39 protein-coding genes, 1 tRNA gene and 1 other RNA gene (1 of these 41 cut by a window edge) are annotated in these 43,145 nt (G+C 55.4%); 5 read left to right on the top strand and 36 right to left on the bottom strand.

From position 1 onward, the window contains the following. Nucleotides 1–363: 363 nt before the first annotated feature. From ACTQ1N_RS03005 to ACTQ1N_RS02920, 18 genes are all read right to left on the bottom strand, one after another. The gene (locus ACTQ1N_RS03005) at nt 364–1,515 is read right to left on the bottom strand and encodes a CvpA family protein (RefSeq protein WP_441954475.1); all 1,152 of its coding nucleotides are present in this window, start codon (nt 1,513–1,515) and stop codon (nt 364–366) included. Between the two features lie 25 nt (nt 1,516–1,540). Then, nucleotides 1,541–2,794 (bottom strand): DUF5711 family protein, encoded by a 1,254-nt coding sequence (locus ACTQ1N_RS03000; RefSeq protein ID WP_441954473.1) that lies wholly within the window; start codon nt 2,792–2,794, stop codon nt 1,541–1,543. A gap of 58 nt (nt 2,795–2,852) precedes the next feature. Further along, the gene (gene recR, locus ACTQ1N_RS02995) at nt 2,853–3,449 is read right to left on the bottom strand and encodes a recombination mediator RecR (RefSeq protein ID WP_441954471.1); all 597 of its coding nucleotides are present in this window, start codon (nt 3,447–3,449) and stop codon (nt 2,853–2,855) included. Nucleotides 3,450–3,452: 3 nt separating this feature from the next. Further along, entirely contained in the window at nt 3,453–3,794 is a 342-nt protein-coding gene (locus ACTQ1N_RS02990; protein ID WP_441954469.1) for a YbaB/EbfC family nucleoid-associated protein, read from the bottom strand. Between the two features lie 24 nt (nt 3,795–3,818). Then, nucleotides 3,819–5,456 (bottom strand): DNA polymerase III subunit gamma/tau, encoded by a 1,638-nt coding sequence (dnaX, locus tag ACTQ1N_RS02985; RefSeq protein ID WP_441954467.1) that lies wholly within the window; start codon nt 5,454–5,456, stop codon nt 3,819–3,821. Between the two features lie 234 nt (nt 5,457–5,690). Continuing rightward, nucleotides 5,691–6,773, bottom strand: coding sequence for a 6-phosphofructokinase (locus ACTQ1N_RS02980; protein ID WP_441954465.1), 1,083 nt, complete (start codon nt 6,771–6,773; stop codon nt 5,691–5,693). 209 nt (nt 6,774–6,982) lie between these two features. Next, complete coding sequence (locus ACTQ1N_RS02975) at nt 6,983–8,674, bottom strand: ABC transporter permease subunit (RefSeq protein WP_441954463.1); 1,692 nt, start codon at nt 8,672–8,674, stop codon at nt 6,983–6,985. Nucleotides 8,675–8,689: 15 nt separating this feature from the next. Continuing rightward, a complete protein-coding gene (locus ACTQ1N_RS02970) occupies nt 8,690–10,195 on the bottom strand; it encodes a sugar ABC transporter ATP-binding protein (protein ID WP_441954461.1) in 1,506 nt (501 codons plus the stop codon). Between the two features lie 135 nt (nt 10,196–10,330). Further along, nucleotides 10,331–11,569 (bottom strand): substrate-binding domain-containing protein, encoded by a 1,239-nt coding sequence (locus tag ACTQ1N_RS02965; protein WP_441954459.1) that lies wholly within the window; start codon nt 11,567–11,569, stop codon nt 10,331–10,333. Nucleotides 11,570–11,891: 322 nt separating this feature from the next. Next, on the bottom strand, nt 11,892–12,836 hold the full coding sequence (locus tag ACTQ1N_RS02960) for a TIGR03943 family putative permease subunit (protein WP_441954457.1): 945 nt from the start codon (nt 12,834–12,836) through the stop codon (nt 11,892–11,894). A 53-nt stretch (nt 12,837–12,889) separates the two neighbouring features. Further along, complete coding sequence (locus ACTQ1N_RS02955) at nt 12,890–14,020, bottom strand: CobW family GTP-binding protein (protein WP_441954455.1); 1,131 nt, start codon at nt 14,018–14,020, stop codon at nt 12,890–12,892. A 259-nt stretch (nt 14,021–14,279) separates the two neighbouring features. Then, nucleotides 14,280–15,038 carry an amino acid ABC transporter ATP-binding protein gene (locus ACTQ1N_RS02950; protein ID WP_441954453.1) on the bottom strand — a complete coding sequence of 253 codons (759 nt, stop codon included), beginning with the start codon at nt 15,036–15,038 and terminating at the stop codon, nt 14,280–14,282. An 18-nt stretch (nt 15,039–15,056) separates the two neighbouring features. Beyond that, nucleotides 15,057–15,710, bottom strand: a complete 654-nt coding sequence (locus tag ACTQ1N_RS02945) for an amino acid ABC transporter permease (protein WP_441954451.1) — start codon at nt 15,708–15,710, stop codon at nt 15,057–15,059. 98 nt (nt 15,711–15,808) lie between these two features. Continuing rightward, nucleotides 15,809–16,708: an amino acid ABC transporter substrate-binding protein gene (locus tag ACTQ1N_RS02940; RefSeq protein WP_441954496.1), complete on the bottom strand. Its 900-nt coding sequence runs from the start codon at nt 16,706–16,708 to the stop codon at nt 15,809–15,811. A 297-nt stretch (nt 16,709–17,005) separates the two neighbouring features. Continuing rightward, a complete protein-coding gene (locus tag ACTQ1N_RS02935; protein WP_441954449.1) occupies nt 17,006–19,081 on the bottom strand; it encodes an ABC transporter ATP-binding protein in 2,076 nt (691 codons plus the stop codon). Continuing rightward, entirely contained in the window at nt 19,071–21,419 is a 2,349-nt protein-coding gene (locus tag ACTQ1N_RS02930) for an ABC transporter ATP-binding protein (RefSeq protein WP_441954447.1), read from the bottom strand. The genes ACTQ1N_RS02935 and ACTQ1N_RS02930 overlap by 11 nt, the downstream gene beginning before the upstream one ends. Then, nucleotides 21,416–21,892, bottom strand: coding sequence for a MarR family winged helix-turn-helix transcriptional regulator (locus ACTQ1N_RS02925; RefSeq protein ID WP_441954445.1), 477 nt, complete (start codon nt 21,890–21,892; stop codon nt 21,416–21,418). Before ACTQ1N_RS02925 ends, ACTQ1N_RS02930 begins: the two co-directional genes overlap by 4 nt. Before the next feature lie 113 nt (nt 21,893–22,005). Next, a complete protein-coding gene (locus tag ACTQ1N_RS02920; protein ID WP_441954443.1) occupies nt 22,006–23,535 on the bottom strand; it encodes a tellurite resistance TerB C-terminal domain-containing protein in 1,530 nt (509 codons plus the stop codon). A 146-nt stretch (nt 23,536–23,681) separates the two neighbouring features. Here ACTQ1N_RS02920 and modA point away from each other — a divergent pair, with 146 nt between their 5' ends. Beyond that, nucleotides 23,682–24,587: a molybdate ABC transporter substrate-binding protein gene (gene modA, locus ACTQ1N_RS02915; RefSeq protein WP_441954441.1), complete on the top strand. Its 906-nt coding sequence runs from the start codon at nt 23,682–23,684 to the stop codon at nt 24,585–24,587. A 36-nt stretch (nt 24,588–24,623) separates the two neighbouring features. Next, on the top strand, nt 24,624–25,022 hold the full coding sequence (locus ACTQ1N_RS02910) for a winged helix-turn-helix domain-containing protein (RefSeq protein ID WP_441954439.1): 399 nt from the start codon (nt 24,624–24,626) through the stop codon (nt 25,020–25,022). Between the two features lie 10 nt (nt 25,023–25,032). Here the strand turns inward: ACTQ1N_RS02910 and ACTQ1N_RS02905 are convergent, their stop codons facing one another. From ACTQ1N_RS02905 to ACTQ1N_RS02855, 11 genes are all read right to left on the bottom strand, one after another. After that, on the bottom strand, nt 25,033–25,575 hold the full coding sequence (locus ACTQ1N_RS02905; RefSeq protein ID WP_441954437.1) for a nitroreductase: 543 nt from the start codon (nt 25,573–25,575) through the stop codon (nt 25,033–25,035). A 59-nt stretch (nt 25,576–25,634) separates the two neighbouring features. Beyond that, nucleotides 25,635–26,009, bottom strand: coding sequence for a hydrogenase maturation nickel metallochaperone HypA/HybF (locus tag ACTQ1N_RS02900; protein ID WP_441954435.1), 375 nt, complete (start codon nt 26,007–26,009; stop codon nt 25,635–25,637). A gap of 32 nt (nt 26,010–26,041) precedes the next feature. Continuing rightward, nucleotides 26,042–27,076 (bottom strand): hydrogenase expression/formation protein HypE, encoded by a 1,035-nt coding sequence (gene hypE / locus ACTQ1N_RS02895; RefSeq protein WP_441954433.1) that lies wholly within the window; start codon nt 27,074–27,076, stop codon nt 26,042–26,044. A 100-nt stretch (nt 27,077–27,176) separates the two neighbouring features. After that, nucleotides 27,177–28,250 (bottom strand): hydrogenase formation protein HypD, encoded by a 1,074-nt coding sequence (gene hypD, locus ACTQ1N_RS02890; protein ID WP_441954431.1) that lies wholly within the window; start codon nt 28,248–28,250, stop codon nt 27,177–27,179. Between the two features lie 174 nt (nt 28,251–28,424). Then, entirely contained in the window at nt 28,425–28,646 is a 222-nt protein-coding gene (locus tag ACTQ1N_RS02885; protein ID WP_441954429.1) for a HypC/HybG/HupF family hydrogenase formation chaperone, read from the bottom strand. Between the two features lie 37 nt (nt 28,647–28,683). Continuing rightward, nucleotides 28,684–29,361: a 4Fe-4S dicluster domain-containing protein gene (locus ACTQ1N_RS02880; RefSeq protein ID WP_441954427.1), complete on the bottom strand. Its 678-nt coding sequence runs from the start codon at nt 29,359–29,361 to the stop codon at nt 28,684–28,686. Nucleotides 29,362–29,371: 10 nt separating this feature from the next. Continuing rightward, entirely contained in the window at nt 29,372–30,463 is a 1,092-nt protein-coding gene (locus ACTQ1N_RS02875; RefSeq protein WP_441954425.1) for a hydrogenase large subunit, read from the bottom strand. After that, nucleotides 30,463–30,948, bottom strand: coding sequence for an NADH-quinone oxidoreductase subunit C (locus ACTQ1N_RS02870; protein WP_441954423.1), 486 nt, complete (start codon nt 30,946–30,948; stop codon nt 30,463–30,465). The genes ACTQ1N_RS02875 and ACTQ1N_RS02870 overlap by 1 nt, the downstream gene beginning before the upstream one ends. Then, on the bottom strand, nt 30,945–31,511 hold the full coding sequence (locus ACTQ1N_RS02865) for an NADH-quinone oxidoreductase subunit B family protein (RefSeq protein ID WP_441954421.1): 567 nt from the start codon (nt 31,509–31,511) through the stop codon (nt 30,945–30,947). The genes ACTQ1N_RS02870 and ACTQ1N_RS02865 overlap by 4 nt, the downstream gene beginning before the upstream one ends. 15 nt (nt 31,512–31,526) lie before the next feature. Beyond that, nucleotides 31,527–32,387 carry an NADH-quinone oxidoreductase subunit H gene (locus tag ACTQ1N_RS02860; RefSeq protein ID WP_441954419.1) on the bottom strand — a complete coding sequence of 287 codons (861 nt, stop codon included), beginning with the start codon at nt 32,385–32,387 and terminating at the stop codon, nt 31,527–31,529. Then, nucleotides 32,384–34,297 (bottom strand): NADH-quinone oxidoreductase subunit 5 family protein, encoded by a 1,914-nt coding sequence (locus ACTQ1N_RS02855; RefSeq protein WP_441954417.1) that lies wholly within the window; start codon nt 34,295–34,297, stop codon nt 32,384–32,386. The genes ACTQ1N_RS02860 and ACTQ1N_RS02855 overlap by 4 nt, the downstream gene beginning before the upstream one ends. Before the next feature lie 269 nt (nt 34,298–34,566). Between ACTQ1N_RS02855 and ACTQ1N_RS02850 the strand changes: the two genes are divergently transcribed. After that, the gene (locus tag ACTQ1N_RS02850) at nt 34,567–35,442 is read left to right on the top strand and encodes a hypothetical protein (protein WP_441954415.1); all 876 of its coding nucleotides are present in this window, start codon (nt 34,567–34,569) and stop codon (nt 35,440–35,442) included. A 66-nt stretch (nt 35,443–35,508) separates the two neighbouring features. Beyond that, nucleotides 35,509–35,596: transfer RNA gene (locus ACTQ1N_RS02845), tRNA-Ser, on the top strand. 18 nt (nt 35,597–35,614) lie between these two features. Here ACTQ1N_RS02845 and tadA read toward each other — a convergent pair. The 5 genes from tadA to ACTQ1N_RS02820 all read right to left on the bottom strand — a co-directional run bounded on the left by tadA (nt 35,615) and on the right by ACTQ1N_RS02820 (nt 40,754). Then, complete coding sequence (gene tadA, locus ACTQ1N_RS02840) at nt 35,615–36,109, bottom strand: tRNA adenosine(34) deaminase TadA (protein ID WP_441954494.1); 495 nt, start codon at nt 36,107–36,109, stop codon at nt 35,615–35,617. A gap of 193 nt (nt 36,110–36,302) precedes the next feature. Further along, nucleotides 36,303–36,564, bottom strand: an RNA gene (ffs, locus tag ACTQ1N_RS02835) — signal recognition particle sRNA large type. A 38-nt stretch (nt 36,565–36,602) separates the two neighbouring features. After that, the gene (locus ACTQ1N_RS02830; RefSeq protein ID WP_441954413.1) at nt 36,603–37,895 is read right to left on the bottom strand and encodes a S1C family serine protease; all 1,293 of its coding nucleotides are present in this window, start codon (nt 37,893–37,895) and stop codon (nt 36,603–36,605) included. 150 nt (nt 37,896–38,045) lie between these two features. Further along, entirely contained in the window at nt 38,046–39,962 is a 1,917-nt protein-coding gene (locus tag ACTQ1N_RS02825; RefSeq protein ID WP_441954411.1) for a sensor histidine kinase, read from the bottom strand. Nucleotides 39,963–40,028: 66 nt separating this feature from the next. Further along, nucleotides 40,029–40,754, bottom strand: coding sequence for a LytR/AlgR family response regulator transcription factor (locus tag ACTQ1N_RS02820; protein WP_441954409.1), 726 nt, complete (start codon nt 40,752–40,754; stop codon nt 40,029–40,031). A 238-nt stretch (nt 40,755–40,992) separates the two neighbouring features. Here ACTQ1N_RS02820 and ACTQ1N_RS02815 point away from each other — a divergent pair, with 238 nt between their 5' ends. Next, nucleotides 40,993–41,574: a hypothetical protein gene (locus tag ACTQ1N_RS02815; RefSeq protein ID WP_441954407.1), complete on the top strand. Its 582-nt coding sequence runs from the start codon at nt 40,993–40,995 to the stop codon at nt 41,572–41,574. Between the two features lie 126 nt (nt 41,575–41,700). Here the strand turns inward: ACTQ1N_RS02815 and ACTQ1N_RS02810 are convergent, their stop codons facing one another. Continuing rightward, complete coding sequence (locus ACTQ1N_RS02810; RefSeq protein ID WP_441954492.1) at nt 41,701–43,077, bottom strand: phage tail tip lysozyme; 1,377 nt, start codon at nt 43,075–43,077, stop codon at nt 41,701–41,703. A gap of 58 nt (nt 43,078–43,135) precedes the next feature. After that, nucleotides 43,136–43,145 carry the 3' portion of an alpha-amylase family glycosyl hydrolase gene (locus tag ACTQ1N_RS02805; RefSeq protein WP_441954405.1) on the bottom strand. The gene runs 1,982 nt beyond the window's last position, so 10 of the gene's 1,992 nt are visible here — the last part of the coding sequence; its start codon lies beyond the right edge, outside the window — the gene reads right to left on this strand; the stop codon is at nt 43,136–43,138.

Genomic DNA, 43,145 nt, shown 5'->3' with positions numbered 1-43,145 from the left:
GGATCAAAGATGTTACTGACATCTCTTATCCCTTTTACTGTTTAAAGGTCAGTTCCTTAAATAAAACTTTTCAGAACTTTCAAGGTTGTTTCACTGTTCAGTTATCAAGGTACTCACATCACCGTTCAGGTTTACTTGTTTAATGAAGTCTGCCTTTTCATCGGCGACTCGGCTATAATAACACCGGGGAATAGGGATGTCAACACCTTTTTCTTGTTTTTTTATGTTTTTCTCACCGTTTTTATCACCTTTTTATCATCGTCATGCCGCTGCAGCTGTATAGCGCTTTTTCTGTTCCATAATGCCCATGGGTGCGGTGATCCTGCGCCCCTATCAGCTGCAGCTGGATTGTGCTTTCTTCTGTTACACAATGCCCTTCAGGGCAGAGGAAGCTCCCTTCATCAGCGGGTTGGTGTTGTAAAGAAGCTCCAGAAACGAGTTATCGTAGACCTGTACCATCAGGCTTTGTCCTGCTGGCGTTGCGGCAAAGAACGAGAGAATCATCATCAGCATCCATACGATCAGGAGCCCCTGCAGGATGCCCGCTCCAAGCCCCAGCGCATGGTTCACTGTTCGAATAACCGGAAGCCGTGAAAAAATACCGACTGCGCCGATTACCAGTCTGATGAGCCCCCAGGCAATCAGCAACGTTACGATATACGCTGCAACGTTCAGAATCAGGTTTGCGAAGTAATTGACAATATACGACGCAAAGTCATCCGCTCCCAGTTTCTTGTATCCCTCACTGTTGTTGAAGGTCTCCATCTGCTCCTGAAGATACTGCGGAATCGGAAGAGATTCGATGAATTTACGTTTGTCAGCCGCAGTCATATTTCCCATCAGAGCAGAGAGCGCCTCCATTTTCTCCGATTCAGTATCTGTGCCCTGATTCTGCCTGTCTGATGTGCTGCCAGCTGCGTTATCTGCAGTCGTCAGAAGCACTTCAGGCCGGGACAGATTCCGGCGAAGTAAGACATTCGAGGCATTTCCAGGAAGGTCCAGTATCAGCAGGGGTGCTCCCCCAGCGCCCAGAACGCCTGCTGAAACACCGGCATACTGGGCGATCAGTGCTTTGATCTGGTCATCCGACAGATGATCCACCGCAGAGCCGTCATAACCATACTGATCCAGCATGGACTTCACTGCAGCTCTGTCGACCGAACCGTCCGAATTGTAGAAGGATCCATTTCCGGATGAGGGAGATGCCGAAGATAATGCCGGCATCTGGTCAGAGCCACTTCCGCTCCCCGCCTCACCGGATGCGGAAGAAAACGTTCCCGCGATGGTGTTCTTCGCTATTTCACCCGCCGCCGCTGCGCACTGTTCCCTGATCAGCCCATAAAGCGGAGTGTCATTTCGAAGCCAGCCTGTCACAGCCGGGAGAAGCGCCGTCACAAGCATCCCTGCGAGGATAAATGAAAGAAGGCCGGATGCCTTCTTCAGGAATCCGGCGATCAGGCCGCTTACAGAACACAGCAGCAGCACCAGGCTTACAATGATCAGCATTATATTCATAGAGATCCCCTTCTGATGATCCTGCTCACTCTGCTTTGATTCTGGTGATTCCAGAGTTGGACAGAATACAGTATCTTCTGAAACCAGGTATTTTTACGAACAATCCTATTTTCTGGTCAAAGTCGCTGTCAAATCGTTTGATCCCGCCTGGTGTATAGGACATCATGTGCCGCTGTGACCAGAGCAGGATCTCGCCCGAGTCAAACACAACAGACTGGTACCCTTCATTAAACAAGGTGTCCATTGTCTGCTTTCCCTTCATCGTATACACAGACAGCTCATACCGGTTCGCGGCATCGTCGCTCAGGCACACAAAGCCCACGTGATCTTCATCGTGAAAAACACTTGAAATCTCCCCGGTGATTTCTACATTGGCCCGCTCCTTCGGATCCTTGGTCCCGGAGAAAACGATAAACCGGTCGTCTGCGACCGCAACCGGGGTCCGGTCATCCGCAAAAAACACTTCCCCAAAAAGCTCATCTGTATAGCTGATTTTCCCGGTTACGTGTTTTTCTTCCGACTCCGACGCAGACGAAAAATCATAGAACAGAACCTCTGCATCCACGGTTCCGGATCCGACTTTCGCCGCCGACACCATCAGCCTGGTCGCTTTTTCTGAAAGGTCGAGCGCGATTGGCTGCCCTGTCTGCTCCAGTGTCGGCTTCACCTCCGCAAGCGTCGTACCGTTCGGTGAATATAGTCTGATCAGAACATCCGAATCACTTTTCAGCAGAAATGCACTCACACCGTTTGACGCAACAGAGCCCTTCAGGATTGGCAGGTCGGTTTGATATTGTCCGATCACCCCGCTTTTGTCCGCTACAAGGACCTGGTTTCCCTGCAGTTCATAGATCAGGATCGATTCACCGCACTGGTCAAACGCCGTCGCCTGCATGGTATAGGCATTGCTCCAGAGCGTCTCATTGCTGGCATTGACAAGCGTTACACCATCTGCACCGTATTTCACAAAATCACTGCCAAGCCTGGCGTAGAATGTGCCGGAAATATCCTTTCCCTTGTAGGAAGCTGTCTTTTTATAAGAGGTATACAGATGCCGTCTGCTCATCGCCTGCCAACCCGCGATGGCAACTGCGCACAGTGCCGCCACAATGAGCCAGATATAGACCGGGTTCATCACCGGGCTGGTATGTTTTCTCCCGTCTGAGCCGGAAATATAGTCTTCCCTGGTGTCGAAATCCTCCCAGTCGTCCTCCTCATCCTGATCCCAGAGGGTTCTGAAAGAGATCATCTCCCAGAACTTTTTCAGTTGATCCTTCATCAGCCCATCCTTCCGCTAAGACCGCCCGCCGCCGATGCGATCGTTGAGTCCGATCCTCTTAAAGCTCGGTCCTGCCCTCCAGCGCCCTCAGGAGCGTCACCTCGTCAATATACTCCAGATCTCCCCCGACCGGCACTCCGCTCGCAATGCGGGAAACCTTGATTCCGGTAGGCTTAATCAGCTTGCTGATGTACATCGCTGTCGTCTCACCCTCCAGGCTGGATCCGGTTGCGATGATCACTTCCTTCACATCCCCCTGCAGCCGCTGCATGAGCTCCTTCAGACGGATATCAGACGGTCCGATCCCAAGCATCGGGGAAATGGTTCCGCCGAGCACATGGTAGACACCGCTATATTTTCCGGTCTTCTCATAAGCTGCGAGATCCCTGCTGTTTTCCACCACCATGATGGTACTGTGGTCTCTCTTCCCGTCTGCGCAGATCGGACAGATCTCAGAGTCCGTCATTGTCCCGCACACCTTGCAGTAGCGCACATGCTCCCTCGCGTCTGTAATCGACTTTGCAAGTGCGTCTGCCTGGTCCTTCGGCATCCTTACGATGTGAAACGCCAGCCTCTGCGCAGTCTTTCCGCCAATCCCCGGCAGCGCTGCCAGGTGCTGGATCAGATTGTTGATCTGACTTCCATAATACTCCATCTTTTACAGCCCGAATCCTGTTCCAAGTCCGCCGGTCAGTCCGCCCATCGCTTTCTGGGCATCTTCGTCAGCCGCCCGGAGCGCTTCATTTGCGGCAGCCTGAATCATGTCCTGCAGCATCTCGACATCCTCCGGGTCAACCGCATCCGGATCGATTGTCACCTTCGTGATTTCCTTCTTCCCGCTGACTGTGATGCTGACAGCACCGCCGCCCGCCTTTGCCGTATACTCTTTTTCCTCAAGGGCTGCCTGCTGCTCCTGAATCGCCTTCTGCATCTTCTGCGCCTGCTTCATCAGGTTGTTCATATTGCCCATCCCGCCCGGGAAACCGCCTCTTCTTGCCATCTCTCTTCTCCTCTTCGCTGTTTCTTAGTCCTCTTCCTCAATTGGAAAATCAATTCCCTCAATCCTTGCCGCGTCCTGAACCCGCACAGAATCCGTCCGCTGCTGCATCTCGCACTTTGAGACAAACCGAACCTCCGGGCGCACACCGTACTTGGCCTCCAGGATATCCTGAAACTCCTCTTTTACCTTCTGGTTATCCCGATATGCTTTCACCCAGTCGTCATCAAAGGCGACATACAAGGTCTCCTGATCACTGGAATTGTACCACGGCTCTGCAAGATTCGCCATAATGCTTCCTGTTCCAGGATCCTTCATTGCCTGAAGGGTGTTCTTCCACTGCCCCTGAATCCGTGAAAACAGTTCCGGCGCCACCAGCTTTGGTGTCTTCCGGCGGCCTGCGTCTCCCGCTTCCTCCGAAGCCTTCTCTCCATCCTGTCCGGCTCCGGCAGCAGCGATCACCCTGCCATCCCGGAGGGCCTCCTCCACATGCTTCAGGCGCTCTGACAGTGTGGCAGTCTGCTGCGACATCTCATCAAGGCGGGCTGCCGCAGCAAGGGGATCGGCCCCGGAAGTTTCCGGCCGGCACAGTCTGATCAGCCCGACTTCCGCCGTGATCCGGGGATTCGAGGCGGTCCGAAGGTCACCTGCAACTTCTGAAAGCACCGAAATCAGGTACATCAGCCTGTCCTCTGACACATTTTTTCCTGCCTTGAGGAGCTCTTCCGCATCCTCATCTGTCAGATTCAGCGATTCCGCCGTGCCGCCGGACGCCTTGAACAGCAGCAGATCTCTCAGATACCAGGTAAAATCTCCGATGATCTGCCGCGTATCCCGTCCGCCCATCAGCAGGCTGTCAAATGTCGAAAGAAGGCCGGAGCAGTCGAACTGCAGCGTCTGACTCAGCATGACCGCGTACTGCGTCCGCGGCGCCGTTCCAAGGACATCAAGCACCTGCTCATAGGTCAGTCTCCCGCCACTGTAAAAGGAGACGCACTGATCCATGATACTCAGGGCATCACGCATCCCGCCTTCTGCCTTCCTGGCAATGTACCGGACAGCCTTCTCCTCTGCCTCAATCTGTTCCTTCGCAAGGACCTCCTGCAGCCTCTTTTCGATCACATCTGACGGAATCCGGTGAAAGTCATACCGCTGGCAGCGCGACAGGATGGTATCCGGCAGCTTCTGCGGGTCCGTGGTGGCCAGAATGAACACCGCATATGCCGGCGGTTCCTCGAGTGTCTTCAAAAACGCATTGAAGGCCGCCCCTGACAGCATGTGCACCTCATCGATGATGTAAACCTTATACCGGCCGTCAGCAGGCGGATAGGCAATCTCATCGATAATCTGTCTGAAGTCGTCGACGCTGTTTCTGGACGCGGCATCCATCTCGATGACATTCATGGAAGCCCCGTCTGCAATCGCCCTGCAGCTTCTGCATGTCAGGCAGGGATCGCCATCCTGCAGATTCTCGCAGTTAATCGCCTTTGCAAAGATTTTTGCCACAGTCGTCTTACCGGTCCCGCGGCTGCCGCAGAACAGATAGGCATGGCCGATCCGTCCTGTCCGGATCTGATTGCGGAGTGTTCTGATGATCACGTCCTGCCCTTTTACATCCTCAAATGTCTGAGGGCGGTATTTCCTGTAAAGCGCCTGATAACCCACGAATTCTCCTCCTGTCAAACCACCTGGACACTTTTGCCTGAGCAGCTGTCTGACAAAATGACTGCCGCCCCAGTGAATCCGGAGCGGCAGTCTGTCACCTTCTCTTATCTTTATTCATTCCGGACCGGTACGAGTCTCCGGCTTTTCTTCCGGCCGCGCACCGCTTCTGACGCCTGTCCGGACAAGGTTCACGTTCCCGGCAGCCGATCTCTTCCTGCAGCAGCGGCCGGTCTGTCAGACATCCTCGTCACCGAAACTGATGCCAAGCATCTTTGCCTCTTTGACAAACTGATTGTCCTTCTCGACAACCTTCAGCTTGCCCGCGCTCTCCTTCATCGGCAGGCGGACCGTCTTATCGTGGACAATGCCGATCATCACGCCGAACTCTCCATCCATGAACGCCTTTGCACCGGCGACACCGAGCCTCGTCGAAAGCGCACGGTCGTACGGGCACGGTGCCCCTCCCCGCTGTGTATGACCCGGGACGGTGATACGCACCTCGTTGCCGGTCTTCGCGAGGATCTGGTCTGCCAGCTCATAGGCAACAGACGGATAGTGGTTGCTTTCCATCTTCTTCTTGTATTCCTTCTTGGAAAGCTTCAGGTCATCCGCGCAGACCGCGCCTTCCGCGACAGCCAGAACCGTGAATCCCTTGCCTGACTTTGTTCTCTTGTTGATAGCCTCGATCACCTTGTCAATCCGGTACGGGATTTCCGGGATCAGGATGACATCCGCACCTCCGGCAATCCCGGCGTACAGAGTCAGCCAGCCAACCTTGTGCCCCATGATCTCGACGATAAAGACACGGTTGTGAGAGGCCGCCGTCGTGTGGATGCAGTCGATCGCCTCCGTCGCGATATTGACAGCGCTGTAGAACCCGAACGTCATGTCAGTTCCCCAGATATCATTGTCAATGGTCTTCGGCAGATGGATGACATTGAGTCCCTTCTCGCTCAGAAGATTCGCTGTCTTCTGGCTCCCATTCCCCCCGAGGACATACAGGCAGTCCAGGCGAAGCTTGTAGTAGTTCTGCATCATCGCTTCAACCTTGTTCAGCCCGTTCTCGTCCGGGTCATTGATCGTCTTGAAGGGCGTGCGGGAAGATCCAAGGATTGTTCCGCCCTTTGTCAGAATGCCAGAGAAATCCTTGCTTGTCAGAAGCCGGTAATCCCCGTGAATCATGCCCTGGTACCCGTTCATGAACCCATATACTTCCAGCTCGTCAATGTTGTTGGACAATGCTTTTACGATGCCGCGCATGGTCGCATTCAGTGCCTGGCAATCGCCCCCGGAAGTCAGCAGACCTACTCTCTTCATTCCGCTCCCTGCCTTTCCTTACATGAATTTCACCCGTTGTTTCCCCGTATGCCCAAGCATACTGTTTAACAAAGTATAGTGCTTTTTCCCCTCCCGGACAACTGTTTTCGGTCATGTATCAAAAGGCGCCCCAGGGCTTTATCCCTGCGGCGTCTCTTGAATCAGTCTGATCTCTCAGAACACAGCCAGTTCTTCCATCAACTCTTCAATTACTTCTTCTGCACATACTTCAGGCAGTCCAGCGTGACAGCCGCCAGAATGATAATTCCCTCAAATACGAACTGGAGGTTCGTGTCAATGCCGAGAATGGTCAGCGAGTAGGTCAGCGCCGTGAAGATCAGCACGCCGACGACAACGCCGGAAATCTTACCGATTCCACCGGTAAATGAGACACCGCCGACGACGCAGGCCGCGATGGCATCCATATCCCAGCCCTGCCCGTAAGCCGCCGAGCCGGAACCAATCATTCTGTTGCACTCCAGCCATGCACCGAAGCCGTACAGAACGCCGGCCAGCATGAACGCGCCGAGTGTGACCGCGAAGACAGAGATGCCTGATACGGCCGCTGCCTCCGGGTTTCCGCCGACTGCATACAGGTACTTGCCGAACTTTGTCTTGTTCCAGATGAACCAGACGATGACGATGGCTGCCACTGCCCAGAGAATGATGGTCGGGAAGCCCTTGATCTTCGGAATCACAGCGTTCGGGATCGCATTCTCAATGGCACCGAAAGATACACCCTTCGTTGCATAGGTAACGAGGCCGAAGATGATCAGCATGTTTGCCATGGTACTGATGAACGGATGCATCTTAAACCGAGCGGTGAAAAAGCCGGCGATCGAGGTAAAGATGACGCAGAACAGAATTGTCAGGACAAGCGCAAAGATCGCGCGGCCGGCCAGCGGCATGCCGGACAGATCAAAGGCTTTTCCAAACACCGTCCCTGTATTCGGTCCCTTGTGCATGATAATCGTGCAGGTCACCATGCCCATACCCATCATACGGCCGATTGAAAGGTCGGTTCCTGTCAGGAGGATCAGTCCTGCAACGCCAAGCGCAAGGAACATACGCGGCGATGCCTGCTGCAGGATGTTCAGGATGTTGGTTGCCGTGAACAGCTGCGTATGCTTGACTGCCGGTGTGATGAAGCCCAGCGCGATGAAGACCGCGACAATGACAATATACAGCCCGTTTCTAAGGAAGAACTGCTTCCAGGAGAAGGTGTAGCGGGAAAGTTCCCTGCTCTGTGCCCTCTGCTGTGCGAAGGTAAACTTCGACTTTCTGAGCAGGTCAATCAGATGGTATTCGTGTGTGAAGGCTTCATGCTCGCGATCCTTGACCGCCTGCAGGTCCTTCCTGTAGACCATCTTCGCGTCGAACATCCGGTTCTTGAAGACGTAGGTCTCGTCCTTGATCTCTTTCTGGAGCGTTGTCTTCTCTTCGCCGGAAGCCGAATCCAGTTTCCCCTTCAGCGCCGCGAGGCTCTTCTCATGCTCCGCCTTCAGGGCTTCCACTTTCCTGGAATAGGTTGCTGCGGCAGCCTCCCGCTCTCCTGCACCGGATGCCTTGATTTTGTCAAGATACTCCGTATTATAGTGTGCCTTCAGGTACGCTTCTCCCTCCGCGATCAGCTTTTCAACCTGCGCCTTGTTCGCCGCTTCCGTCTTCTTTGCCTCTGACAGCAGCGCCTCATCTTTTTTGCGGATCTTCTCCTTCTGCTCTGCCGTCAGCGTTTTGCTTTCCTTCGCCATTCTCAGTTCGTCGGTCAGCTCCGCTACCTTATCCGCACCGTCAACGCGAAGGGCATCAATCTTCTTCTGAATCTCCCCGATATGCTCGTCAATCGGCCGCAGCAGCTTCTCCGCATCCTCCGCGGACAGAATTTTCGTATTCTCAGCCATATTCTTTCTCCTCAATTACAGATACTTTGCACTGAGCCTCAGAAGCTCTTCCTGGTCCGTCTCCTTTGTATTCACAATGCCGGCAAGCCGTCCATTGCTCATAACCCCGATTCTGTTCGTAATCCCGAGGATCTCAGGCATCTCGGAGGAGACCACGAGGATGGTCTTGCCTCTCTTTGCCATCTCGATGATCAGCTGGTAAATCTCGTACTTTGCACCGACATCGATGCCTCTCGTCGGATCGTCCATCATGAAGACAACCGGATCTCTTTCCAGCCACTTTCCAAAGATGACCTTCTGCTGGTTTCCTCCGGACAGACCGGATATGGAATCGTCCGGCCCCATGCACTTGGTGTGCATGATGCGGATCTCGTTCTCCGTCGCCCGGCGCATCTTCGGATTCGAGAGCGCAGCCCCCGACATGTACTTCGAAAGGTTTGTGATGGTTGTATTGAAGATCAGGTCTCCCTTCGCGAACATCCCGTTCATCTTCCGCTCTTCCGTGATCAGCGCAAACCCATGTTCCATCGCTTCCTTTGCACTGTCAAAGTTCATCAGCTGCCCATTATAGTAAACTCTTCCGGAAGCTCTTGTCCGGACACCGAAGATGGTCTCAAGAAGCTCTGTCCGGCCGGCGCCAACCAGTCCGTACAGTCCGAAGATCTCACCCTCTCTGACATCAAAGGAGATATCCTGGAGATACGGCGTAAACTTTGTGGAGAGATGCTGTACCGAGAGAATCACGTCGCCCGGTTCATTGTCCACCGGCGGGAACCGTTTTTCGAGCGAGCGGCCGACCATCGCCGCGATCAGCTCATTGAACGATGTCTCTCCGACCGGTTTTGACATCACCAGATTTCCGTCCCTCAGAACCGAGACTTCATCGCAGATCTCGAAGATCTCATCCATCTTGTGAGAGATATAAATGATGGAAATGCCCTGGGCGGTAAGCTGCCTCATGATCGCAAACAGCCTCCTGACCTCCGGCTCTGTCAGCGAGGAAGTCGGTTCGTCCAGAACAATTATTTTCGAATTATAGGAGATTGCCTTCGCAATCTCGCACATCTGCCTCTGGGAGACAGACATCCTTCTCATCGGCTGTGTCAGATTCACAGTCATTCCAAGTCTGCGGAACAGATCCGCAGCTTCCTTCTTCATGCGCGCCTCATCGATCACGCCGTTGTTCACCGGGTACCTCCCGAGAAACAGATTGTCGACCACGGAACGCTCCAGGCACTGGTTCAGTTCCTGGTGGACCATCGCCACCCCGTTCTCCAGAGCATCCTTCGGTCCGGAAAAGCTCACCGGCTTTCCGTCCAGATAGATGGCGCCCTCGTCCATATGGTAGATGCCGAACAGACACTTCATCATGGTAGACTTCCCGGCTCCGTTCTCTCCCATCAGCCCCATGACGATGCCTCTTTTCACATCCATGCTGATGTGGTCGAGAACTCTGTTTCGCCCGAAAGACTTGGACATATCACGGATCGACAGAATGATATCCTCTTTCTTTTCTGCCACTTCTTTACTCCTCCCGTGCTTGTCAGTTCCTGCTGCATAACATGAAAGAGGGAATCCCGTTAGGAATTCCCTCTTCGTTCACTCCTGACCGTTTTCTGCCTGACTGTTCAGTTATCTGGTCAGGTTCTCCTATTCTTACTGAAGCAGAGCCGTATAGGAAGCTGCGTTGTCCGTCTTGACCATGTTGATTGCGAATGCGTCATAAGCGCTCGGATCTGCCAGGCGGTTCGTGATGTTAGACTCTGTCTGTCCATCGCCCTGGATGTACTCGACATCGAGGTTCAGGAGCTTGTCGTACTGCTGAAGCAGCGGGACATAGGTGGATCCAAGGAAGTTATCAGCAGAGTTGTAGATGTCAAGCCATACCTTCTTCTTCGGAGAGGTGGACTCGTCAAGCTGTGTGGAGACTGCGTCGTTGATCTTCGTGGAATCCAGGAAATCCTTGTAGTTGTCAGCCGTGACAGCCAGGTTCAGAGCGTAGTAGGAACGCTCGTCATCGACATACTTGCAGTCCTGATCGGTCAGGACATTGCCCTTCTCGTCGGCTGTGGTGATACCGGTGTTGACATCCACTCCATCCAGCAGGTTGCGGAGAACACGAAGTGTCAGGTAAGCCTGGACATCCGCGTGCTGGGAAATGGTTCCGCCGTAACCGTCCGCGATTGCCGCGACCGCGTCGCTGTTTGCGTCATAGCCGAAGGTCGGGCGGTTGTTGGCCTGTGCCCAGCCGTTGAACATCGCCATGCCCATGCCATCGTTGTTCGATACAACAACGTCGATCTGATCGCCGAAGGAAGCAGACCAGGTGGAGATTGCATTGCCGGCGGTTGCCGCATCCCATGTAGCACCAGCGGAGTTCTTCATCTCCTGGGAAGCCAGCTCACGTACGACATAATCCTTGCCGTTGACAGTGATCTTTCCATCCTGGACATCTGTCGCGGATCCGTCGGTGTTGGTTCCGACCGGATTGGAATCGACTGCGCCGTCCTTCTCGACAGCTGTTCCGAGCGCCTTGCGGACACCTCTGGTACGGGCGATGGAATCGTTGTGTCCGATGTCGCCGATTGCGAGGACATAACCGATTGTACCGTCACCGTTCTGGTCGATGGTATCAATGTGGTCTTCGATATACTTTTCGACCATCTGCCCCTGCAGCTCGGCACCCTGGTTCGCATCGAATCCGACATAGTACGTGCTGGCGTTGAAATTCAGCGCATCCTTGTCGAGCTCACCGGTGGAGCTGTTGGACGGCTGGCGGTTAAACCATACCAGCGGCTTATCCTTGTTCGCCACATCTCCTGCCATTGCGAGAGAGCTGACTGCCATTGCGCCGACAGCGGCAAGGGCGACTGCTGAAAGTGCCTTTTTTCTCATAACGTTGTGCCTCCTGTGTATTTGCCGAAATATAAGTTTCCGGCGTCCTGTAATTTGTTGTATTTAATATACCATTCCTATTTTTAATGGTCAAGGTGTTTGTACTATTCATATAAATTTATCATATTTTTCATATTTTTTCGTACAATACTGCCAGTATCTTTTCTGGCATAATAGGATAATCCTGCCACATTGCTGATCTTCATCATCATGCAGACAATCAAAAAAGCAGGCAGGTGAGTCGGATCTTCTCCATATCACCTGCCTGCTTGGCAGAATTTTACTATTTTATGATTGCGGTGCCAACAGCCGCCCTTCGGAATCAGTTGAACAGAACGGTATCCTCAGCCGGCGGCTCCGCAGACTTGAGATGACGGGCATACAGAACAGGGCCTGTCCCCTCGTATTCCGGGACAAACTCGTAGCGGACCTGAGCTGTCACATCCAGCCACTGCTTCTGTTTCAGACGGTCCGTATATTTTGAATGGCAGATGAACCCCATGAACCGGATGTCATTGGCACAGCAGGTCATGCAGTTTCTGCCCGGGATGAACGCGTTCTCCGGGAACTTTCTCGGAATCATCACCTTGCCCCTGAACTCCACCGTCTTTCCGTCATAGCGCTCGCGGTTGTCGAGCGCATCCAGATACCAGAGCCCGAACTCCTCGTCCGGAATGACAATCGGGTCCTGCGACAGGTCGAACGGAGGCTGCGCCTTCCCGATGTCGATCACCTCTCCCTCGGCATCCTCGAAGGAACAGACTGCCTGTGTGTTGACTGCTTTCACGGTTCTGCGGAATTTCTGAAGATCCTGATCCGGCGAGCAGCGGTTGAAGATGACGAGTTCTGTGTACATGAAGATGTTGCTCATCATCTGGCGCATGTTCTGGAGATACACCTCAAACGTTGACCCGTCTACAAGCGTGATCACCTGCGCCATTTCCCAGCGCTTCGCCCAGTCCGAAGAACAGAACTTCATCGAGTCCCAGGTCCCGTTGAACTCGATGAAGACGCGCTCAGGCTTATGTTTCTTCTGGAGACTCTCCATATAGTCAGCCGTCAGGTCTGCCTCGTTCTCAACGCGCTCTATATAGATATTATGTCTGCGCAGATCCTCCTCATCATACTCCTCCTCGCCTTCCTCGCAGAGAAGAAGCAGGGTCCGCTCGCCGTCCGCAAAATCCGGACTGGCAAGCACTTCTCGGATAAATGTCGTTTTCCCGCTTTCCAGGAAACCGGTGATCACATATACGGGTACTTCCAGCATATCATTTACTCCAATGTTCGATTCGTGTTCTGCTGCTTCTTCACAGGACGTCCTCAGACGCCAAACAGCTCCGCAATTTTCTCTTCATTCAGCTTCGACCCGATGACGCACAGACGGCCTGTGTAGTCCGCAGCGCCGTCGCGGACCTCGCTCTCCTCCGGAACCATGTCGAAGTTGATCCAGGTGCCATCCGCTCTCGGAACCATACCCTTTGCGCGGAGAATGATGCCATAGCTGTTCTCATCGGACTCCGACAAAGTCTTCAGAATGCTGCGGATCTGGTCATCCGTATACTTCTTCGCTGTCTCTCTTCCCCAGCTCGTGAAGACCTCATCCGCATCATGGCCGTGGTGATGGTGATGATGATGCTCATGGCCGCAGCATTCCCCGTCATGGTCATGGTCGTGGTGGTGCTCATGACCGCAGCACGCTTCATCATGATCATGATCGTGGTCGTCGTGATCATGGTGATCATGATGATGCTCATGATCATGGCCGCAGCACGCTTCGTCGTGGTCGTCGTCGTCCTCGTCTTCTTCATCCGGATGAGCCGCTTTGTACTCTGCCATCAGCTGGTCCGCAAGCGAGACAGACTTCTCCATCGCGTCATGAATGGTCTTCCCGGAGAGCTGATCCCAAGGTGTGGTGATGATGGTGGCGTCCGGGTTCTTCTCGCGGATCATCGCGATCGCCTCATCAAGCTTCTTCTGGTCGACAAGCTGAGTTCTGGAAAGAATGATCGTCCCGGCGCTCTCAATCTGGTTGTTGTAGAACTCGCCGAAGTTCTTCATATACATACGGACCTTCTTTACATCCGCAACGGTGACCAGAGAGCCGATCTCGAGACTGCACTCCTCCGCTTCCTTCTCGATGGCCCGGCGGACGTCCGAAAGCTTGCCCACACCAGACGGTTCGATCAGAATATGATCCGGATGGTACTCCTCCACAACCTTCTTCAGGGCTCTTCCGAAATCGCCGACCAGCGAGCAGCAGATACAGCCCGAATTCATCTCCGTAATCTCGATGCCTGCGTCCTTCAGAAACCCGCCATCGATGCCAATCTCGCCAAATTCGTTTTCGATCAGGACAACCTTCTGTCCCGCAAACACTTCCTTGATCAGTTTCTTGATCAGCGTGGTCTTTCCTGCGCCGAGAAATCCTGAAATGATGTCAATCTTTGCCATGCTTTTCCTCTTTTCTTCAACCTGCGCCATGATACCTCTGCCCTGCTTCGGGCACGGCGCTCGTTCATACAGACTAATTGTGCTCAATCAAACGGCATTATAGTACATCCTCAAGAAGGTTGCAAGGGGCAGACTGTCACGGCCGCCTTCATCTCGGACTCCGCATTCGATGATGAGCGGTCGTCTTCATAAAAAAAGCGCCTGCGGTCTTTTCTACCGCAGGCGCTGTGCCCTGTCTGATTTTCATAGAACTGCTGCATCAGTGCCTGAGTTTTCCAAGGAAGGCCTGCATTCTCGCGTTGTCTGTATTGAAAACAGACTCGGCGCTGCCCTCCACCTCCACGATGCCCTTGTCCATGAACATGACGTGGTCTGAAATTTCGCGCGCAAAGTTCATCTCATGCGTGACAATCACCATCGCGATGTGCAGATCCACCAGAGACTTGATGACCTTCAGCACCTCCCCGGTCAGCTCCGGGTCAAGTGCGGAGGTCGGCTCGTCAAAGTAGAGGATCTTCGGGTTCAGCGCCAGTGCGCGTGCGATGGCGACACGCTGGCACTGACCGCCGGAGAGCTGACACGGATAAGCATCAGCCTTGTCCGAAAGCCCCATTTTCGCGAGGAGCTCCTTCGCCTCTGCATAGACTTCGTCTCTGTCGCGCTTCTGATTGTGAATCGGCGCATCTGTAATATTCTTGATGACAGAGAAATGCGGGAACAGATTGAAATTCTGAAACACAAGTCCGAAACAGGAACGTACCTTCTTCAGCTCCGCCTTCTTCGGATAGTGCAGTCCGCCATGTCCGTCCGCCCAGGCCACCCGCTCGCCCATGTACCAGATCTCACCGGAGTCGATGGTCTCCAGCATGGCCGCGCAGCGGAGCATTGTCGATTTGCCGGATCCGGAGGGCCCGATGATGGAGAGAACCTCTCCCTCATCCACACGAAGGGAGATGTCCCGGATCACCTCGAGATCTCCGAAGGATTTCCGGATATTTTTCATTTCCAGAAGTGCCATGCTCTTCTCCTTTCTGCCTTATACCGAATAGTAATTCATCGCTTTCTCAATGCGTTCCATCGCGAAGGCGACAATGGCATTGAACACATAGTAGAACAGCGCTGCCGCGAGGAACGGCATAAAGGAAGTTTCCTTCGCGGCGATCTGCTTCGCGATGGTGAACATCTCTGCATAGGCCAGTGAGAAGGAGAGAGATGTGTCCTTGATCAGGGTGATCACTTCGTTCGTAATGGCCGGAAGGATCCGCTTGATCACCTGAGGAAAGATGATCCGCAGGAAGGTTCCGGACTTTGAGTAGCCGAGCAGTCTGGCCGCCTCGTACTGACCGGCTGGCATGGAACCGATTCCTGAGCGGTAGATTTCCGCAAAGTATGCGGCGTAGTTCACCGCGAATGCGATAATGATTGCCGAGAATCTCCAGTTTTTCCCCAGCTTGGCCCCGAACAGATAATAAGGCCCGAAATAAACGGCGAGCAGCTGCAGCATCAGAGGGGTTCCGCGCATAATCGAGATGTACACACGCATGATTGTCCGGAGAATGCCGCTTTTGCTCATGCGGCACAGTGCTACAAGAAGCCCCAGCGGCAGCGAAAACAGAAGCGTCAGGAAAAAGATTCCCATTGACTTCAGCATACCCTGCCCGAGCTGCATCATCATGACCTGAAAACTCATATATCCTCCTGCTGAACACAAGAACTGACGCAGAAAAGCGGCCGCAGCCGTTTTTCTGCGTCAGATACTGTCCATCTTTCTGCTTGCCCTGTCAACTTTCAGGCTTCAGTCTGTGCCTCGGTCTCAGCCTCGGTTGAAGCTTCACCAAAGCTCTCCCGGAGGCAAAGCATCGTAGGATCGACGCCCTGGCCTTCATATTTCTTCGCAATCTTGTCGAAGGTTCCATTATCCAGCAGCGTCTTGAGATCCTTGTTGACCGTATCGCACAATGCAGTGTTCCCCTTCTTGAATCCGACCGCATACTGTTCTGCATTCAGATACTCATCCAGGATCTTGTATCCGTCCCGTCCGTTGATCTGGTACTGCGCGACCCCGATGTCAATGGCGACCGCATCGAGAGAACCGGCCATCAGTTCCGTGAAGGCTGTATTGTAATCCGCGAACTGCTGGAGATCTCCGAAGGTCTCCGCCAGGTCTGCCTGATCCCCATCCTTGCTGAGCAGTGCCAGGGCCGCAGAATCCGCCTGAACACCGACCGTCTTGCCCGCCAGATCGGCCAGCGAATTGATGCCGGAATCATCTGCTGTCACGATGACCTGGCTGTTATTGACATACGGTACAGAGAACGTATAGGAGTCTTCCCGCCCGTTCATCGTGAAGCCGTTCCAGATGCAGTCGATGTTGCCGGAATTGAGCTCCATGTCCTTGGAGTCCCAGTCAATCGGTGTCTTGACCAGCTCCCAGCCCTCCAGATCACAGACTGCCTGGGCCAGTTCCAGGTCAAAGCCCGTATAATCGCCATTATCGTCCATATATCCGTACGGCGGATACTCGGCATCAAAGCCGACAACAAACTTGCCCTCTGTCGCCAGCCCGTCCGCATTCGCAGCAGCCTCTGTCCCGGAGACTGCTTCCGTCTCCCCCGCATAGGCCATCGTGAAAGACATCGAAACAGCCATCGCCGCACTCAGTACACCTGCCAGAATCCTTTTCTTCATCATCGCCACTCCTCCTGATGTCCTGCATCATGTATTGGATTCCGTGCCAATCACTCCCGGTACCGCCTGCATGCAGGCATGTATGGTGTCATACGATCGGCCCCGCAATCACTTTATTGCTTTACCACGCTAAAGCATCATGGACGTGATGGTAACACGAAAACGGCAGGGCTGTCAAGCAGAAGTTCCGTATCCGGAACCTGCCTGTGCCCTGCCATCCTCTTCCGGCTGTCAGTTTCGGCCATGCACGCTCAGAGAATCTGCTGATCTGCCGGCAGTTTCACGCCTCCACGTCTGTTACGCCTCCGCGCCCTGAGCAAACTGGGAGTTGTACAGGTCCGCATAGAATCCCTGTCTTTCGAGAAGCTCCTCATGTGTCCCCTGCTCGACGATATCGCCGTGATTCAGGACAAGGATCAGGTCCGCATTGCGGATGGTTGACAGTCTGTGCGCGATCACAAAGCTTGTCCTGCCCTTCATCAGACGGTCCATGGCGCTCTGAATCAGCTGCTCTGTCCGGGTATCGACGGAAGAGGTCGCCTCGTCCAGAATCAGCACACTGCGGTCTGCAAGCATAGCCCGCGCAATGGTGAGAAGCTGCTTCTGTCCCTGGGACACATTTGTCGCATCCTCGTTCAGCACCATATCATACCCGCCCGGGAGGGTGCGGATAAAGTGATCGACGTAGGCCGCCTTCGCAGCCGCTTCGACTTCCTCATCTGTCGCATTCAGTCTGCCATAGCGGATGTTTTCCCGTATTGTTCCGGCGAACAGCCATGTATCCTGCAGGACCATGGCAAAATGATCCCTCAGCTCATGCCGGTCAAAGCTTCTGATATCCCTGCCGTCCAGGCTGATGGAACCGCTGCTGACATCGTAGAAACGCATCAAAAGCTTGACAATGGTCGTCTTGCCGGCACCCGTCGGCCCGACAATGGCGATCTTCTGCCCAGGCTCTACATGGGCTGTAAAGTCATTGATGATGACCTGATCCGGATTGTATCCGAAACGGACATGGTCGAAATCCACTTTTCCTGAGACCTTCCCCGGCAGGACCGTCTGCTCTACGCTCTTATCCCTTTTGATCGTCTGTCCCGCCGCACCGGCATGGTTCCTTCCACCGGCCGCTGTGTCCTGCACGTTGGTCTGTTTCGTATGCTCAGCCGATTTGTGCTCCTGTGTTTCTTCGGCATCCTGGCTGTCAGGAAGCCCGGTTTCCTCCTCCTCATCCAGAAACTCGAACACACGCTCCGCTGCAGCCGTCATCGACTGCACCTGGTTCATCACCTGCGCCATCTGTGCCAGCGGCTGTTTGATGTTCCCGACATACTGGATGAACGCCTGGATATCTCCGACACCGATCACGCCGCGGATGGCAAGAAGTCCACCCGAGATCGCGACTCCTGCATACCCAAGATAGCTGATGAAATTCATGACCGGCATCATGACACCGGATATGAACTGCGACTTCCACGCTGAGTCATAGAGATCATTGTTTGTCTTCCCGAATTCACTCAGGACGACATTCTCCCGGTTGAAGGCCTTGATGACCAGCTGGCCGGAGAAATCCTCCTCAATCTGCCCGTTGATCATCCCGAGTGATTCCTGCTGCCGCATGAAATACTTCTGCGATTTCTTCACGATGAAGGCAACCAGCACACCGGATACCGGAATCACGACCACCGCAATCAGGGTCATCACCGGGGATATGGTGAGCATCATCACAACGACCCCCACAAGGGTCGCGATGGAGGTGATGATCATCGTGATGCTCTGGTTCAGGCCGGTCCCGAGCGTATCGACATCGTTCGTGATCCGCGAGAGGACATCGCCGTACGGCCGGCTCTCAAAATACTTCATCGGCATCCGGTCGATCTTCTCCACAATCTCCCGGCGCATCCGGTAGGCGACCTTCTGGCTGACCGACGTCATGATCCAGCCCTGGACCAGACTGAAGACAGCCGATGCCAGATACAGGCCGAGTGTCCAGAGCAGAATCCGTCCGATCTTTCCGAAATCGATTCCGCCGGTCCCCTGCACCTTCCGCATCAGCCCCTGCGCCAGCTCCGTTGTCGCATGGCCCATGATCTTCGGGCCGAACACATTGAACACCGTCGAGACAGCGGCAAAGATCATGACTGCGAAGACAGCCGCCTTGTACCGCCCCATATAACGCAGGAGCTTTCCGAACGAGCCCCTGAAGTCCTTTGGCTTTTCAACCACCTGGTTCCGACCTGGTCCGTGCTTGGGCGCAGAAGCGCGCTGCCTCTTCCGGAATTCCTCCAGCTGCTGCTCCTTTGCGCGCTTTGCTGCCTCTTCCTCAGAGCCTCTTCCGAATCCGGAGGGCCTGTTCTTTCTATATTTATTCTGCATGGCGCGTTTCCTCCAGTTCCTTCTGCGAAAGCTGAGACGCAGCGATCTGCCTGTAAACCTCGCATGAATCAAGCAGCTGCGTATGCGTCCCGCAGCCGACCAGCCTTCCCTCATCGAGTACCAGAATCTGGTCCGCGCTCAGAATGGTGCTGACCCTCTGCGCAACAATGATCTTTGTCACGGTCTTCTCTTCCTCGGAAAGCTTCGCCCGCAGCCTCGCGTCTGTCTTCATGTCAAGCGCCGAAAAGCTGTCGTCGAAAACCAGTACCAGCGGATTCTTCGCAATCGCCCTCGCAATCGAAAGCCGCTGTTTCTGGCCGCCTGACACATTGCCGCCGCCCTGGGAAATGAAGCTGTTGTACTGGTCCTCCTTCTCCATGATGAAATCGTCCGCCTGTGCGATCTGAGCCGCACGCTTGACCGCCTCATCCGGCGCGTCTGGTCTTCCGAACCGGATATTGGAGGCAACCGTCCCGGAGAACAAGGTCCCCTTCTGCGGCACAAACCCGATCTCCGCCCGCAGATCATGGAGATCCCGTTTTCGGATGTCAACTCCGTCCACCGTGATCGATCCCTCTGTGACATCGTAGAAGCGCGGAATCAGATTCACCAGCGTACTCTTGCCGGAACCTGTGCTTCCGATGATGGCTGTCGTCTCGCCCGGTCTTGCCGTGAATGTAATATCGTGAAGGGCATCCATTTCCGCGCCGGGATAGCGGAAGTTCACATGATCGAACCTCACAACCCCTTTCTTCTCCTGCGGAATCTCCTCATGCTCCGGGTTCTCAATTGAGGATTTTGTGGATGTCACTTCATGGATCCGCTCCGCCGCGACGCCTGCGCGCGGCAGGATGATCGACATCGCAGTCAGAATCATGAATGAGGAGATGATGATCATCGCATAGGTGATGAAGGAGGTCATGGCGCCGACCTGGAGAGTCCCGGCATCGACGCGGTGCGCAGCCACCCAGGTGATCAGAACGCCGAGTCCGCTCATGACGAACATCATTGACGGCATCATGAAGGTCATGACGCGGTTCGTGAAGAGCTGTGTGCGCATCAGATCGGTGTTGGCGTCGTCAAAGCGCTTTTCCTCTGTCTTCTCCCTTCCGAATGCCCGAACCACCATCAGTCCGGTCAGGATCTCCCTGGAAACCAGGTTCAGCTTGTCCACAAGCTTCTGCATGCTCTTGAACTTCGGCATCGCCAGCACCACAAGCGTGAGGATGATGCCCACGATCACCGCGATCCCCAGCAGAATCACCCAGCTCATGTTAGCGTGGGACTGGTAGACCTTCACGATTCCCCACACCGCCAGCACCGGCGCATAGAGCACCATCCGGAGCATCATCGTCGTAACCATCTGAACCTGCTGGACATCATTGGTCGCCCTGGTAATCAGGGAGGAGGTCTGGAAGTGATCCATCTCTGCGTTCGAGTACCCGATGACATTCCCGAAAACCTTCAGGCGAAGGTCTCTCCCGACACCGGCGCCGACCCTGGATGCGACAAATGATACAGCCACGGCGGCAGCCCCCATCAGAAGTGCCATCAGAATCATCCTTCCGCCGCTGAGCCACAGATACTGCTTCTGTATCTTGTCGACATCGATCCCGGCGGCCTTGTCCGCCTCCGCGGCATACCGGATCGCCATCGCACGCATGGTCTGGGAACCTGTCTGGCTGATGGTGTCCGTGATCTGCTTCTTCATCTGGCTGAGGCTGTCTTCGCTCATCTGACCGCTGTCAATCATCTTCTGAATTGCCGGTCTTACATCGACATATGTGGATATATTTCCTTTTTCATCCTCCGCCTCGAAAGTGGTGATGTCCAGACCATATGCCTCGGCGATTTCCTTCGCTGACATTGAATTCAGCCGGTCTGCCTGCTTTTTTGCGGCATCCAGAAGCGCTCCCTTCAGCTTCTGTGACTGAAGCGCATTCTCTGCCTGGGTCTTCATCATCGTGCGGAACGATTCCTCCGGCATATGCCCGAGCTGGTAAGCCATCACCAGCGGCATCAGGAGGTCTTCATCCAGCTCCTTCAGCTTCTCTCCGCTGAGGCTCTGAAGGGAATAGTGGCTCCCGTCTTTCTCATAGGCATCCGTCCACTCCCGCTTCTGCGCATCGTCCATAAAGATCTGTGCCGCCTCAAACTCCCCGGCCGTGATGCTGGACGGTGTGATGTGCTCAAGCCCTTTGTTCTGGATGCCCACATCGATGATGTTCTGCGTGTACTGCGGCATGGACATCTCGCAGAAGCCCTGGACAACCAAAAGCACAGCGAGAAGCAGTACAGAACGCCAGTACTGCTTCAGATTTTCAAATATGTATCTCATTCTGTTTCCCTCTTCAGAAAGCCTTTCTTCTCCTGTGCACGGAGCACGCTGGCAGACAGGCTGTACAGCTCATCCAGCAGGCTGCAGAGCGCCTGCACCTTCTCCTCCCCCATCCCGGCGATGATGCTGTCCAGCATGTCCCCGACCATGACGATACACTTCCGCATCGTATCCACCCCTTCCTCCGTAAATGTCACAAGGGTGGTTCTCCGATCCTTCGGGTCAAGACTGCGCTTCAGGATGCCGTCCTCCTCGAGTCCCTTTAAAAGCCGTGAGACGCCCGATGCCGGGATCTCCAGCCTGGCAACCAGCTCGCTCACCCGGATTCCGCGCGAAGCGTCCCCCTGGCTGATCTCCCACGCGGCACTCATCAGCATCAGTTTTCCTCTGCTGATTCCGGGGATGCTGAACTCTGAGCGCAGCTTCGGGAACTGATGCAGCGTCCGCAGCAGTTCTTCTTCCAGCTGATTCAAAACGGTCCTCCTTTACATGTTTTAACAACTATTATCTCCGTTAAATATTATCAGTGTTAAATATTAACGGTGATACGTATCATACGTCTGCCGGCTCCTTCTGTCAATGCTTTTTATTGCGGCAGAAGAGCCTGCAGATCTGTGAGGTAGTCCTCGATCAGCGAAAGGCTCCCGTCCTCCTCCTCCACAACCGAGTCTCCGATTTCTTCAAACAGCTTTTCATTGATGGAATCCGCAACGACAGCCGGATACAGATGGTGCGCTCTGATGTAGGAAACAGGATTCTCCCCTGCAAGGAGCATGCGCAGAATGTCAGTTTCCTCCTCAGACAGCCCGAAGGCCGTCTGAGGAGGCACGCGGCGCAGCCCGGGCTTTTCCGAAGTGGTTCCGTATGACTGTGCCGTCTGCTCTGGCACGCGGTGCAGCTGTGGTGCAGAGACGGGCAGCTCTGATGGGAGAGCGGATGTCAGCGCGGCATCAGGCGCATCTGTTTCATCCTCGATGCCATCAAGAAGCTGATCTCTCGTATAATCCGCATCTGAGCGGATCCCGCTGAGCTTCCCGAGATCGAGCCGGATCTCCTGTCTGGCAGCCGTCTCCTGCTCCCCGGCTCGTTCTCTGAGATACGCCTGAACCGTCTGCTCCACCAGCTGACTCAGCTTCTCGTCCAGCGTACCCGGCTTCAAGTTCCGATACCTGGCTGCCGCTCTCATCTGCCGCTCCGTCTCCCTGCAGACCTCCCCCAGCGTTTTCTGAAGAAGTCTGCTCCCGAACAGCCTCGGGAAATACTGCGTGATGGTCCAGTTTCCCCGCCGGCACCAGTAGACCAGAAGCGGATCCACAAGAAAGATGCGGTCCTTTTTCCGGTCCGCCGCCGCACATTCCCCGGATCGGACCCGGCTCAGCAGCCAGGGTCTCGTATCACTCTTTCCAGCCAGCTCGTCCGCGAGCGCACGGCCATGCTCTGACTGGTACGCATCCGCCCAGGCACGGTAGACGCGCACAAGCACCGCCTTCATATCCTCCTCGTGTGCCCGGAAGAACGCTGACCTGTTTCCCCTGTACCTGCCAAACTCGGATATGGACTGATAGAGCTGGTCTGTTTCCGCTTCCTGGTACAGCATCAGCGCAAGAATCCGCTCATCCTCCGCGATTTCCTTCTCAAAAACCTCCGCTACATACGACCTTGGAAGATCCGCCGTGATGACATAGTATTGCAGAACTGTCCGGATGCTGTCCGGGTCGAAAACCGGCTCCCCGTTCCAGCCAGCGTCCGCATCCCCCATACTTTTCAGGATCCGGAACCCTTCTTCTGCCGGTTCCTTTCTGTCCGGACTCAGTATTTCACGCATCCGCCCGCGCCAGAAGTTCACTGTCTCCAGATACGACCGCTCCTGTTTTCCGTTTCCCGGGAAAACACGCTGCAGATCCGGCGTTCTGCCCTCCAGGATCATGCGCCTCTGTTCCCTGCTCTGCACTGTATGTTCACGCACAGGCCGGGTCTGTCCCCTGCTGTCTTCTTCAGGATGCCGCAGGTGAAGACTTTCGCGGTTTCTGGCCGGAATCGGCACATCCCTGTAGATCGGATTGTCATCGCCCTGCATTCTGTCTGCATCCTCCTCTTCTTCTGACGCTCCAGCCATTGTAGCCCTGCAGAAGCGGTCCCGGCAAGCCCCGGATCCGCAGAGATCCGTCTTGCAAAACGCGGACGCATTCTCTATAATAAAGCCATCGTTATATTTTTCAAAGAATAACGCATTGTACACACGTTCAGAGAGGAGGTTTCACGATGCGGAAACGTTGGAGAAGGACGGCCGGATCCATTCTGCTCTGCGCGGCACTTGCTTCCGGCTGTGTGCTGCCGGCAGCGGCAGGGGAGACAGAAGGATCTCCGGAGAGCGGACACAGTACCCGGGAGACGGAGCTGACCGTGTTTGCGGCGGCATCTTTGACCGAGACGCTTACAAAGCTGGCCGCCGACTATCAGAAGGAAAATCCGGGCATTTCCATTTCCTTCAATTTTGATTCGTCCGGAACACTGAAGACCCAGATTCTGGAAGGCTCGGGCTGTGATATCTTTCTGTCCGCCGCCCAGAAACAGATGAATGAGCTGGACAGGGATGCCGCGCCTGACACGAATCCGGACGGGAACGACGAGCTTCTGGCCGGCACACGCGTCGATCTGCTGGAGAACAAGGTTGCCCTTGCCGTTCCGGACGGGAATCCGAAGAAAATCCAGAGTTTTGACGACCTGGCGGATGACCTGAAGAAGGGCTCTGTCCTGCTTGCGATGGGAAACAGCGATGTGCCCGTCGGCCAGTACACGCAGAAGATTCTCGCATACTACGGGCTTCAGGAGGACCAGCTTGCGTCAGAGGGCTGCATCACGTACGGCTCAAATGTCAAGGAAGTTACCGTTCAGCTCTCCGAAGCCTCGGTCGACTGTGGTATCATATATCAGACAGACGCCTTCAGCGCCGGTCTGACCGTTGTCGATACCGCCGACGCAGATATGTGTGGTCAGGTAATCTACCCGGCTGCCGTTCTGAAGGGCAGTACACATCCGGACGAGGCAAAGGCCTTCCTGGCCTGGCTGCAGACGCCGGAAGCACAGAAGGTGTTCGAGGAAGTAGGATTCGCTCCTGTATCTGATGAGAACGGGCAGGAAACAGAAGGCCTGCCGGATGAGACATGAATCCTGCCTCCGCTTCCCGGAAAGGATTCATCTGATATGGTAGAAACAGAACTTTCCTCTTCGATCCTGTCCTGCAAGACATCCTACAAGCTTTCCCTGCGGGACAAGAAGACGGGCGAGGTGCGGACTTTCATCATGGGGCCGGGGCTTGCCGAGCTTTTGCACGGCGTAGAGCGGCTCGGCTCCCTCCGCCAGGCTGCCGCTGCGATGGAGATGTCCTACAGCAAGGCCTGGACGCACGTGCGGCGTGCCGAGCAGATCTGCGGCGCAAAGCTGACCCGCCCGGCTGCCGGCGGCGAGGGCGGCGGCGGCAGCCGGCTCACAGAGGAGGGGCAGTGGCTCCTCGATACCTACGATGCCTTTGTAAAGGAGGCCGACAAGCAGGTAAAGCAGCTCATGGAGCGGTACTTCACCCGCGACCTTCCCTTTTCCTGACCTGCTGCGGTCAATCCACCCACTTTACGTAGCCTGGCTTGCGCGGTGCAGCCTTCGGCTTTTCTTCATACGAAGGATATCCAAGTGCCAGATGACCGATGCCTTCATATTCATCGCCGTTCACGCCGGCCTTCTCCAGGATCTTCTTTCCTTCCTCGCTCTCAAACTCCTCTTTTGCCCTGTGGATCCAGCAGCTCCCGAGCCCGAGCGATTCCGCCGCAAGCATCATGTTGCCGAGAACAAGGCTGCCATCGTAGACATGGGTCGGACGCTTCTTTAGCGCCAGCACGATCAGAATCACCGGCGCGCCGTAAAACGGGTCGGATGTTGTTCCCATGATCTTAGCATTCATTTCTGACAGCTCATCCCGGACCGCCTTGTCGGTCACTGCCACGATCACCGGGGACTGTCTGCCCATCCCCGTGGCTGCCCAGGTTCCCGCTTCGGCAACCGTCTCGATCAGCTCCTTCGGTACCATCTCGCTCTTGTACGCCCTGCAGCTCCTGCGGGATCTGATTGCGTCCAGTACAACATTTGTCTCAGCCATCTTCATACCACCTTTCTGTTGATTCAATCTGCCATCGCGCAGGAATCACCTTCCGGCCTGTCTGTTCACAAGTCTCCTCCGGCCTCCTGCGGCGCCTCCTCCAGTTCAATCTGATCCAGCACCAGCTCCCGGCCTGTCTGCACATGCCCGCGGATGCTCCCGCACCTCGGGCATCGGCGTCCGGGTGTCTTCTCCGGTTCATAAACGGTTCCGCAATCCATGCAGGAGACGGTGACAGGCACCTCGGTAATCTTCAGTACGGCGCCTTCCGCCGGGGTCCCCTTCGATGCCTCCGGGAAATACTTTTCCAGATAACAGGGCAGAATTCCCGTCATCGCCCCGACGCGGATGGAAAGCGATCTGAGCCTTCCGCCGCCCTCCCTCCGGGCCGTCTCGCAGGCCAGGTTCACCATCCTTACAATTGTACTCATCTCATGCATGTACGATTCTCTCCGATCGCTGCCTTGCTTTCTCAGCAGATCCGCGGCAGCCCCTCTCCCTGCAGGACATCCAGCAGGCGTTTTCCGCCGATCTCTGTCTTCATGACCAGGATGCCCGGCTCATCGCCGGTGACTTCCCCAACCTTCACGGCCCCTGCGCCATAGCGGCAGCTGCGGATCAGCCGAAGTGCTTCCTCCGCTTCTTCGGCCGGAAGGATGCAGACAAGCTTCCCCTCATTGCCCATGTACAAAGGATCCAGGCCAAGCAGACTGCAGAAGTCCTGCACCTTTGCCGTCACCGGGATCTTCTCCTGCTCAATTTCAAATGTCCGTCCGGAGGTCTCTGCCAGCTCCTTTAAAACGGTCGCCAGTCCGCCGCGGGTAATATCGCGGAGCGTATGGATATGAAGGTCTGACTGCACGAGCGCTGAGACAATCTCTGTCAGCGGCGCATTGTCGCTCTCAATATCTGTCCGGATGCTCATCCGCTCCGACAGGATGGCTGCGTGGTGATCGCCCATGGTTCCTGAAACCAGGATCGCATCGCCACTTCGCGCATTCCGCGCAGAAATACTGACCCCCTCCGGTACAAACCCGACACCGGCTGTATTGATCAGGATCCCGCCCGCGTATTTTCCCGCTGCATCCCCTGCGCTCTTCTCCGCAATGCTTCCGTCAATCACCTTCGTGTCGCCGGCCACAATCCGGATTCCGGCCTCCCGTGCTGTTTCCGCCATCGAGTGCGCCATTTCCCGGACCAGGTCGATCTCCGTCCCCTCCTCCAGAATCCAGCCGCATGTCAGATATTTCGGAACCGCCCCCCGCATCAGAAGATCATTCACTGTTCCGCAGACCGCCAGACGCCCGATGTCTCCTCCCCGGAATTTCACCGGCGTCACGACAAAGCTGTCGGTCGTGAGCGCGAGTCTCCCGCAGCCCGCGACAAGCGCGCTGTCCTCCATTTCATCCAGTGTCTGATCCTGAAACTCCGAGGCGAAGATCTGGTCAATCAGCTCTCCCGTTGCTTTTCCGCCGCTGCCGTGTACCATTGCTACTCTGCCGCTCATCTGATCCCTGCTTTCTACCTGTTGAACCCGCCTTTGTGCCGCCTGCATCTGCCGCCATCTGATGCGGGAAGCTTCTTTCCGGCCTGTTTCCGAATCCTGTTTACCGTTTCCGGCCGCCTTCAAACCACGTGCGGCAGCTGCCCTCAGGAGACACCATGCAGGCACCCTGCGGAGTCAGCGGCGTGCAGACCTTGCCGTGCAGCGGGCAGGCTGTCGGCGGAATCTTCCCGCACAGAACCTCCCCGCACCTGCATGCCTTGTTTTTCCGGACGTCTCTGTTCAGGCCGCGGCTCCCTGCATCCAGTGCCGTATAGGGTCCCCGGAGCGCCAGTCCGGATCCCTCAATTTCTCCGATTCCGCGCCACACGGCTGATACCGGTTCAAACACCTCCCGGATCTGGGCCTGCGCCTCCTCATTGCCGGCTCTGCTGACAACGGACGGATAAAAGTTCATGACTTTCCCTCCCGACCGTTCGCCTGCCCACCGCGCAATTCCATAAAGCGCCTCGAGAATCTCGATGCCCTGGAACCCTGCGACGGCAAATGGAATTTTGTACCGCTCGGCCAGCGGTTCCCAGATCCGGCTGCCGGTCACGACAGACACATGGCCCGGCGCCAGGAATGCGTTGACCGGTGCCCCGCTGTCCATCAGGGCTCTGATGACCGCCGGCATTGTCTTGACCGCTGTCAGAAGCTTTACATTCGAAAGTCCGTCTTCGAGCACCTGTCTGGCCATCAGCGCATAGACAGGCGCCGTCGTTTCAAAACCAAGCGCCGCGAAGACATAAGTATGCGCCGGATCCTTCTTTGCCAGGGTGATGGTGTCGAATGGAGAATAGACCATTCTTGCCTTTGCGCCGCGTCCCTTCGCCTCGCTGAGAGATTCCCGGCTTCCCGGCACCCGGAGCAGATCCCCGAAGGTCGTGACGATCACATCCGGCTGCAGGGACAGCTCGATCATGCGGTCAATATAGGCGGACGGTGCCACGCAGACCGGGCAGCCTGGACCTGAAATCAGGTGGATTCTGTCCGACAGCAGCTGCGGAATCCCGTACTTTGCGATCGCTCCCGTATGGCTTCCGCAGACCTCCATGATCCGAAGCTCCGGTCCGTCATAATTTTTGAGATACTCTGTAATGGTCCTGAGCAGCTCTGCATTCTTCTTCTCCATCATGCTCCATATCTTTCTTTTCCGCCGTTTTTGCCCGCGCCTGCTGAAGCAGGCCTTGTCCAGCCTCCCGGATACGGACTGCCATGCCATTCCGGCGCTCTCGCCAATGAGACTCATGTTCTGAAACTTTGCCAGACACGGAAGCCCGCAGGTTTTCCCCGCGGGCTCTCATCCACTTCAGTATGCACCAACCTCGGCGAAAAGCGCCGACAGGTCGGTCATTTCCTCCTGTTCCTTCTGCGAAAGCACCTGCAGGATACACCCCGCGTGAACCAGCACATGGTCTCCGGGCTTCACCTGCACAAGACCGCACTTCGCCGTGACTTCATTGCCATGGAAATCCACGACGGCATCCCGGCCATTCACAGAGAGGACGGTTCCTTCTGCTGCAACACACATCGAACAAACCCTCCGCCGTCCGACCCTGCGGGTCTTCTTATTTTAATCCAAGCTTCTGGAGAACCTTCTCACGGTTCGCCTCCGGCAGTTTTGACAGATCCATCGTCTTGCCGTTTGGCAGCCTGACAATATCGCCATCCAGTACTGCCTTCCCCTCAGCCTCTGCCTTCGGAGCCGGCGCGGCATCGAGCCCGAGCTTTTTCAGAATCTCCGCCTTCTTCTCCGCCGGGAATTTCGACAGATCCATCGTCCTGCCGTTCGCCATCGTCACGATGTCGCCCTTCAGCGTTGCCTTTCCAGCCGCTGCTGCAGCTCCCGCTGCCTTCGGCGCTGCGGAAGGTGCAGCGGCTGCCGGCTTCGGTGCCGGAGCCGGGCGCTGGAAGGAGACCTCCTTCTTCTCGCCCTCCGGTGTCTGATAGCCCGGAACGAGATGCAGGCACTTCTTCGGACACTTGATCACACAGTATCCGCATGCCAGACAATCGAACCGGTTGATGGCCCATGTCAGCTCCTTGCGGTCGACTGTAATGGCACCTGTCGGACAGCTTCTTGCACACATGGAGCAGGAAATGCAGTCCTCGATGTCAATCTCGATGTGCCCGCGGCTTCTCTCAGGGTACCTGATCGGCTCTGCCGGATAGTTTTTCGTGGCCGGTTTGGAGAAGAGGTTCTTCAGCGTTGACCACGTGAACGCCATGATTCTTGTTTTCGGCATGATATCCTCCTCACCTTTCTGTGCAGCTGATGCACGGGTCGATTGTCACAACCAGAAGCGGGATATCTGCATAGCTGCAGCCCTTCATCGTCTCGCACATGCCCGGAATGTTCGCGAACGTAGGCGTGCGCAGGCGGAAGCGGTTCAGGAACTTTGTCCCATTGCCTTCCACGTAGTAGATGGCCTCTCCGCGCGGCTGCTCAATCCGGATGAATGCCTCGCCGTCCGGGTTGCCCTTGACCGGAACAGAGAGCTCTCCGTTCGGAATCTTCGCAATCGCCTGACGGATCAGGTCGATGGACTGGAAAACCTCGCGCAGACGCACGTCGCATCTTGCATAGTTGTCCCCGTCGTTTGCCACGACCGGCTCAAAGTCAAGCTCCCCGTACGCCTCGTACCCAAGCTGACGGATATCGCGGGCGACACCCGACGCTCTTGCATACGGTCCGCAGCAGCCCAGGTCATGCACCTGCTCCTTGGTCAGGACGCCGACGCCCCGCGTGCGCTCCTGGACAGAGTAGTCCGTCATGAAGGTCTTGTAGACATCCTTCAGCTCTGCTTCCAGCTCGGAAAGGTTATTCAGAATCACCTTCTGCATGTCCGGCGTGATATCCTTCAGCACGCCGCCGACCTTGTTGACGGAGTAGATCAGACGGCCGCCGGTCGTCATTTCCACAAGATCGAGGTTCTTCTCACGAAGTCTCCAGCACTGATAAAACAGGTTCTCGAAGCCAAATGCATCTGCCATCAGGCCCGCCCAGAGCAGATGAGAATGGATCCGGCTCATCTCGCTCCAAATCGTGCGCAGGTACTTGGCACGGATCGGAACCTCGACGTTCATGCACTTCTCGACCGCCTCGACATATCCAAGGCCATGTCCGAAGCTGCAGATGCCGCAGGTACGCTCCGCGACATAGACGTATTCGTTGAAATCCCTCTTCGTCACGAGGTCTTCCAGTCCGCGGTGGATAAAGCCGATGGACGGAATGACATCCACAACCTTCTCATCCTCGAGAACAAGATCCAGGTGGATCGGCTCTGGAAGAACCGGATGCTGCGGTCCGAACGGGACGACGCTTCTCTTCTTCTCTCTTTCTTCCATCACTTCTCCTCCTTCTTTCCGGACGCAAGCTTCTCGTCCGCCTCAGCCTGCGCACGGTCCAGGTCGCTGTCAGCGCCGCTCAGGCTGATCTCCTGCTCCTGCTTCTTCTGCTCAGCCTTCGCGTCCTCCGGCAGAAACGGAGTCTCTGCCTTGATCCGGTACAGTTTATTGTGGTAATCCGGCTCGATCAGCTCGATCTTGACGCCAAAGAGCTCACGCATCTCATTCTCATAGAAGGACGCGCAGGAATAAAAGTCATGGATGCTCGGGATCCTGTCCGCCAGGCCGCAGACAACGCGAAGGGTCTCATAATCCATCGTCTCGTCATCTGCAAATGAATAACTCAGCTCATACTTTCCGTCTTTATAGGAAGCACAAGCCTGGGACAGTCTCATCCCGCGGCTCTTCATCGCCATGACCTCGCGGAGCAGGCCGTCCTTCTCGATGACGCGGATGGTTTCCTTCGGGGTGAATTTCGCGCTCATTTCTTCTCCGCCTCCTTGTCTCTGCTTCCTTCCGATGTCTTGGTGATCGCGTCAAAGAAATCCGCCGGATTGCCCGCTCTTGCAGCTGCGTCCGGGTCGCTGAGATCGCGCTCCGACTCACCGTGTTCCTTCACATACTTGTCGTGCGCATCCGATCTCTCCTGGAAGATCTGGACAGCCTTGACAACGCCGTCGATGATGGACTCCGGACGAGCCGCGCACCCCGGGACGTAGACGTCAACCGGAATGACTGTGTCGACACCCCCGTTGATGTTATAGCAGTCCTTGAACACACCACCGGTGCAGGCGCAGATTCCGACCGCGACAACCACCTTCGGTCTTGCCATCTGATCATACAGCTGTTTCACAACCTCTGCCGACTGGGAGTTGACCCCTCCTGTCACCAGCAGGATGTCTGCCTGCATCGGATCCGCCGTGTTGACGACGCCGAAACGCTCAACGTCATAGACCGGCGTCATGCACGCCAGAACCTCAATATCACACCCGTTGCAGCTCGATGCGTCATAGTGGAGCAGCCACGGAGATCTTTTTACTTTACCCATTATCTGTACCTCCTGTCAGCGAACGAGAATCAGGATCAGCAGGTTCACGCCTGCCGCTGCAATCGTGACCGCCCATGACAGCTCCAGCATCTTCCCGGACTTCATTCTGGCACTCGTATTGTCGATCAGGATCTCAAGGAAATATGCAGCGAGGACCACCAGGATTGCCGCCGGAATGCTCCACGGGTTTTTATTAATGATGAACAGCGCAATCACACTGAGCATCAGGATATTCTCATACCACTCCGTGATCTGGAACAGCGCCAGATTCGAAGCGCCGAGCTCTGTCGTGACACCCTTGACCAGCTCCTGATGCGGATGGTGGGAGGTGCTCTCATCAAACGGCGACTTGCGCATCTTGATGGTCAGAATGAACAGAAATGCTGCGAAGAACCCCGGCAGCGCAACGATGGCAGAGCGGTCTGCCTGCACGATCTTCGCGGTTTCAAACGTATCCTCCAGCAGATAGAAGCCTACACCGGTCAGAAGAACAGCCGGCTCACAGCACATCTCCTGGAAGAGCTCACGCTGGCCGCCGATGTAGCTGTACGGTGAGTCCGTGACGACAGCCGCAAAATACAGGAAGATGCCTGCCGTCGAGAGCACGAAGAAGCACATCAGCATGTCCGCGCCAGAATAGAACATGCAGCCGGTGAAGATCATCAGCACCAGGTAGGTGATCATCAGGAAGGTCTGCGAGTTTGTGACAACGATCCGCTGCTTTGCGAAAAGCTTCTGGACATCGTAGAACGGCTGAAGGACCGGCGGTCCGACCCTCCGCTGCATGCGGGCAGAGATCCTGCGGTCAAGGCCGTCAAGAAGACCGCCGAGCAGTGGCGCCAGCACAAGGTAAAGGATGATCATTGCGATTCTCATGCCACACCTCCCAGAACGATACAGAACATGACGACAATCACGGCTGTGACAGCAAGCTGGCACGGAACCATCAGTGCGTGGCGGCCGATCTTCTCCGTGAAATAGTCATTTGCCATGTGAAGTTTCTTCGGCTCGCCGAAGGAATCCGTGAAGGTATTGTCGTTGCCAAGGTTGATGCCATTCATATAGGAAAGCTTCATGTTTGTGTGAAGCCGCTTGCTCGATGCATAGGCCGCAAATGGCACCAGGAACACAACCAGGATCAGCACAACCAGCATATTCAGGATGTTGCTGGAAAGCACATCCTTGTAGACGCCGAAGGTTTCATTCAGCAGCGGATGAACGTATGTCGCGGACACCAGCGGGAACAGTGCGCAGAGCGCGACCATCGCGACCGCATGGACCGTGAGCGAGAACATCTCATTGTTCTTGGTGATATCCTTCACCTGGTCATTGTGCATCGTGCGGGACAGGATCTTTCCCAGCCACTTGGACCAGTAGAAGGAAGTCGTCGCGGAGCCGAAGACGATGAAGAGAATCACCATCACGTTCTTCGAATCAACAGAGGCCCTCAGCGCAGACCACTTGGAGATCAGCATGCCGAACGGAGCCAGGTACATACCCGCAATGCCGATGAACATGAAGACCGCCAGCTTCGGAAGACGGTACAGAAGACCGTGCATATCCTCCAGGTTGCGGCTGTGCAGGCAGTTCTCGGTTGCCCCGACATCCTGGAACATCAGGGACTTCGAGATGGCGTGGAACATCATCAGGAACACCCCCGCCCAGATGGTCTCCGGCCTGCCGATTCCGGCGCAGGCAACCATCAGTCCGAGGTTCGAGATCGTGGAGTACGCCAGGACCTTCTTTGCGTCGACCTGTCCGATCGCGATGATCGAGGTCATGAAGAAGGTAAAGCCGCCGATTCCGGCGATGAAGTAACCCGTCGGCGTTCCGGCCATCGCCGGAGCCAGACGGAACAGGATATAGATGCCCGCCTTGACCATCGTTGCAGAGTGCAGCAGGGCACTGGACGGAGTCGGAGCCACCATGGCGCCGATCAGCCAGGTCGAGAACGGCAGCTGCGCCGCCTTTGTGAGCGCTGCAAATGCCATCAGCATAACCGCAACCGCTCCCGCGCGGCCGCCCTGCTGGGAGGCAGTGACCAGGTCCTGCAGTGTTGACAGGCCCGTCGCTGTCTCAAAATAAACGATTCCAAACGCAAGTGCTGTTCCTCCGAGAAGGTTCATCCACAGAGCTCGGAAGGAATTGGTGACAGCCTCGTCCGTCTTTGTATATCCGATCAGCATGAAGGAGCAGACACTCGTGGTCTCCCAGAAGAAATCAATCCAGACCAGATCCGAGGAAAGCACGAAGCCGAACATCGCCCCGATGAAGACATAGACGACCATGAAGAAGAAGTGTCTTCTCTCCGGCACCTCGGTATGGTGCTGATGGTATCCGTCCATGTATCCCATCGCGTAGATCGTAATCAGTCCGCCGACGAAGGCCACGATGAGACACATCAGAAGGGACAGGTGGTCAAGCCTGATGTGGGCACCGCCCAGCTCTCCGAGATGCACTTCCATGTTGACAATCATGACCGTCGGGACGATGGAAAGAACCGAGATCCAGTACTTTTTCGCCAGGATGCACTTGATGGTCACATAGATCATCAGTACAATCTCACCGGCAGTAATGAAATGAGACGCGACAGGAACGTCGACGTACAGGTCAACCGGACTTCCGCCGTTGCGGAAATAAGTGACGACCAGATCGATCGTCGCCGCCATAATGGCCGGTGTCGCGATGTACGCAATGCCCTTGCGAATCTTCTGCACATGAATACAGTACAGAAGGGCCCCGATGCACATCGGGAAGATGATGAGAAATGGAATACTCCACCACATAATAAAAGGCCTCCATGCGTGGTTGACAGTTACCCGTTCGCCCGGCTCTGACGGAGAGGCAGTCGGCTGCCGCCCTCTTTCAGCCGGAACGCATACATAGTGAGTATAGCATGATTGGTGAAGAATTTGTGTCTTTGTGAATTTTTCGTCATTTTGCTCTGAAAAAAATACGCTGAGCGAACGTGTGACGCCGGGATAGAAGTCTGTCCCCGGGTATGCTATGATGGGTCGGACAGAATGGCAGCACGCGGAGACACAGACAATCACCTATGCAATTATTCAAACTTCTGCTTTCCCATATCAATCCGGTTCTGCATCCGGCATTCCAGTCAGCCCGGCCGGCAGCTCACACTCATTTCCTGAGAAGACTGCCTGTATGGGTGCTCGCTTCAGCCCTGGCACTGTGCCCGGAGGCCCCCGGCCTCGCCGTCAGAGCCTTTGCCTACGATGCAGGCAAAATCAGCCGTCATGGCCTGATCAGAGGCGATCTCTCCACCTGGACGCAGCGAGGCGACAGCTTTCCTCAGAACAAACTTCTCTCCGTGAACGGCGATTCTCCGATATCCTCAATGGGCTGCAGCTACTATGCCACTTTTTTTATGCTTTGCCGGATGGGCATCAAGGACCCTCTGACCGACACCGCCTGGGCGTTTGCGATGGAATGCAGGCGGAAAAAGCTCGCCCGCGAGGGAACCGGCTATTTTGACCCCCGGTCGATCTCGAAGCTGACAGGCGGCAGGGTCCGGTTCGTCGAGGAAGGGAATGATCCGGACAATTACTATGAGGGACAGCGCGGCGTCCTGCAGTGCACAAATCAGGACGAAGTCACCCGTCTGATGCGGCAGATGGTGGAAAAGAAGGGCTGGTTTCTGATCGCCTGTGTTGTCGGGGATGTCACAAACTACCAGAATGAAGAATATTACTCGGAAGGCCACTACATCTTCATCGACTCCTTCCTGAAAGACGGAGACTTTCTGATCGGCGACTCCGCCTTCCCCGGGATCCGCTGGTCTGACAACTGGGGGCCCCACGGCGCAAGGATCGTGAAGCTCTATGCCTACCGCCTCCTGGATGAAAACGGAAAGCAGGTCCGGCCATCCGAACGCCAGTCCATGTACATCGTCAGAAGCCAGGATGAAGACTGAGGCGGCGGCAATTTCTGCTTGAAATCTGACTGAGATATGTTAGAATATTTTCTGCATCACTTTTGTGGAGAGATATCGAAGTGGTCGTAACGAGCCGCACTCGAAATGCGGTCGTCCATCTTTGGGCGCGTGGGTTCGAATCCCACTCTCTCCGCTCAAAAAGCCCATGGCATCAGCAGCATCTGAGGCCATGGGCTTTTTGCTTTTCCTCCCGAAGCTTCCGGAAGAACTCGCTGAGCATCTGGCTGCAGGCTTCCTCCAGAATACCCGTCGTCAGATCGACCTGATGGTTGAATCCCTTCACCTGAAGCAGATTCATGACAGAGCCGGCGCAGCCGGCCTTCGGGTTCATGGCCCCGACCACACAGCGGTCAATCCTGGACTGAATAATCGCGCCGCTGCACATCTGGCAGGGTTCCAGCGTGATGTAGATGGTACAGCCCTCCAGCCGCCAGTCCTGAAGCTTCCGGGAGGCTTTCCGGATCGCATTGAGTTCTGCATGGGAAAGCGTGTTGTGGTCGGTGTTTCTCCGGTTGTACCCTCTGGCAATCACCTGGCCGTCTTTGACGATGACACAGCCGATCGGGACCTCCCCCAGCGCCTGTGCACGGCGGGCCTGCTGCAGGGCCAGCCGCATATAATGCTCATCTGTTTTTCTCTGCTCGATGGCCCGCTCTTCTTCCTGCTTCTGACGCAGCTGCCTCCGCGCGATTCTGGTTGCGATTTTGCTCACCGGCAATCCTCCCGTCTGCTGATCTTATGTTTCCACTCTTCCGCACACCGCCATCGAAAAGTCCGTCCAATCTGCAGGACTGAAAAAGGGCAGCTCCCTGAGCTGCCCTTCCAACTTCATTCTTTAACCGTGCGCCTCGCTTCGACGGCTCCCCACGGACGGTACCTTCATAGTTAACTCGATCCAGGCGATCCCGCGGCACACAGAATGATCTGCTTAGTGCTGCTGTGTTCCCACCCTGACACGGTTCGCAGGACCCTGTTGCGAGGGACCCAGACGTCAACATCACTTGTGAAGGGCTGCTCCGCAGAGAAACGGCCTCGGTTCGGCATGACCCCTGCTGTAGCGGATTGCAGGTACAGGGCACCGCTATCTCCCCGGCTGCACGGCACTTTTTACTATACCCGACAGAAAGCCGGTTTGTCAATTACTGCGTGCTGCTGACATACTTGGATCTCAGCCCAAGCTTCAGACTGATGTCGCTCTCCTTGTACTTGCCGCCTTCTCCCTGCTGTGCCACCGTGATTGTAACCTTCTCGCCACCCTTGTAGTACTGAAGAAGGTCGGTCAGATCGCTCATGCTCGAGACGGAGGTATCATCAAACTTCGTGATGATCATGCCGCGGGTGAGCCCTGCGTCAGACGCCGGCGTGTTGTCGCCGACACTCGCGATGTAGATGCCTGCCGGCATGCCGTAGAGCTGCTGCACATCGGATGTGACTTCCTCTCCGGTGATGCCGATGTAAGCAGCATCCTTCTCATCGACCTTCGATCGAGTCGTCTTGTTCATCAGCTTCTCAATGATCGGAAGCGCCTTGGAGGTCGGGATTGCATAGCCCATCCCCTCGACTCCGTTCTCTCCGGCCTTGGCGGAATTAATGCCAATTACCTCACCGCTCATATTCAGAAGAGCACCGCCGGAGTTACCCGGATTAATGGCTGCGTCAGTCTGGATCAGATCCTCATAGTTGACCTGCGTGCTGCCGTCCGTGACCGTAATGTCTCTGTTCAGTGCACTGACAATACCGGTCGTGACAGACTGCCCGTAGTTCAGCGCGTTGCCGATTGCGACGACCTGCTCACCGACTTTGACATCATCCGAATCCCCGACATTCGCGACACGAATCTTTTTCAGTGTTTCATCCGGAATATCCTTCAGCTTGACAGCCACGACAGCCAGATCGTTGCTGGCATCCGTTCCCTTGACCTGCGCACTGACGGACTTCTCATCAATAAAGGAAACTGTCAGCTCGTCACTGTCCGCCACAACATGGTTGTTCGTGACGATCAGCAGCTCATCGTCATTCTCTCCCATAATGACACCTGTCCCGGCCGACTCACCCTGCGCTTCATAGGTTCTGCCGCTGAACCAGTCCTGCACCTTCTGGACAGACATGTTTGTAATCGATACCAGCGCCGGCATCACGTCTGTGGCAACTTCAGAAACGCCTGAGTTCTCCGCCTGCTGCTCCGTCACTTCAGGCTGGTCAGCCTTCGCAATGTTCCCGGTCGGGAGTGACGCTGCAACTTCCGTTGCGCTCTGCGCGGAGCTGTCCGAACTGTCTGAGCCTTCCGTCTGAGCATCCTGGGACGACTCCGTCTCCCCTCCGGCAATCTGGAGCTTAGCCCCATTGTCATTTGCCTGCAGCATCGTTGTTCCGCCGGCAAATGCACCGATCGTTGCAGCCGCAATCAGAACCGCGAATAATCTCTTCTTCATAAATAACAACCTCCTTTGTGCCAGGTATTCAATCTTCTATGTGCTTCGGGAACTCCATCTGTCTGTTCCCTTTTCCTGTTTTCTGAGTCCTATCATAACGGCTGTGTTTGTTCGAATTATGTCACAAATTTGGAAAAAATGTGAACACCGTCACAGTCTCACACAGATCTCCGAGCGGAACCAGTTATCACCAGACGTAAACTCCGCAGACCCGTCGTGCGCCTTCGCCAGAGAGCGGACGGACCTGAGCCCGATCCCTTCCTCGTTCCGCTTGCTAGATAAATACCGGCCGTCCTGCAGCTGCACAGCTCCGCTGCAGCTGTTGTCCATCGAGATAAACAGCAGATCTCCGTGGACTTTCGCCCGGAGTCTGATCCACCGTTCCCCCTCCGTCATCCGCCGGCAGGCCTCACATGCATTCTCAAGCAGATTCCCCAGAATCACACAAAGATGCGCATCGCTGATATGAGGATTGGCCGCCGGAATCTGTACCCCGACTTCCATCCGGATCTGATCACTGCGCGCCAGCGCCACATGGTAGCTGATAACCGCATTCACCAGGCTGTTCTCACAATAACGGGTAACTGTGCCGGCCGGAATCGCCTGATCCAGCGATTCGATGTAAGCCGCCGCCTCCTTGTCCCTTCCATCCTGCAGAAGCTGCCGCAGATACCTCAGATGATGCCTCAGGTCATGCCTCTGCCTGCGGATATCCGACTCATAGGCTGTCAGCACACGGCTTCTTTCCTTCTGAAGCTCCACCGACTGCTCCAGTATCCCAATGTCATGCGCCAGCTCCAGATTCCTGTACCGAAGGTTCATGTTCCGCCGCACCTCCACGCAGCCGAAAACCAGGATGATCAGGCAGAAAATCTGAAGTCCGGTCTGAAACAGGGCCGAGTTTCGATCTGTAAAGACCACATAATAATTCAGAAGCTCCAGTACAGCGGCGACCGCAAGAACCAGAATGGCAAGAAACATGGCGACCGCCGGCCTGTTCTTCTTCCAGATTCCAAGGTACAGCATGTAGACGGCCATGAGAATCAGATCAGCAGGCAGAAGAACATGGAAGAGATAAAGGCTCCGGGTAAATGGAACAATCCCGGCAAGCTGCAGGAACAGGCTCCCCAGAACCGCTGCCTCCAGAATCCACCTGAGCACGCTGAGAAACAGCCCGCTTTCCGCCTTCGTGAACTTCTGCACAAAGACAAACAGCGGCAGCAGCATGGCATACATACCGGTAAAGGCCAGAATGTACAGAATGGTCGGCCGGTGCGTCAGATAGATGCTCATTGTATTTTCCGAGAATTCCCACACACCTGCCAGCACAATCAGAAGACCCGGAAGTGCCAGCCTGAAGCCGTGCTTCTCAAAGGTGATATATAACAGGGACAGACCGCACATGACAATCCCCGCGATGATAAACAGAAGAGAAGACACCCACGAATACCCGTAGCGTTTAAACAGATACCGCAGGACGGCATCCCCTGATCCGGTCACCATCGAATGAAGGGCAAGAACAGACCTTGATTTTGGAGACGTATAGACAAGCTCTACATGGAGCAGATGTTCATCTCTGTGAGCCGGGAGCTTCACCGAAAAAGCGCCGGTCGGCGGATCCGGCATGTAGGGCGGCCAGGTTCCCTGTGTCCCGTAGCTGTAAATCAGCTTGTCATCCGCATAGACGTCGACCGGAGAATAGACCGGATTCAGAAACAGCATGCTGGAGCCATCGCTCTGGAGCCGGAAAGAAACCGTTACCTTCGTCCCGCCCGGGAGATTTCTGATGGTCTCAGGGAGCATGACCTTCTTCCAGGACGCATTCTCTCCATTGCCGATCCGGACACGAACATTCCGCACCTGGGTCCAGTGATTCTGCTGAACCGTCCCGATGCTTCGCCGGATACCCCTGATCTGAAGAAGCAAGGCCAGAAGCAGTACTGAAAACAGGCTCACGAAAAGGACAGGCTCCAGCCAGCCCTGTTTTCTACAAGTGAAACGCCTCCTGTGTCCCGGATGCCGTCCGCCCATATTCTGTCCCCCTGTCTTCGTGCCCGTTCCTTCCATGTCATCTGCTGTCCATGCGGCGATATCCTGCCCTACCGGATTCCCTGATCCATCAAACGCTGATTGTCACGAATTCTCCCGCAGCTGCGCGAACATAAAGTCTCTGAACGCCCGAACCGCCTCCCTGGTACTCTGCTTACGCACGTAGACAACTCCGCCCTCGCTCATCACAAAAACGTTCAGCTCCTCATCGAAGTCCTTCACATGCGCCAGGTTGACCAGAAAACTCTTGTGACACCGGTAAAATGGAGGACAGGGGACGCTCTGTTCCACTTCGTCGAGCCGCCCTCTGGACGTCAGCTCCTCCCCACCAGTCAGAAAATAGTTCAGATTCCGATTGTTCTGCTCTATATACCGGATCTGCCGGAGCGGCACCTTCCGTTCCCGTCCGTCTGTCCGGATCGTCAGGGAAGGCAGGTATGTCCTCATCTTCTCCGCCAGGCAGAGCAGCTCCTCCACCTCCTCCTTCTTCGGCGGCTTTACCAGATACCGCAGCACGTGGTAGCGGTAGGCCTCGAGCGCAAAGTCCTCGCTCCCGGTCAGATAGGCTACCGGCACCTCTTCGTCTGTCTGACGGATGCCCGCCGCCGTTTCAATCCCGCCCATTCCCTTCATATAAATATCAAGCATGATCAGGTCATATTTACCTGCATAGAAGGACTGAAGAAGCAAGCTTCCATCCGGAAAGTAATCAACGTCCACTTCCCTTCCGCTTTGCTCCAGGACCCTCTTCAGCTTTTCGTATTCCTCTGGTTCGTCCTCGCAGACCGCGATTTTCAGTCCCATCATCATGCCTTTCCGTTTCCTCCAGTTATGCCACATTATATCAGAGAAGCAAATGGCAGAGAAGAAATCATACATTTATTTAGTTGTCAAGACCCATTTTCAGCAATTTTGCTGCCCTCTTCGGGGCTTTTTCAGCACATGGAAAACCACTATACTCTGTTTGAATCTTGAATGAGACATCCGGCGGGCACACTTCGGCAGACTGTGAAAGAACCCGCCGCCATACAAAGGAGGAACTTTGCAAATGATGAAGAAAAGACTTGCAGTGATCATGCTCGCAGGAATGATGATGAGCCTCAGCCCGGTCGGCGTGATGGCAGCAGAGACAGAGACTGCGACAGAGAGCAGCGCGGCAGACATCGTTCTTAACTATAAGGACATGGACCCGAATGCTTATGAGGGAACCTGGGTTTCTACCGGACTTGGATTTGATCTTTATCTTCCGAGCGACTGGGATGTTCTGGAGGTCTCGGACGAGAATGCCAAGCAGGGCATTGTCTACCAGGCGGCAGATTCCGCGAAGGGCTGGAACATTGCAGTCTCCTATCATGAAGGCATGCAGGTCACAGCCGACGACATCTACAAACAGCTGAAAGACAGCGGATACAAGTCGCTGTACAAGGTGGACCTGAACGGTATCTCTGCAGTTGGCTTCGACCTTGATGACCAGAAAGTCAGCGGTGTTGCATTTGCAGACGTTGACGGCGGTATGTACACCGTCCAGCTCGGGCCGAATGACGACAAGGACTTCAAGCCGATCATGAATAACATCTTTATGTCGATCAGCCCGACCACCGCAGAGTCGGAGACAGAGACAGAAGCATAATCTCTGCCCCGCCCGGTCCGGCGGCTCCGCCGTCACAAAAAGGGTGGCTGCACCAGTCTGGTGCGGCCGCCCTTTTTTCTGTCAGCAGCCGGTGGTCTCCCGGACGCTCATCCCGCTGCTCTGGTTTTATTCATCTGCCTCTGTTTCCTGGCTGCCTCCAGCCCCCTGTCCTGTACCAGCGCCGGCCTGCTCATCTACAACGCTCTGCTCTTTCGCGCCGGCCTGTTCTTTTGCAACGCCCTTCTCTTCTGTATCCACTGCCGTCAGGTATTCCATCTTCACCAGGCCGGTCTTTCCTTCATAGAGAACATGTGCCCACTCGCCGTTTCCCTTCGTCACCTCGACCTTTTCGCCAGCCTTGATGGACCCGATCACTTCACTGTCCTCAGAATGATCTGCCCGGATATTCAGGCTTCCCTCTCCGTCGAAGACATATTCGCCCTCGAAAGAATCGTTGCAGCCTTCCCTGTCCGGCTCGCCATCCGCACCATAGCGCTGCCAGTAGACATTCTTTGCCAGGTATCCTCTCGTGATGCCTCTCGTGTGCGCACTGTCCGGCATCTCATAATGCATGCACCAGAAATATCCGGCATCGTAGGCACCCTGCGCATCATCAGAGACTGCCCTCAGTGCATTCAGCGTCGCACCGTAACCATGCTCCAACTCCCACTTCATGTACGACAGCTGGCCCTCAAGTGTCTGCCAGTCCGATGTATAAGCGCGCAGCGACGTCCAGCGCCCGTTGTGCCACTGACAGACGCCGACCGATGTCCCGCCGTCCCCCAGCGCATTCGTCCGGAACCCGGACTCACAGTACATGTTTGCCAGGATACCGCAGGCTGCAGCCTTGTTCAGCCCCAGCTCGTTTACGCAATAGTCGAAGACCTTCTTTTCGTTCACCGTCGGCGGAGCGGACGCAATCATCTCAACCGCAACTCCGGGATTCTGTTTCACCTCGATATACGGCATGTCCGCCGTGAGACTCATGCCCCGCACAATGTACTTCCCCTCGTCAAACGCCGGCACAAAGATAAAATACCCGCCGGAGGAAGACCCGTAGTCTCCCCCTGCACACTTCCAGCTTGTCTTCAAGGTCACCGGCCTGCTCTCCCCGGCAAAGTAAACATCCACCGTGGATGGAAACTGGGACTCAAGCATCTGCAAAGATGGCTTGCTCCCCTCATCATAGGTCACGCTTTTCACAAGCCCCGTCCTGCGGTAGCCGGCGATCAATTTTTTCGAAGACTGCTTCTTCTTTCCGCTTTCGCCGGCAAAAATCCCGTCCCTGGACTGTATATTTGTATTCTGGTCCTCAAACAGGCTTCCTCCGGACAGGGCACTGTCATCCTGAACAGCGGATAGAGAGGATTCCCCTGTGGAGGCATCCTCCGTTGCAACCTCATCCTCCGCATATACGCACATAGTGGACGGTCCGGCTGCGGAGAGCGGAAACGTCAGAAGCGCCGTGCAGAACAGCATCAGGATCTTCTTCTGAATTCTCATCGTATTCAAGGTATATTTCCTCCTGTAGTTGTCCCATTATAGCACAGGCAGGAAGGATTTACACTTCC

The sequence above is a fragment of the Porcincola sp. LCP21S3_C12 genome, from assembly GCF_052118625.1.
In the GTDB taxonomy this organism is placed as follows: domain Bacteria; phylum Bacillota; class Clostridia; order Lachnospirales; family Lachnospiraceae; genus Porcincola.
This window is presented reverse-complemented; position numbering and strand designations above follow the sequence as displayed.

Coding starts and splice junctions, on each gene's coding strand:
- ACTQ1N_RS02850 (WP_441954415.1), top strand. CDS start 34,567: ATGCAATTATTCAAACTTCTGCTTTCCCATATCAATCCGGTTCTGCAT.
- ACTQ1N_RS03005 (WP_441954475.1), bottom strand. CDS start 1,515: ATGAATATAATGCTGATCATTGTAAGCCTGGTGCTGCTGCTGTGTTCT.
- hypE (WP_441954433.1), bottom strand. CDS start 27,076: ATGAGCGGCAGAGTAGCAATGGTACACGGCAGCGGCGGAAAAGCAACG.
- ACTQ1N_RS02950 (WP_441954453.1), bottom strand. CDS start 15,038: ATGGCACTTCTGGAAATGAAAAATATCCGGAAATCCTTCGGAGATCTC.
- ACTQ1N_RS02870 (WP_441954423.1), bottom strand. CDS start 30,948: ATGAGCGCGAAATTCACCCCGAAGGAAACCATCCGCGTCATCGAGAAG.
- recR (WP_441954471.1), bottom strand. CDS start 3,449: ATGGAGTATTATGGAAGTCAGATCAACAATCTGATCCAGCACCTGGCA.
- ACTQ1N_RS02820 (WP_441954409.1), bottom strand. CDS start 40,754: ATGATGATGGGACTGAAAATCGCGGTCTGCGAGGACGAACCAGAGGAA.
- ACTQ1N_RS02815 (WP_441954407.1), top strand. CDS start 40,993: ATGATGAAGAAAAGACTTGCAGTGATCATGCTCGCAGGAATGATGATG.
- ACTQ1N_RS02885 (WP_441954429.1), bottom strand. CDS start 28,646: ATGTGTGTTGCAGCAGAAGGAACCGTCCTCTCTGTGAATGGCCGGGAT.
- ACTQ1N_RS02960 (WP_441954457.1), bottom strand. CDS start 12,836: ATGCTGGAAGTACCCGTATATGTGATCACCGGTTTCCTGGAAAGCGGG.
- modA (WP_441954441.1), top strand. CDS start 23,682: ATGCGGAAACGTTGGAGAAGGACGGCCGGATCCATTCTGCTCTGCGCG.
- ACTQ1N_RS02920 (WP_441954443.1), bottom strand. CDS start 23,535: ATGGCTGGAGCGTCAGAAGAAGAGGAGGATGCAGACAGAATGCAGGGC.
- ACTQ1N_RS02945 (WP_441954451.1), bottom strand. CDS start 15,710: ATGAGTTTTCAGGTCATGATGATGCAGCTCGGGCAGGGTATGCTGAAG.
- ACTQ1N_RS02910 (WP_441954439.1), top strand. CDS start 24,624: ATGGTAGAAACAGAACTTTCCTCTTCGATCCTGTCCTGCAAGACATCC.
- ACTQ1N_RS02880 (WP_441954427.1), bottom strand. CDS start 29,361: ATGCCGAAAACAAGAATCATGGCGTTCACGTGGTCAACGCTGAAGAAC.
- ACTQ1N_RS02825 (WP_441954411.1), bottom strand. CDS start 39,962: ATGGAAGGAACGGGCACGAAGACAGGGGGACAGAATATGGGCGGACGG.
- ACTQ1N_RS02875 (WP_441954425.1), bottom strand. CDS start 30,463: ATGGAAGAAAGAGAGAAGAAGAGAAGCGTCGTCCCGTTCGGACCGCAG.
- ACTQ1N_RS02940 (WP_441954496.1), bottom strand. CDS start 16,708: ATGAAGAAAAGGATTCTGGCAGGTGTACTGAGTGCGGCGATGGCTGTT.
- ACTQ1N_RS02980 (WP_441954465.1), bottom strand. CDS start 6,773: ATGAAGAGAGTAGGTCTGCTGACTTCCGGGGGCGATTGCCAGGCACTG.
- ACTQ1N_RS02905 (WP_441954437.1), bottom strand. CDS start 25,575: ATGAAGATGGCTGAGACAAATGTTGTACTGGACGCAATCAGATCCCGC.
- ACTQ1N_RS02955 (WP_441954455.1), bottom strand. CDS start 14,020: ATGGCAAAGATTGACATCATTTCAGGATTTCTCGGCGCAGGAAAGACC.
- ACTQ1N_RS02965 (WP_441954459.1), bottom strand. CDS start 11,569: ATGAGAAAAAAGGCACTTTCAGCAGTCGCCCTTGCCGCTGTCGGCGCA.
- ACTQ1N_RS03000 (WP_441954473.1), bottom strand. CDS start 2,794: ATGAAGGATCAACTGAAAAAGTTCTGGGAGATGATCTCTTTCAGAACC.
- ACTQ1N_RS02865 (WP_441954421.1), bottom strand. CDS start 31,511: ATGGGTAAAGTAAAAAGATCTCCGTGGCTGCTCCACTATGACGCATCG.
- hypD (WP_441954431.1), bottom strand. CDS start 28,250: ATGATGGAGAAGAAGAATGCAGAGCTGCTCAGGACCATTACAGAGTAT.
- ACTQ1N_RS02900 (WP_441954435.1), bottom strand. CDS start 26,009: ATGCATGAGATGAGTACAATTGTAAGGATGGTGAACCTGGCCTGCGAG.
- ACTQ1N_RS02935 (WP_441954449.1), bottom strand. CDS start 19,081: ATGCAGAATAAATATAGAAAGAACAGGCCCTCCGGATTCGGAAGAGGC.
- ACTQ1N_RS02855 (WP_441954417.1), bottom strand. CDS start 34,297: ATGTGGTGGAGTATTCCATTTCTCATCATCTTCCCGATGTGCATCGGG.
- ACTQ1N_RS02860 (WP_441954419.1), bottom strand. CDS start 32,387: ATGAGAATCGCAATGATCATCCTTTACCTTGTGCTGGCGCCACTGCTC.
- ACTQ1N_RS02975 (WP_441954463.1), bottom strand. CDS start 8,674: ATGGCTGAGAATACGAAAATTCTGTCCGCGGAGGATGCGGAGAAGCTG.
- ACTQ1N_RS02830 (WP_441954413.1), bottom strand. CDS start 37,895: ATGAAGAAGAGATTATTCGCGGTTCTGATTGCGGCTGCAACGATCGGT.
- ACTQ1N_RS02810 (WP_441954492.1), bottom strand. CDS start 43,077: ATGAGAATTCAGAAGAAGATCCTGATGCTGTTCTGCACGGCGCTTCTG.
- ACTQ1N_RS02930 (WP_441954447.1), bottom strand. CDS start 21,419: ATGAGATACATATTTGAAAATCTGAAGCAGTACTGGCGTTCTGTACTG.
- ACTQ1N_RS02990 (WP_441954469.1), bottom strand. CDS start 3,794: ATGGCAAGAAGAGGCGGTTTCCCGGGCGGGATGGGCAATATGAACAAC.